At 61.8% G+C, this 48,786-nt stretch carries 47 protein-coding genes; 31 read left to right on the plus strand and 16 right to left on the minus strand.

Going from position 1 to position 48,786, the window contains the following annotated elements; genetic code table 11:
* Positions 1-120 precede the first annotated feature (120 nt).
* The 13 genes from RCI20_RS14470 to RCI20_RS14530 all read left to right on the plus strand — a co-directional run bounded on the left by RCI20_RS14470 (position 121) and on the right by RCI20_RS14530 (position 11,359).
* On the plus strand, positions 121-2,247 hold the full coding sequence (locus RCI20_RS14470; RefSeq protein WP_306606664.1) for a TonB-dependent siderophore receptor: 2,127 nt from the start codon (positions 121-123) through the stop codon (positions 2,245-2,247).
* Positions 2,248-2,278: 31 nt separating this feature from the next.
* On the plus strand, positions 2,279-2,761 hold the full coding sequence (locus tag RCI20_RS14475; protein ID WP_306606665.1) for a MotA/TolQ/ExbB proton channel family protein: 483 nt from the start codon (positions 2,279-2,281) through the stop codon (positions 2,759-2,761).
* On the plus strand, positions 2,758-3,081 hold the full coding sequence (locus tag RCI20_RS14480; RefSeq protein WP_306606667.1) for a DUF2149 domain-containing protein: 324 nt from the start codon (positions 2,758-2,760) through the stop codon (positions 3,079-3,081). Before RCI20_RS14475 ends, RCI20_RS14480 begins: the two co-directional genes overlap by 4 nt.
* 124 nt (positions 3,082-3,205) lie before the next feature.
* Positions 3,206-3,472, plus strand: a complete 267-nt coding sequence (locus RCI20_RS14485) for a hypothetical protein (RefSeq protein ID WP_306606669.1) — start codon at positions 3,206-3,208, stop codon at positions 3,470-3,472.
* A gap of 22 nt (positions 3,473-3,494) precedes the next feature.
* On the plus strand, positions 3,495-4,112 hold the full coding sequence (gene rpsD / locus RCI20_RS14490; protein WP_306606671.1) for a 30S ribosomal protein S4: 618 nt from the start codon (positions 3,495-3,497) through the stop codon (positions 4,110-4,112).
* A 19-nt stretch (positions 4,113-4,131) separates the two neighbouring features.
* The gene (locus tag RCI20_RS14495; protein WP_306606672.1) at positions 4,132-4,371 is read left to right on the plus strand and encodes a hemin uptake protein HemP; all 240 of its coding nucleotides are present in this window, start codon (positions 4,132-4,134) and stop codon (positions 4,369-4,371) included.
* A 271-nt stretch (positions 4,372-4,642) separates the two neighbouring features.
* Positions 4,643-4,846 carry a hypothetical protein gene (locus tag RCI20_RS14500; protein WP_306606674.1) on the plus strand — a complete coding sequence of 68 codons (204 nt, stop codon included), beginning with the start codon at positions 4,643-4,645 and terminating at the stop codon, positions 4,844-4,846.
* A complete protein-coding gene (locus tag RCI20_RS14505; protein ID WP_306606676.1) occupies positions 4,830-5,273 on the plus strand; it encodes a hypothetical protein in 444 nt (147 codons plus the stop codon). Before RCI20_RS14500 ends, RCI20_RS14505 begins: the two co-directional genes overlap by 17 nt.
* Positions 5,274-5,546: 273 nt before the next feature.
* Positions 5,547-7,604 carry a TonB-dependent receptor gene (locus RCI20_RS14510; protein WP_306606679.1) on the plus strand — a complete coding sequence of 686 codons (2,058 nt, stop codon included), beginning with the start codon at positions 5,547-5,549 and terminating at the stop codon, positions 7,602-7,604.
* The gene (locus tag RCI20_RS14515; RefSeq protein WP_373691529.1) at positions 7,601-8,587 is read left to right on the plus strand and encodes an ABC transporter substrate-binding protein; all 987 of its coding nucleotides are present in this window, start codon (positions 7,601-7,603) and stop codon (positions 8,585-8,587) included. Before RCI20_RS14510 ends, RCI20_RS14515 begins: the two co-directional genes overlap by 4 nt.
* On the plus strand, positions 8,584-9,387 hold the full coding sequence (locus RCI20_RS14520; RefSeq protein ID WP_306606683.1) for an ABC transporter permease: 804 nt from the start codon (positions 8,584-8,586) through the stop codon (positions 9,385-9,387). The genes RCI20_RS14515 and RCI20_RS14520 overlap by 4 nt, the downstream gene beginning before the upstream one ends.
* A 38-nt stretch (positions 9,388-9,425) precedes the next feature.
* On the plus strand, positions 9,426-10,121 hold the full coding sequence (locus tag RCI20_RS14525) for an ABC transporter ATP-binding protein (RefSeq protein WP_306606685.1): 696 nt from the start codon (positions 9,426-9,428) through the stop codon (positions 10,119-10,121).
* On the plus strand, positions 10,118-11,359 hold the full coding sequence (locus RCI20_RS14530) for an NnrS family protein (RefSeq protein ID WP_306606687.1): 1,242 nt from the start codon (positions 10,118-10,120) through the stop codon (positions 11,357-11,359). Before RCI20_RS14525 ends, RCI20_RS14530 begins: the two co-directional genes overlap by 4 nt.
* Here RCI20_RS14530 and RCI20_RS14535 read toward each other — a convergent pair.
* Genes RCI20_RS14535 through RCI20_RS14555 form a run of 5 tightly spaced genes read right to left on the minus strand, consistent with a single transcriptional unit; the run spans position 11,293 to position 16,600 of the window.
* Complete coding sequence (locus RCI20_RS14535; protein WP_306606689.1) at positions 11,293-12,894, minus strand: PepSY domain-containing protein; 1,602 nt, start codon at positions 12,892-12,894, stop codon at positions 11,293-11,295. The genes RCI20_RS14530 and RCI20_RS14535 overlap by 67 nt on opposite strands.
* Positions 12,895-12,929: 35 nt before the next feature.
* Positions 12,930-13,214: a hypothetical protein gene (locus RCI20_RS14540; protein WP_306606691.1), complete on the minus strand. Its 285-nt coding sequence runs from the start codon at positions 13,212-13,214 to the stop codon at positions 12,930-12,932.
* Entirely contained in the window at positions 13,211-13,492 is a 282-nt protein-coding gene (locus tag RCI20_RS14545; protein ID WP_306606693.1) for a hypothetical protein, read from the minus strand. Before RCI20_RS14545 ends, RCI20_RS14540 begins: the two co-directional genes overlap by 4 nt.
* A gap of 4 nt (positions 13,493-13,496) precedes the next feature.
* Entirely contained in the window at positions 13,497-14,366 is an 870-nt protein-coding gene (locus RCI20_RS14550) for an alpha/beta hydrolase (protein WP_306606695.1), read from the minus strand.
* Positions 14,366-16,600, minus strand: coding sequence for a TonB-dependent siderophore receptor (locus RCI20_RS14555; RefSeq protein WP_306606697.1), 2,235 nt, complete (start codon positions 16,598-16,600; stop codon positions 14,366-14,368). Before RCI20_RS14555 ends, RCI20_RS14550 begins: the two co-directional genes overlap by 1 nt.
* Before the next feature lie 123 nt (positions 16,601-16,723).
* Between RCI20_RS14555 and RCI20_RS14560 the strand changes: the two genes are divergently transcribed.
* The 17 genes from RCI20_RS14560 to RCI20_RS14640 all read left to right on the plus strand — a co-directional run bounded on the left by RCI20_RS14560 (position 16,724) and on the right by RCI20_RS14640 (position 32,915).
* Positions 16,724-17,725 (plus strand): AraC family transcriptional regulator, encoded by a 1,002-nt coding sequence (locus RCI20_RS14560; RefSeq protein ID WP_306606699.1) that lies wholly within the window; start codon positions 16,724-16,726, stop codon positions 17,723-17,725.
* Between the two features lie 111 nt (positions 17,726-17,836).
* The gene (locus RCI20_RS14565; protein ID WP_306606701.1) at positions 17,837-18,334 is read left to right on the plus strand and encodes a sigma-70 family RNA polymerase sigma factor; all 498 of its coding nucleotides are present in this window, start codon (positions 17,837-17,839) and stop codon (positions 18,332-18,334) included.
* Positions 18,335-19,384, plus strand: coding sequence for a FecR domain-containing protein (locus RCI20_RS14570; RefSeq protein ID WP_306606703.1), 1,050 nt, complete (start codon positions 18,335-18,337; stop codon positions 19,382-19,384).
* 90 nt (positions 19,385-19,474) lie between these two features.
* On the plus strand, positions 19,475-21,733 hold the full coding sequence (locus RCI20_RS14575; RefSeq protein WP_306606705.1) for a TonB-dependent receptor: 2,259 nt from the start codon (positions 19,475-19,477) through the stop codon (positions 21,731-21,733).
* Between the two features lie 8 nt (positions 21,734-21,741).
* A complete protein-coding gene (locus RCI20_RS14580) occupies positions 21,742-22,965 on the plus strand; it encodes a PepSY domain-containing protein (RefSeq protein ID WP_306606707.1) in 1,224 nt (407 codons plus the stop codon).
* 76 nt (positions 22,966-23,041) lie between these two features.
* Positions 23,042-24,331, plus strand: coding sequence for a DUF2325 domain-containing protein (locus RCI20_RS14585; RefSeq protein WP_306606709.1), 1,290 nt, complete (start codon positions 23,042-23,044; stop codon positions 24,329-24,331).
* A gap of 74 nt (positions 24,332-24,405) precedes the next feature.
* Complete coding sequence (hemP, locus tag RCI20_RS14590) at positions 24,406-24,582, plus strand: hemin uptake protein HemP (RefSeq protein WP_306606711.1); 177 nt, start codon at positions 24,406-24,408, stop codon at positions 24,580-24,582.
* Positions 24,583-24,680: 98 nt separating this feature from the next.
* Positions 24,681-25,322: an energy transducer TonB gene (locus RCI20_RS14595; protein WP_306606713.1), complete on the plus strand. Its 642-nt coding sequence runs from the start codon at positions 24,681-24,683 to the stop codon at positions 25,320-25,322.
* A 1-nt stretch (position 25,323) separates the two neighbouring features.
* On the plus strand, positions 25,324-26,070 hold the full coding sequence (locus RCI20_RS14600; protein ID WP_306606715.1) for a MotA/TolQ/ExbB proton channel family protein: 747 nt from the start codon (positions 25,324-25,326) through the stop codon (positions 26,068-26,070).
* A gap of 1 nt (position 26,071) precedes the next feature.
* On the plus strand, positions 26,072-26,491 hold the full coding sequence (locus RCI20_RS14605) for a biopolymer transporter ExbD (protein ID WP_306606717.1): 420 nt from the start codon (positions 26,072-26,074) through the stop codon (positions 26,489-26,491).
* Positions 26,492-26,517: 26 nt separating this feature from the next.
* Positions 26,518-28,653, plus strand: coding sequence for a TonB-dependent siderophore receptor (locus tag RCI20_RS14610; RefSeq protein ID WP_306606719.1), 2,136 nt, complete (start codon positions 26,518-26,520; stop codon positions 28,651-28,653).
* The gene (locus RCI20_RS14615; RefSeq protein ID WP_306606721.1) at positions 28,650-29,156 is read left to right on the plus strand and encodes a TlpA disulfide reductase family protein; all 507 of its coding nucleotides are present in this window, start codon (positions 28,650-28,652) and stop codon (positions 29,154-29,156) included. The genes RCI20_RS14610 and RCI20_RS14615 overlap by 4 nt, the downstream gene beginning before the upstream one ends.
* Positions 29,157-29,170: 14 nt before the next feature.
* Positions 29,171-31,117 carry a ferrous iron transport protein B gene (gene feoB / locus RCI20_RS14620; RefSeq protein ID WP_306606723.1) on the plus strand — a complete coding sequence of 649 codons (1,947 nt, stop codon included), beginning with the start codon at positions 29,171-29,173 and terminating at the stop codon, positions 31,115-31,117.
* 7 nt (positions 31,118-31,124) lie between these two features.
* Entirely contained in the window at positions 31,125-31,388 is a 264-nt protein-coding gene (locus RCI20_RS14625) for a FeoA family protein (RefSeq protein WP_306606725.1), read from the plus strand.
* Between the two features lie 134 nt (positions 31,389-31,522).
* The gene (gene bfr / locus RCI20_RS14630; RefSeq protein ID WP_306606727.1) at positions 31,523-32,008 is read left to right on the plus strand and encodes a bacterioferritin; all 486 of its coding nucleotides are present in this window, start codon (positions 31,523-31,525) and stop codon (positions 32,006-32,008) included.
* Positions 32,009-32,018: 10 nt separating this feature from the next.
* Positions 32,019-32,501 (plus strand): bacterioferritin, encoded by a 483-nt coding sequence (gene bfr / locus RCI20_RS14635; RefSeq protein ID WP_306606729.1) that lies wholly within the window; start codon positions 32,019-32,021, stop codon positions 32,499-32,501.
* Between the two features lie 210 nt (positions 32,502-32,711).
* Positions 32,712-32,915, plus strand: a complete 204-nt coding sequence (locus RCI20_RS14640) for a (2Fe-2S)-binding protein (protein ID WP_306606731.1) — start codon at positions 32,712-32,714, stop codon at positions 32,913-32,915.
* A gap of 43 nt (positions 32,916-32,958) precedes the next feature.
* Here RCI20_RS14640 and RCI20_RS14645 read toward each other — a convergent pair whose 3' ends face one another.
* From RCI20_RS14645 to hemN, 8 genes are all read right to left on the minus strand, one after another.
* Positions 32,959-33,993 carry an extracellular solute-binding protein gene (locus tag RCI20_RS14645; RefSeq protein ID WP_373691530.1) on the minus strand — a complete coding sequence of 345 codons (1,035 nt, stop codon included), beginning with the start codon at positions 33,991-33,993 and terminating at the stop codon, positions 32,959-32,961.
* A 13-nt stretch (positions 33,994-34,006) separates the two neighbouring features.
* Positions 34,007-34,690 (minus strand): Fe2+-dependent dioxygenase, encoded by a 684-nt coding sequence (locus RCI20_RS14650; protein WP_306606735.1) that lies wholly within the window; start codon positions 34,688-34,690, stop codon positions 34,007-34,009.
* Positions 34,684-35,820 (minus strand): alpha-hydroxy acid oxidase, encoded by a 1,137-nt coding sequence (locus RCI20_RS14655; RefSeq protein ID WP_306606737.1) that lies wholly within the window; start codon positions 35,818-35,820, stop codon positions 34,684-34,686. Before RCI20_RS14655 ends, RCI20_RS14650 begins: the two co-directional genes overlap by 7 nt.
* A gap of 54 nt (positions 35,821-35,874) precedes the next feature.
* Entirely contained in the window at positions 35,875-38,277 is a 2,403-nt protein-coding gene (locus RCI20_RS14660) for a TonB-dependent siderophore receptor (RefSeq protein ID WP_306606739.1), read from the minus strand.
* A 133-nt stretch (positions 38,278-38,410) separates the two neighbouring features.
* Complete coding sequence (locus tag RCI20_RS14665; RefSeq protein ID WP_306606741.1) at positions 38,411-38,617, minus strand: heavy-metal-associated domain-containing protein; 207 nt, start codon at positions 38,615-38,617, stop codon at positions 38,411-38,413.
* Positions 38,618-38,666: 49 nt separating this feature from the next.
* Positions 38,667-40,952 (minus strand): cation-translocating P-type ATPase, encoded by a 2,286-nt coding sequence (locus tag RCI20_RS14670; protein ID WP_306606743.1) that lies wholly within the window; start codon positions 40,950-40,952, stop codon positions 38,667-38,669.
* Positions 40,953-40,962: 10 nt separating this feature from the next.
* Complete coding sequence (locus RCI20_RS14675; protein ID WP_306606745.1) at positions 40,963-41,625, minus strand: sulfite exporter TauE/SafE family protein; 663 nt, start codon at positions 41,623-41,625, stop codon at positions 40,963-40,965.
* 134 nt (positions 41,626-41,759) lie between these two features.
* Positions 41,760-43,163, minus strand: a complete 1,404-nt coding sequence (hemN, locus tag RCI20_RS14680; RefSeq protein ID WP_306606747.1) for an oxygen-independent coproporphyrinogen III oxidase — start codon at positions 43,161-43,163, stop codon at positions 41,760-41,762.
* A gap of 85 nt (positions 43,164-43,248) precedes the next feature.
* Here hemN and fnr point away from each other — a divergent pair, with 85 nt between their 5' ends.
* Positions 43,249-43,992, plus strand: coding sequence for a fumarate/nitrate reduction transcriptional regulator Fnr (gene fnr / locus RCI20_RS14685; protein WP_306606749.1), 744 nt, complete (start codon positions 43,249-43,251; stop codon positions 43,990-43,992).
* A gap of 9 nt (positions 43,993-44,001) precedes the next feature.
* On the opposite strand, the gene RCI20_RS14690 is transcribed toward fnr, so the two are convergent.
* The 3 genes from RCI20_RS14690 to RCI20_RS14700 form a co-directional block, all read right to left on the minus strand.
* Entirely contained in the window at positions 44,002-44,460 is a 459-nt protein-coding gene (locus RCI20_RS14690) for a hypothetical protein (RefSeq protein ID WP_306606751.1), read from the minus strand.
* 211 nt (positions 44,461-44,671) lie between these two features.
* Positions 44,672-45,796, minus strand: coding sequence for a porin (locus tag RCI20_RS14695; RefSeq protein ID WP_306606753.1), 1,125 nt, complete (start codon positions 45,794-45,796; stop codon positions 44,672-44,674).
* A 337-nt stretch (positions 45,797-46,133) separates the two neighbouring features.
* Positions 46,134-48,254 carry a TonB-dependent receptor gene (locus RCI20_RS14700; RefSeq protein WP_306606756.1) on the minus strand — a complete coding sequence of 707 codons (2,121 nt, stop codon included), beginning with the start codon at positions 48,252-48,254 and terminating at the stop codon, positions 46,134-46,136.
* Between the last annotated feature and the right edge of the window lie 532 nt (positions 48,255-48,786).

Consider the following 48,786-nt stretch of genomic DNA (forward strand, 5'->3'; position numbering starts at 1 on the left):
AATGAAACTGGAAAAAATCGATGCGCCAGCGCCACCGCCTCCACCACTCGCCCTGTTTGGCATCTCGCTGCTACTCCTGGCCGGCGTCGGCGGTGGTCTATCCGCCGTCAGGAGAAATGCATGAACGCCACCCGGCTCAGCCTGTTCGCCCTCCTCATCGCCCAATTACCGGCCCTGGCTGACGAAACAAAGACCTTGCAGGAAATCACCGTCACCGCCAGCAGCGATGCGCTTGAAGAACGCCAGGCTTCCGTAACCCAGAAGACCATTGTCGACCGGGCAGAAATCGAGGCTTTGGGCGGGTTGACCGTAACCGAGGTGATCCGCAAGCTGCCCGGCATCGACGCCGGCGCTCACAGCGGCGACGGCGGCCCGGCCGCCAACGCCCGCGGCATGGGCCGCGACGCGGTGCAGTTCCTGGTCGACGGCGAGCGCCCGAGCGCCAACGCCCGCTACGCGCTGACCGCGGTCGGCCGGCTGCCGTCCGGCGAACTCGAGCGCATCGAGATCCTGCGCGGCGCCTCGGCCGAACACGGCGGCGCCGCTGCGATCACCGTGAACCTGATCATGAAGAAGGCGCGTCCGAGCACTGCCTCGACCTCGCTGCGCGTTGCCGCCGGTACGCGCGGCGACGAAGCCAACGGCCAGTTCAGCGCCAGCCTCGGCGGCGGCGACAAGGCCTTTTCGTGGACGCTGCCGCTGTCGATCAACCACCATGGCATGCCGAGCGACAAAAAGACCATCCGCCAGGCGTCGACCGCAGGAACGCGCACAGCCTGGGAAAGCGAGCTCGAGCGCGGCGCCTACACGCTGAACGAATTCATCCTCTCGCCGCGCCTGACCTGGCGCGACGACGCCGGCACGCTGACGCTGTGGCCCAGCCTGTATCACAACCGCGGCGAACGCAGCAGCCGCGTCGATCGCCTGGCCTACGCCGATCCTGTCGCCGGTAGCGGCCTCACCGACGACGGCGGCCGCCGCGACCGCGAGGACAGCGCCATGACGCTGCTCCGCCTGCGCCTCGAAGGTGAGCGCAAGCTCGCCTTCGGCAAGCTTTCCGGCCGCGTCGCGCTGCTCGACGGCCAGCGCCGCACCGACACCGACCGGCTTTGGCGCGACGCGCTCGGTACGACAACGCGGGCCGACGAGTCCATCCGCCGTGACGAAAACGAATTTTCCTCTGCCGTACGTGTCGACCGCAGTATCGGCGACGGCCTCTTCTCGGCCGGTCTCGAACAGAGCTGGCATCGGCGCGAGGAAAGGCAGCGCATCACTGGCGCCGGCGCACTGCGCAGCGAGCATGAGGCAAGCTCAAAACAATGGACTACGTGGCTACAGCATGAGGCGCCGCTCGGCGACCGCCTGACGCTGACCGGCGGCCTGCGCGGCGAACACATCACGCTGGAAGCCGACGGCCGCGCGCAATCAGCCGGTCAGATCGCACCATCGCTCGCTGCACGCGTTGCCATCGCGCCTGATCTGGTCTTCCGGTCGTCGCTCGGCGCTGGCATCAAGGCACCGAAAATCGACGAAATTTCCGGGTTGACCGTACGCGCCACCGGCGCAAACAGTCCGCTCGAACCCGACCGCGCCGGCAACGGCAGCCTGAAAGCCGAACGCAACATCAACTGGGAAGCCGCGCTGGAAAAGCGCCTGCCCGGCGACCTCGGCATCGTCGGCGCCAACCTTTACCTGCGCCGTACCGAGGACTTCATCGAACGCCGTACGCAACTGGAAGGTGCGCGCTGGGTCGAGCGCCCATACAACGAAGGCACGGCCCGCCACTGGGGATTGGAACTCGACGCCAAGCTGAAGACCGACGCCATCGGCTGGAAAGGCGCTGCCCTGCGCAGCCACCTGACGCTGCCAAAAGCCCGCGTGCACGACGAACGCCTCGGCCAGACCCGCAACGCGCGCGAACTGCCGCGCTACCAGTTCACGCTCGGCGTCGATCAAGCATTGCCCGCCTGGCAGATGAGCGCCGGCTTCCACCTGACACGGCACAGCCGCACGCACACCGACATTCCTGGCGAAACAAGCACGCAACAGCGGCCGAAAACCTTGCTCGATCTCTATCTCACCCGTCGCCTGAGCCAGCAACTGAATCTGCGCCTCGACACGCAGAACCTGCTGCGCGCCGACACCCGGCGCTTTTCGCACTTTGCCGCTGCCGGCGAAGACTGGCGCCTGGGTGGCTTCGAGCGCGGCCAACGCACTTTGCTGCTGTCGCTCGAAGGCAAGTGGTAAGCCCCATCAACCCAAACCAACCGGAGAAATCATGTCCAATCTTGTCGAACTCAGCATGTACCAAATCTCGCAGCTTTTCCTGCTGCCCACGCTGGCCTTGATCGCCGCGCTCTTCCTCTACGCCTTCTGGGTACTTGGAGAATTCATCGTCCTCGCCCAGCGGCGCAGAAGCGGCAAGGGACGCTTGCTGCTCAACCACTTCCGCCAGCAACCCGGCTTGTCGGATGACCAACTCGATGTTTTCGCCCACACACTGCTGGAAAACCCGCGCATCGCCAGTCGGGTGACGCCGATGCTTGGCCTCGTTGCCACCATGATTCCCATGGGGCCGGCACTTAAATCGCTATCCGACGGTAATCTCGCCGACGTTTCGCACAACCTGACCATCGCCTTCTCAGCCGTCATCCTGGCCCTGATCGCCGCCTCAATTACCTACTGGGTGGTCAATGTTCGCCGCCGCTGGCTGGCTGAAGAAATCCTCGAAGTCCACGCGCTGCGCGGGGTATCGGCATGAGCATCAAACTGCTGCACGAACCGGAAACCGAGGATCCGATCCTGTCGGTGGTCAACCTGATCGATATTTTCCTCGTCATCATCGCTGCCTTGCTCATTACAGTCGCCAAAAACCCGCTGATCAATCCGTTCAACAAACAGGACGTCACGGTGATCACCGATGCCGGCAAACCGACCATGGAAGTCCTGATCAAGAAAGGCGAGAAGGTCGAAAAATACAAGGCGAGCGGTGAAATTGGCGGCGGCGACGGCGAGAAAGCCGGCGTCGCCTACAAGATGAAGGATGGTTCGATGGTCTATGTACCGGAAGGAGATCGCTGATACGCCCGGCGCTCATGAAGTCTGTTGACGCAGCCAATTTAATTAGCAATAATTCTCATTCACCAGCCAGCTAGCCGATTTTCCAGCAAGCCAGCCAGTTTCCCCGAAACGACTGGAGTGCCCCATGGAAAACGCCGACATGCCGCTCGAACTTCGACTGGCAGCCGTCATTCACCTGCTTTCTTCATCCGCCCTGCGCGGCGCCACCTTCAACAAAACCGAAGCGTTGCGGGCGCACCTGCGGGGCATGAAGGATATCGATGGCATCAACCCCTTTCTCAAAAGCACCTTGCAGGAAGTCCTCGGCGGCTGGGAGGCCGTGCAGTGCCATCCGGCGTCGATTCCCGTCGATTTCTATCCGTTGACCGCACCCGGTTGCCATACCCACTGAAAATACACAAAGAGAGAGTCTCATGTCCCGTTACACCGGCCCCCGCCTCAAAGTCCTGCGCGCCCTCGGCATTGACCTGCCCGGCCTGTCGCGCAAATCCATGCAGGAACGCAATCAGCCCCCCGGCCAGCATGGTGCCCGCAAAGTAGGGGGACGCAAGTCGGAATTCGGCCTGCAACTGATGGAAAAACAGAAACTGCGCTACAACTACGGCCTGACTGAACGTCAATTGCGCCGCGCCGTTGCCGATGCCAAGAAGGATCGTGGTGCCACCGGCAACAAGCTGGTCGAGTTGCTCGAACGTCGCCTCGACAACATGGTGTTCCGCGCCGGTTTCGCGCCAACCATCCCGGCCGCCCGCCAACTGGTCAGCCACGGTCACTTCCTGCTCAACGGCAAGCGCGTCACCATTCCGTCAATCCGCCTGCGCATCGGCGATGCCTTCGGCCCGAGCGCAGCCGGACGAAAAATCGACCTGCTCCGTGCCACGCTGGAAGAGCCTGCGCTTGAGCGCCCGCAATGGATCAGTCTCGACCCCGACACCCAGACCGCCCGACTGACTCACTTGCCGGATGGCGACGCCGCCCCTTTCCCGCTCGACCTGCAACGCGTGGTCGAGTATTACGCCACTCGCATGTAAGCCATTTCAGGAGTACACCATGGACAACGCCGCCAGAAACCTGCGCATCCCTTTCCTGCATGCCAACGGCCCGCGCAGCACACCGCGCATGATGCGTGAAAATGCCGATATCCTGCCCGTGATGACTGAAGCACGAGTAAGCAACTGCATTCCCAGCCTCAGCTTGTTTGGCAACAGCAACGAAATTTCAATTCAACACTGCGGGAATGACTACCGCCTGCGCATCACCCGCCAAGACAAATTGATCCTGACGAAGTAGGGATCGAAGTATCACCGCCACCAAGCAAACGGCACAGGTCGCTGAGCCGGCCAATACATGGAGGGTGCCAAATTCATCGGCCCCTCCCGCCTTAACGACAACCGGGTAAATAACATCAATTCTTGTTTGACTTTATCTCAAGGTGATGTACATTGAGAACAATTCTCAATTAAACGAGGTATGCCATGACTAGTCTGATGACCAATATCGCCATCGCGGGATTACTGCTGTGGCTGATGATCGCCGGCACGACGATCTGAAGGAGCCAGCCATGCCACCGAGCGACCTTTGGGCAGCGACCTTGAGCCTGCTGCTGATCCACGAAGAAACCGGCTGCCGCCATTCGGCACTGAACGCGGCACGATTGCTCGATCATCTCTGCGACATGGAGATTGATGACGACACTCGCCGACTCTGCGAACGCGCCAGTCTGCGCCTGGGCAATACGGAGAACCAACATGCTTGCGCCGCTTGAAAATCGCGCTCTGCTTGAGCGAGAACCCGAAGAAAATTCCCCGCAGGAACGCATCAGTGAACTGGAAGGCGAAAATATTGCCCTCCGGCAAGCACTGCGCCAGGCACGGGCCAGCCAGAAACGCATGGCAACGCTCAACAGCAATCGCAGCATCGAGCAAACCAACCGCATCAGCACACTGGAAACATGCTGCGAAAATTATCGTGCCCGAATTGCCGAACTGGAATCCGGCCAGCCCATTATTGAACTGGGCCGTCAATTGATGGAAGCAAGAGATGCCAATGAACGGCTGATCGCTGCTGCCCAGCGCGTCTGGCATCTGGACAAAACCATCTGTGCTGCACATCGGGAATGCGAACGCCTCGCCCGCGAACGCGACAATCTCGCGCTACGTCTATGCCATCAAGCCAGCGATCTGGCTAACTGAGTTTTATCACCCGCCCTTCAGGCAAGCCAGCCAAACGCCAGCCAGCTTTTTTTTGCGCGAAAAACTGCTGCACCCTCTCTCCCCAAATCATTTCTGACACGCCACCGAACCGGACGGCGTGTTTTCGCGTGTAATTCATTAATCGCCAATATTCAAATACACAAATTTAAGACAGATCAAGTTACGAACGATTATCAATCGTTACAATTTGCCTCTGCTCATTATCCGGCAAGCCAGCATGACGCCAGCCAGCCTCACCCCCTGGAGTCATTCATGGACCTGCCTCGCCTCACCCCGCTTGCCCTGGCGTTGATGTTTGCCTTTTCTGCGGTCAACGCCGAAGAAACGACACTTTCCGCCGTCAACGTCACCGCCAAGGGCTATGCCTCGGCCGATCTCGAAACGCCAATTTCCACCGCCACCCTTGATGCCGACGAAATCGCCCGGCGCGGCGCCGCCAACGTCGGCGATGCGCTGCGCGGCGAACCGGGCATCGCCATCTCGAACGACAGCGCGCAGGGCCAGAACCCGGTGATCCGCGGTCTCGGCAAGGAAAGCACGGTGCTGCTGGTCGATGGCATGCGCTTCAATTCGGCGCAGCCGGCCGGCGCCGTCGCATCGTTCATGACGCTCGGCCTGGCCGAGCGCGTCGAAGTGGTCAAGGGCGGCGCCTCGGTGCTCTACGGCACCGGCGCACTCGGCGGCGCGATCAACGTGCTCATGCCGCAGGCAAAATTCACCCCGGGCATCGGTCTCCAGGCCGGCGCCAGCTACGACAGCGCCAGCGAAGGCTGGCGCGGTACAGCGGTGGTGAACGCCAGCCAGGGCGACCATGCGCTGATGCTCGGCGCCTCGCTGGCCCGGATCGACGATTACGACTCACCGAAAGGCAAGGTCGACCGTACCGGCTACGATTCCGACGCCTTCATCGGCCAGTACCGCTTCCGTATCGACAGCCAGCAGCAAGTTCGCGTCTCGGCGCAGCATCATCAGGACGAGGACGTCTGGTATCCGGGGTCGACGCGCGCCCACGCCAGCCCGCTGGTCGGCAGCACCACCGTGCATTCGCCGAAGCAGGAACGCCGCCTTTACGAACTCGGCTACAACCGCAAGGGCGATGGCGCCGCACCAGTGAACTTTGACCTGCGCGTCTACCGCCAGGAAATGGAACGCTACATCTACAGCCATGCCAACAACCTCCGCCGCGACATCGTCACCAACCAGGTCACTTTCCGCACCGACGGTATCGACGCCAAGGCCGACTGGCTGGCGCATCCACAGCACCTGCTGTCGTTCGGCATCAATGCCTGGAAGATGACCGGCAACCCGGACCGCTACATGGCCAGCGGCGCACCGTTCACCACGCTGAGCGCGAACAACCCGTTCCAGGATGCCGAAATCCGCGCGCTCGGCACCTACCTGCAGGACGACATGCGCTTCGGCAAGCTCAACCTGCTCGCCGGCCTGCGCTACGACAGCGTCGACGGCGACGCCGCCAGCATGAACAACGGCGTCCGCACCACCGGCCTCGACAACAAGGAGAGCGCTTTCTCCGGCAGCCTCGGTGCGGTTTATGAAGTGGCGCCGCTGCTCCGTCCCTACGCCAGCGTCGCCCGCGCCTTCCGCGCCCCCGGCATGCGCGAGCGCTACGAGTCGGGCCTGCGCGGCGACGGCTATTTCTACGCCGGCAGCCCGGAAGTCGAATCCGAAAAGGCCGACCAGTTCGAAATCGGCCTCAAGGGGGCAAATGCTGCGGTCAACTACCAGGTTTCGGCGTTTTACAACCGCATCGACAACTACATCACCGGCCAGATTCTCACCGGTGCCACCGCCACCGCTGCCTGCGGCACCGCCAACGCGGGCAATTGCAAGAAGACGGTCAACCTCGGCAGCGCGACGATCAAGGGCTTCGAAGCCAAAGTCGCCTGGCAGGTCGCTGGCGGCCACTGGCTGAACGCCGGCTACTCGCGCATCCGCGGCGACAACGACGATCTGAACGAGCCGCTGTTCCAGATGCCGGCCGATGAAATCTCGCTCGGCTGGCTGGGCAGCGTGCTGCCTGGCGTCAAGGCCGACTTCACGCTGCGCCTGGTGGACGAGCAGGACCGCGTCGCCACGCAATTCACCCGCGGCACGGAAAACCGCACGGCCGGCTTCGTCACCGCCGACCTTGGCGCGACCTGGCAGTTCGCCAAGAACCAGAGCCTGCGTTTTACCGTCAAGAACCTGGCCGACAAGACCTACCATGAGCACCTGACCGAAGGCATTTCCGGCAACGAGATCAAGGCCCCGGGCCGCAGCGTCCAGCTTGCCTGGCGCGGGAGCTTCTGATGCGCCGCCGGTTCGCCGCCCTGTTGACTGTTTTTGCGCTGGCCACGCCGGCGTTGGCGGCGGGCCGGCTGCCTTCACTGGTGCTGGCCGGTCCGCCGGCCTCGGTGTCGACGCCGCTGATCCACATGATCGAAAGCGGCGCGCTCAAGGATATCGCCGACAAGGTCGAGTTCCGCGTCTGGAAGGACCCCGACCAGCTGCGCGTGCTCGCCCTCGGCGGCCAGGCCGATTTCGTCGCGATGCCGAGCAACGTCGCTGCCAACCTCTACAACCGCGGCGTCAAGCTGCGCCTGCTCAACATCTCGACCTGGGGCGTGCTGTGGATGGTGTCGCGCGACGGCCAGGCAAAGACGCTGGCCGATTTCCGCGGCAAGGAAATCGCCATGCCTTTCCGCGCCGACATGCCCGATATCGTCTTTGCACTGCTCGCCGAAAAGCAGGGGCTGAATGCGAAGAAGGATTTCAAGCTGCGCTACGTCGCCTCACCGCTCGACGCGATGCAGTTGCTGGTGACCCGTCGCGTCGACCACGCGCTGCTCGCCGAGCCGGCGGTCTCGATGGCGCTGCGCAAGACGAAATCCTTCCCGGTCAGCCTGATCGCCCCGGATCTGTACCGCAGCGTCGACCTGCAAAAGGAATGGGGCCGGCTGTACCAGCGCGAGGCGCGCATCCCGCAGGCCGGCATCGCCGCCATCGGGCGTACTGCGGTCGACCGCGAATTACAGGCAAAAATCATGGCCGCCTACGAACGTTCGCTGAACTGGTGCCAGAAGAACGCGCTGGCCTGCGGCGAAATGGTCGCCAAACGGATCGACCTGCTCAGCCCGGAAGCCGTCGCCGATTCGCTGGCAGTCAGCCAGATGCGTCACGTGCCGATCGCCGCCGCGCGCCCCGAGCTGCAGTTCTTCCTCGAACGCCTGCACGGCGAGAACCCGGCGCTGGTTGGCGGCAAATTGCCCGACGACGCCTTCTACGGACCATGAAACGAGCGGCCGGCGACTGGCTGACGGCGAGCGGCCACTACCTGTGGAGCGGCTGGGGCTCGCTGGCCAGCCTGGGCATTTTTCTCGCGATCTGGGAGTTGACCGCGCAACAGCTCGGGCCGCTGATCCTGCCGACGCCGATCGAAGCCCTCGGCACGCTGCACGGCCTCTTCGCCAGCGGCGCCGCCGGGCCGGAAATCGCCGTCACGGCGCGCCGGGCGCTGGCCGGCTTCGGCCTCTCGGTCGGCGTCGGCAGCCTGCTCGGACTGGCCGCCGGCGTCTCGATGACCGCCTCGATGATGGCCCGGCCGATCATCACCGTGCTCGTCGGCATGCCGCCGATCGCCTGGCTGATCCTGGCCCTGCTGTGGTTCGGCGCCGGCGACGGGACGCCGATCTTCACCGTCTTCATCGCCTGTTTCCCGATCATCTTCGTCGGCGCCATGCAAGGCACGCGCACGCTCGACGGACAGTTGAAGGAAGTCGCCCGGATGTTCGGGCTGTCGACGTGGATGAAGCTGACCGACGTCTATCTCCCGCACGTCGTTTCCTATCTCTTCCCGGCGTGGATCTCGGCGCTCGGCATGTCGTGGAAGATCGTCGTCATGGCCGAGCTGCTGTCCACCGAGGACGGCATCGGCGCCGCGCTGGCGGTCTCGCGCAGCCACCTCGACACGGCCGCCTCAATGGCCTGGATCGTCGCGCTGGTCGGCACGCTGCTGGCGATCGAGTATCTGCTGCTCGAACCGCTCAAGCGCCGCGTCGAATCCTGGCGGGAGTTCGCATCATCAAGCAACTGACCATTTCCGCGCTGAACCACCGTTTCGGCTACCAGCGCGTGCTCGAAGACATCGCGCTGAATGTCGGCGAAGGCGAGGCGGTAGCGCTGGTCGGCCCTTCCGGCTGCGGCAAGACGACCCTGCTCAACCTCGCCGCCGGCCTGCTGACGCCGTGGGAAGGCAGCATCGCCAGCAGCTTCGCGCGGCCGGCGATGATGTTCCAGCAACCGCGGCTGCTGCCGTGGAAGCGCACGCTGGCCAACATCGGCCTCGGCCTCAAAGCGTGCGGCGTCGCCCGTGCCGAGCGCGACCGCCAGGCGGCCGGGCTGGCGGCGCGCATGGGCCTGACTGCCGACGACCTGGCGAAGTACCCGGGCGCCCTCTCCGGCGGCATGCAGAGCCGCGCCGCGCTGGCCCGCGCCTTCGCCGTCTCGCCCGACCTGCTGCTGCTCGACGAGGCCTTTTCGGCGCTCGACATCGGCCTCAAGAGCGAGCTCTACGCGCTGCTCGCCGGCGAGCGCACGGCGCACGGCAGCGCCGTGCTGATGATCACCCACGATTTGATGGAAGCCGTCCGCCTGGCCGACCGCATCCTGGTGATGAGCGGCAGCCCCGGCCGGATCGTCGCCGAGCACCGGGTCGATACCCCGGTCGCCGCCCGCGACGAAGCCTGGGTCTTCGCCCGCACCGCCGAGTTCATCCGCTGGCCGGATATCCGCGCCGCCTTCGCGCTGCCGCCGCTGGAGGGCGCATGAAAATCGCCCGTTTCTGGCCGTCGCCCCTGGGGCCAGCCTTTGATTCCATGGTCGCAAACTTGTGGCTGTGCGCCTTCCGCCCCTTCTTTCTGCTCACCGCCGGCCACGCCGTCGTTGCCATGGCCTGGTGGCTGGGCGCGCTGGCCGGCCTGCTGCCGCTGCCCGAACTGCCCGGCGGCGCCGTCGTCTGGCACGCCCACGAGATGATCTTCGGCTTTGCCGGCGCCTCGATCGCCGGCTTCCTGCTGACCGCGATCATCGAATTTACCGGTTCGCCGGCGGTCGACCGCAAAACTGTGCAAATTTTGCTCGGCCTGTGGGTCGGCGGCCGTCTCTTCTACCTGCTCGCCGGCTGGCTCGGCGTGCTGCCGGCGGCTGTCTGCGACCTCGCCTTCCTGGCCCTGCTGACCGCCCGCATCGCCGGCCCGCTGTGGCGCCAGCCGAGCCGCCGCCACCTAGCGTTTTTTCATGCGCTGGCGGCGTTGACCGTGATCCATGCCGGTTTCTACCTGGCGCTGTGGCGCGGCGGCGACGCAATGGCCTGGCTGCTGCTCGGCGTCGGCCTGATGATGATGCTCATCGTCATCGCCCTGTCGCGCATCTCGATGCGCCTGGTCAACGACGTGCTCGAACGCCAGGGCGGCATCGCCGCGCCCTACCTCGCCCGGCCGCCGCGGCGCAAGCTGGCGATCTTCGCCATCGGCCTGTTCTCGGCCGCCGAGTTCTTCCTGCCCGGCAACGCCGTCGCCGGCTGGCTGGCGCTCGCCGCCGCCGCCGCCCTCCTCAACCTGCTCAACGACTGGCACGTCGGCCGGGCGCTGTGGCAGCGCTGGGTGCTCATTCCCTACCTGGTGTACTGGGCGATGGCGCTCGGCTACGCGCTGATCGGCATCGGCCTGCTCGCCGGCGGCAACTGGAACAGCGCCGGCCACCACCTGCTGCTGGCCGGGGCGATGGCGCTATCGATCCTGATCGTCATGAGCGTCGCCGGCCGCCTGCACAGCGGCCACGGCCTCGACCACCGCCGCTGGCTACCCGGCGCCGCCGCGCTGCTGCTCGGCGCCGCCCTGCTGCGCGCCGCCGCCAGCCTGCCCGCCTTCGCTGGCGCCTACCTGCCGCTGCTGCACAGCGCGGCGACGCTGTGGCTGGTCGGCTGGAGCCTCTACCTGCTTTACTCCTGGCAGGCGCTCGCCGGCCCGCGACCGGACGGCGGCAAGGGCTGCGACGAAGCCGGCTGAGCCCAGACGCTGTCGGCATCGCCGCCCCGCGCCCGGCGGCCGGCCGCGACCGCCGCCCAGGCCAGCATCAGCGCCCCGGCAGCGGCCACCAGATCGACCCCGAAGGCCGGCGCATGCCACCACAGGCCGCTGTCGGGCAGCAGCCAGGCAAGCAGCGATGTTGCCGGCAAGGCCGCCGTCGCCAGCGCTGTCAGCCAGCCGAGCTGGACCGCGGCGCGCGGCGCGCCGGCAATGAACGCCCAGGCGACGCAGAACAGGAACACCAGGTAATAGACGGTTTCCGGGGCAACGCCCGGCCACCACTTGCCGACGACCAGCATCGCCGAGACACCGGCGATGCAACCGAGGCAGGTGCCGACGGTGCCCGCCGCAAGCCAGCGCGAAGCCCTCGCCTGGGCCGGCAGTTCGCCGGCTTTCGCCTTGCGCCGGCGTGTTTCCAGCCAGAGCAGGTTGCCCGAATAGAAGACGAAGGCGCCGCCGAGACCGAGCAGGAAATAAACCCAACGCATCGTCTCGCCGCCGTAGGTGCCGAAATGCACTGCGAAGAAGGCGGCGACGACGGCGCTCCAGCTGCCCTGGTGGCCGGGCAGGTAATCGGTATTGAGAATCCTGCCGTCGACCGCGCCGAGCACGACAAAACCAACGTTGCGCACCAAGTAGCGCGGATCGTCGCCGATCACCCGGGCGACGGCACCGCCGGTGCCGGCATTGCGGTATTCGATGGCGCTTGGCTGGAAGCCAGGCTCGAGTTCAGCGACCTGGTCGAGCAATGCCTGTACCGGCAGCATCGGCGCCGCCGCCGGGTCCTTCGGCGCCTGCGCCAGAACGCCGCTGGACGCGGTGACCTGGCGGAACTTGCCGTCGTAGATCAGCGGGTCCTGGAGCGCGTAGATCGGATCATGCAGGCAGAAGATCACCGAGGTTAGCGCGATCAGCAGGTGAAAGGGAAAACTGGTGATGCCGAGCAGGTTGTGCGCGTCCAGCCACATCCGCTTGAGGTTGCGACCGACGCGCAGGGCGAAAAAATCCTTGATCAGCGACGGCAGCAACACGATCAGCCCGGAGACCAGCGCAACGACATAGACGACGCTGACGATGCCCATCGCCGTCTCGCCGATCTCGTGATCGCCGGGAATACCAGCAGTGCGGTGCAGGGTGTCGACGAACTGGGCGACCCCGCCGGGCGCCAGGCGGACCAGCTGCAGTTCGCCGGCGGCGTCGAGTTCGGCCGACCAGGGCTGCGCATCGTCGCGGCCCTTCTGCCAGGTCAGGCGGCCAAGCGGCGCCGTCTCGGCTAGATGCAATGTGAACTGTTTGGCGGCTTCCGGCCGCGCCGCCAGCGCCGCCGCGATCAGCGCGTCGGCCTGCACCAGCGGCGTCTGGGCGTGACGCCCGGGCGGCGCCACCCAGCGTTCGAGGCTTTCCTCGAACATCGTCAGGGCACCAGCGTAGAAAGCGATGAACAGGGCCAGGCCGGTCAGGATGCCGGTCCAGGTATGAACGCCCTTGTAGGCGCGGATGATGTTGGAACGCATGGCAGCTCGCGGAATCAGGAATCAGGAATCAGGAATCAGGAATGCAGGAAGCGGATCAGCAGGTAGGCGCCGAACAGCACGAGGTTGGCCAGGCTGAGCACCAGCCAGGCCCGCCGTCCATTACGGAACAGGTAGACCAGCGCCAGCACCAGCGTCCATAACGGCGAAACGACCCACATGACGAACTGGAACTTGTTTGGTGCCGCCGGCCCGCCCGGCGTACCCCAGGCGATCAGCGCGCTGCCGGCAAAAGCGATGCCGAGGCCAAGAATCACCGCGGCCAGCGTCTTGCTCAGGTAATCCTTGCGGTAGTCGCTCATCGCCGGCCTCCCGGCGTCCGCCGCCAGGGCAGCGCCAGCCAGGGCAGCGCCAGCCAGGGCAGCAGCCCGAAAGCGAGCATCGCCAGGCTGAGCGTGACGAAAATGGCGGCGGCCGGATGCAGCAGTTGTGACCACGACCACAGGCCAACCAGCAGCAACAGGCCGCCGGCCCGCCGCAGGACGATCCGGCTGGCAACTGGCGGCAGCGGGCAATGCGGCGCAGCGGCGTAAATCAGCGCCGCGGCGCCCAGGCAGAACAGCAGGGAAAGCAGTGTCATCAATTCACTCCTCGATGCAGCGGGCGAACCAGGCCAGCGTCGGCGCCAGTGAGGCGGCGAAGGCCTCGCCGTGGTTCAGCCCGGGCAGTTCCAGGTATTCGGCCGGCCCCGGATGGGCGGCCGCGAAAGTGGCGGCGGCGTCGGCCGGGACGCTGTTGCGCAGTCGCCAGGCGGCAAGCGCGCGCGGGTCGCCCTGCGGCGCCTGCGCCGGCATCTCGGCGCCGCCGCGGGTGACCAGCAAGCTCGCCGTCTGGCGCGCCGCTGGCGGGGTCGACTGCGCCAACCGCGGCAGATAGCCGTCGCGCCACCACAGCGACGGGCTGGCGGCGGCGTAGCAGCGGAAATCGGCCGGCCGGGTCAGCAGCGTGTGGAGCACGAACAGGCCACCGTAGGAATGTCCCCACAGCCCCTGCCGGCTGGCGTCGACGGGGTAGACAGCGGCCACCGCCGGCTTGACCCGGCGCTCGATGAAAGCGGCGAAAGCCTGGGCGCCGCCGGCCCGACGCGCCGGTACCAGGGGATCGAACTCGTCCCCACCGGTCAACGCCGGCGTAAAATCGAAAACCCGGCCGGCAACATCGAAACGGCTGCTGCCATGATGGCCGATGGCGACGATCAGCACGCGCCCGGTGACATCTTCCGGCAGGCTTGTCAGCGCTGCATTGCCATCGAGCAGGTAGAGCACCGGATAGCCAGCGGACGGCGGTAGCACGGGCGGCCGCCGGACCTCGACCCGATAGCTGCGGCCTCCGTCAGCGGCCAGATCAAGAACGGCTAACGGCTGGGCTGCTTCTGCCGCCGGCAACGCCAGCAGGAAGAAGCGAAAAAAACACCCGGCGAAATACCGGGTGGCGACGGATCCGCTTCCGTGCATCAGAACGACGAAGTCATCGACAGGTAGTAGGTCCGCCCCGGTTCATTATAGGTATGGGCGCCCGCACCGCCGCTGGTGCCGTAGCCCGCCGTCGAGCTGACGCTGACCGAGTTGCCGGCACGATACTGGCGCTTGTCGAACAGGTTGCTGATACCGGCGGTGAACTTCAGGTTCTTGTTCATCGTGTAGCTCGTGCTCAGCCCGGCGATCGCATACGGAGACACCGTGTCGGCCGAGGTCCCGCTAACCGGCGCGCCCTTGTAGTCAAGCTTCATCGGCTTCTGTTCGCCGTACCAGGTGACTGTGAACAAGCTGCTCCAAGCATCACTGATGCGCCAGTCGAGCGAGCTATTGACGGTGTATTCCGGAATCACCGACAGGTAGTCACCGGTCGTCTTGTTCTTCGACTCAAGCATGTAGGTGACATTGGTATTCCAGTCCAGCGACTTGCCCAGCGGCAGGCGCAGGTTGCCTTCGATGCCCGAGACCACTGCCTTGGGAATATTCGCCCACTGATAGATGCTGCGGTTATTGGTCGTGCTGATGGCGACCGGTCCTGTTCCTGCCTGGATCTTGTTGCGATAATCGTTGCGGAACCAGGTCATGCTGGCCGCCAGCGCGGCGCTCTTGAACTCGATGCCAAGCTCCTTGTTGACGCTGGTTTCCGGTTCGAGATTGTCATTGCCGATCAGGTAGCAGCCGGTGGTGCCGTTGCCAACCGTCATGCAGCCGTTGCCGGAGCTGTACATAAGATAGTTCGGGTTGTTCTGATAGAGATTCGGTGCCTTGTAGGCGCGGGCGACGCCAGCCTTGAAAGTGACCGTGTCGCTGAACATGTGCGAGAGATTCAGCGCCGGGCTCCAGTTGCCTCCCGACTGATCGTGGTGGTCGTAGCGCAAGCCGGGGGTCAGGATGGTCGAAGCCGACAGTTCGATATTGTCCTCGACGAAGACCGAGGCAATCCGCGACTCGCTCTTGCCGCTGCGGCCGGTGCTGCTGACCCCGGGGATCGAACCGTAGCTGGTGGCAACGGTGTTCGACGAAGCGTCCTCGAACTTCGCCTCGGTCCACTCGACGCCGACCGTCAGCATCTGATTCAGTGCGCCACGCAGCGGAATGTTGAATTCACTGTGCGCGGTCCATTCAGTCAGGTCGTTGGTCAGGAGTGGCGGTGTGCCAGTCAGGAAAATCCCCTCCGTTCCGCCGACCAGACCTTCCTGAATCCGACGGTTCTCGGTTTCGGCATATTGGATGAACGAAGTGGAAGTCCCAAAATCGTAGCGCCCCTTGTGCGTCAGACTGTATGTCTTGCGCTCCATGCGGTTGGTTTCCTTGCCGATCAACGCGTCGACCGTGGCATTGCTGCCAACATTCTGCGTATCGCCGACATAGATATTGCCTTGACGACCATGGGCGGCATCGAACTCCAGCACTTGCCCCGGCAGGAAGGTCCAGCTCAGGCGGGCGCCAAGGTCGCGGTTGCGCACCCCCTCGCGCCCCGCTGGCAAGGAAGTGGCGAACCCCGGCGCTTGATGACCATCGTTGATGTCGCGATCATCCGAATCAGTCTTGTTGAGGTTGCCGTAAACCCGGTACGAAAGCTGCTCCGAGATCGGGCCACTGAGTGCGAAATTGAGCCGGCGCGTCGCGCCTTCATCGGAATGTTCCGGGGCGTTGGCGTAGACCGTCACCTGCCCGTGGTGCTCGGTGGCCACCGATTTGGTGACGATATTGACGACGCCACCAGCGGCGCCGTTGCCATAGCGGGCGGCGGCCGGACCGCGAATGACTTCGATTTTCTCGACCATCTCGGCCGGCACCCAGTTACTGTCGCCGCGGCTGTCGCGTTCACCACGCCAGCCGTAGCGGACCGCATTGCGACTGCTGACCGGCTTGCCGTCGACCAGGATCAGGGTATTTTCCGGCCCCATGCCACGCAGGTCGATCTGGCGGTTGTTGCCGCGCTGACCGCTGGTCGAGTTACCGGTCAGGTTGACGCCGGGCATCGTCCGGATGATTTCCGACAGGTCGTTGGCCGGCGGCTTGCGCTCGATGTCGTCGGCGGTGATCACCGACACGCCGAGCGACTGCTTCAACGTCTCCTCGGCCGTACCAAGCACGACGGTATCGGCAAGAACGGTTTCCTGCTGGGCAACGGCCGAAGTACCGGCAAAGGCCAGCGCAAGAGCGACAGCAAGGGGCCTGACGGCCAGGGTGTTGGGTCTGGTAAGCATGCGAATTCCCCTGATTGCAGACTCGATCATCTGCTAGAAAGTATTGCGAATTGTTTTCATTTATAAAATCCGGGCGTAGTATCGCAAAAACCCTTTTGCTTTTTGTTTGCTGGAGCAACAAAGATGTTTGCGCGACCAACAGCCACTTCCATCCCGCCTGCGATGCCCCGGGACAGCTTGGGCGTTGCTGATTTCGCCGCACTCTTCCGCAGGATCGATAACGGCGTCGAACTGCTTGCCCCGCACGCGCAAACACAGTCGCCACTGCTTGCCGGTCATTTCTCTTTCAACCGCCTGCGCGACGGCCTCCATCTCCATTGCACCGACATCGTTCACCTGCACGACATGCACACTCGCTCGGTTCTTGAAGGCGAAAGCATCAAGATCATGCTCAAGCTCGAAGGCACCGCCCGTGTCCATTTCGGCAACACACCGCTACCGCTCGACGCCGGCCAGGGTGCAACAGCCAGACCCTGCGGTGTCGTCGCGACGCTGAATGAAACCGAATTATTCGAACGCATCGGCCAAGCCGGCGTACACGAGCGCATGGTCGTACTGACCCTGGCCCGGACGTGGTTCGACACTGCCGGCCTGGCCCGCGACAATTTCGGCGAGCATCTGGAAATCCGCCAATGGCAACCATCGCCGCGCGCCGTCGCGATCACTGAACAACTGATCCGGCCAGCCAGCTTCGACGGGCCAATGCATCAGCTTTACCAGGAAAGCCGCGCACTTGAACTGATCGCAGAAGCCTTCGCCCTAACTGGCTGCGTCGACCAGAAACCGGCTCCCGGCCTGCCCCCGGCCGCCTACCGGCGCATCTGTCAATTGCAACGCCTGCTCGACAGCGGCGAGGCCGACACACTCGACATGAGCGCCATCGCCCAGCACCTCGGCTGCAACGCCAACACGCTGCAACAGCAATTCCGTCAGGTTTTCGCCTGCAGCATCTTCGATTACCTGCGCCGCAGCCGCCTCGAACGCGCCGCCATCGCGCTGCAGCGCGATGGCGTCAGTGTCGCCCGTGCCGCCGAAATTGCCGGCTACAGCAGTCAGGCCAACTTCTCGACAGCTTTCCGCCGCCACTTCGGTCAGCCACCGAAGCATTTCCGGACACGGCTGTAGCCCAGACACGTTATTGACGGCGCGCTGCCTCGCCACCATAATAAGAACCATTCCCAATAGCCAGCCACCCAATGGGCAGCCAGCCAGCGTTTTTCCAAACCGGAGCGCTCTGTGTCCACTGCCCATTCCATTGCCGAACTGTACGTCGACCATCATCGATGGCTGCACGCCTGGCTGCGCAAGAAGCTCGGCTGTACGCACCGGGCGGCGGATTTGTTGCACGACACTTACCTGCGCTTGCTCAACCGCGCGGAAGTGCCGCAACTGGAAGAGCCGCGCGCCTTCCTGGTCACCGTGGCCCAGCGGGTGCTATCCAATCACTGGCGACACGAACGGATCGAACGCGCCTTCATGGAAACGCTGGCGCAATGGCCGGCTGCCGTTGCGCCATCGGCTGAGGAAAAAGCCTGCCTGCTGGAAACCCTGATCGAGATCGACCGCCTGCTCGATGGCCTGCCGACCGTCGTCAAGCGTGCCTTCCTGCATGCCCAGCTCGACGGCATGAGTCACGGTGAAATCGCCGCCGCGCTGAACATCTCGCTCAGTTCGGTCAAGCGCTACCTGATCAAGGCCGGCGCCCAATGCTATTTCGCGCTGGAACTGGACTGAATGCGTAGCGCCTCGCCCTCGCCTGCCGGCGCCCCCGGTTTTTTGCCCGCAGCCGCGGTCGACCGCAATATTGCCGGCATTCCGCCCGAGGTCGCCCGACAGGCGGTGACCTGGCTGGTCGAGTTACAAACGGCCGGCCCGACATCGGACACCGATCAAGCCATCCAGCGCTGGCGGGCACAGGACCCGGCCCACGAGCGCGCCTGGCAGCGCATCGAATCGGTCAACGCCCGACTGGGCGGCCTCGCCTCACCGCTCGGCTCGACCCTGGCCCAGGCGGCGCTGACCCAGCCTGCCACGCACAGCCGGCGCCAGGCCATCAAGCTGCTGGCACTTGCCCTCTTTGCAGGTGGCAGCGTATTGACGGTGCGCGACAACGCGCCCTGGCAAGCCTGGCTGGCCGACGAGCAGAGCGCCACCGGCGAGCGGCGCACGCTGCGACTGGCGGACGGCAGCAAACTGCAGTTGAACAGCGATAGTGCGGTCAACATCGTTTTTTCGGAAAAAATGCGCCAATTGAAACTGGTGCGTGGCGAGATTCTGATCGATACCGGGCGCGACGACGCTTTTCCGCAGCCGCGCCCGTTCCGGGTTGAAACACGGGATGGCGCGCTGGTGCCGATCGGCACCCGTTTTTCGGTCCGCCTCCACGAGGACCGGACACGCCTCGATGTTTTCGCGGGTGCCGTCGAAATCCTGCCGAGCGGTGCCGTTGACCGCAAGATGACGATCGCCGCCGGCAACAGCGTGGAATTCGCCGACGACACCATCTCGGCCACGGAATCGGCCGACGAGAACCGCATTGCCTGGCAGGATCACATGATCGTCGCCAGCCAGATGCGCCTGGCCGATTTCGTTGCCGAGGTCGACCGCCACCGCCCCGGGCGCCTGCACTGCGACCCGGCGGTGGCCGAGCTGCGCCTGTCGGGTTCGTACCCACTCGGCGAACCGGAAAAGATTCTCGATGCCCTGCGCAGCACCTTGCCCGTGGAAATCCACTACATCACCCGCTACTGGGCGACGGTCAAGGCGAGCAGCCGGAATCGGTAAAAATTTTTTACGCTGGCTGAGCTGTTTTCGAATCTTGCGAGACATGGAGGGTAAGCCACTTCGCTTGCCAACTTATCGAAGGATTTGAACATGCCCCCAAGAGATAACACGCCCCCCGTCTTCCAGCGCACGCTGCTCGGCCTGGCCGTCGCGCTGGCCGTCACGGCGATACTGCCACCTGCCGCCCACGCCGAGCCAAGCGCCAGCAGCGCCGCCTCGGCTCGCAAGAAATACGATATCGGCCCCGGTACGCTGGAAAATGCGCTCAACCGCTTCGGCCGCGAAGCCGGCATCCTGCTCGCCTTTCCCAGCGAACTGGTCGCCGGTCTGAACAGCGCCGGCCTGCGTGGCACCTACACGCCGCAGGAAGGCCTTGACCGGCTGCTCGACGGCAGCGACCTCGAAGGTTTCCGCGACGCCAGCGGCAAATACGGGCTGCGCCGCATCGTCCGGGCACCAGCGACGGGCGGCGAAGCGACGCTGCCGACGGTGCGCGTCACCGCCGGCCTCGCCGGCAGCGCCGCCAGCCCTGGCCGGGTCAACGCGAAGACGCTGCAGCGCTACGCCGCCAACGATCTGGAAGATGTGTTCGCCGGCCAGCCCGAAGTCTCGGTCGGCGGCGGCCACGGCATCGCCCAGAAAATCTTTGTCCGCGGCGTCGAGGACACATTGGTCAATGTTTCCATTGACGGCACCGTCCAGGGCAATCGTGCCTTTCACCACGCCGGCCGGCTGCAGCTAGAACCCGAGTTGATCAGCCGCGTCGAGATCATGCCCGGCGTCGTCGATGCCACCGCCGGTCCGGGCGCACTCGGTGGCGCCATCCGTTTCATCACCAAGGACCCGGAAGAAATGCTGCGTCAGGGCGAACAGGCCGGCGCCCTGGTCAAGGGCGAATACACCAGCAACGCCGAAGGCTACAAAGCGCACACCACGGTCTTCGGTCGCCTCGGCGAGAACTGGTCGGCGATGGCCTCGCTGACCCGCCTGGACCAGAACGACTACGAAGACGGCAGCGGCAATCAGGTTTTCAGCACCGGCTCGGTGCAGGAATCGAGCTTCTTCAAGGTAGTCGGCAAGCTGACGCGCGAACAGACGCTACGCCTGACCTACGACCAGCACGACAGCGACGGCATGCGCAACCAACGCCCGCAATGGGTCCGCAGTTCGTGGAACCCGGCCTACCCGATGCGCAGCGAGCGCAAGACCTGGAACGCCGGCTATACGTGGAAATCGGACAACCCACTGCTTGATCTGGCGGGCAACGTCTACGACACCCGGACCGAATTCGAACAGAACGTCATTGGCAGATGGGGCGTGTATATCGCCGAAATGCAATCGACCGGTTTTGATCTGCGCAACACCAGCATCATCGCCAATCACCGCCTGACCTATGGTTTCGATTACCGGAAGGACGACGTCAATGCTGGTTCGCTCACCAACCGGCATGAGGAAACAGGCAAGGGCAAGGTTCGCGGAGTCTTCGTGCAGGATCGCATCCAGTTGGCCGACCCGCTGCACATGGACATTGGCGTCCGTCACGACCGCTACGAAGTTACCGACGACAGCGGCACCAAGCTGACAGCCAGCGGCTACAGCCCGAACATTGGCTTCAGTTACGCGCTGAACCCTGAACTGGTGCTGCTCGCCGCTCATTCCCGCTCGCTGCGCGGACCAGGCAATATCGATGCATTCAAGATGTCGGTAGCAAGCAACGCCCCCGGCCTGAAGGCTGAGAAAGCCCGCTCATCCGAGGTGGGCTTTGAATTTGAACGAAGCCGCCTGCGTTTCGGCGGCAAGATTTACGACACCCGGATCGATGACGCCATCGCTGACCCACTTGGCAATCCCAACCGTTACGAGAATGTCGGCGAACTACGATCACGCGGTTTCGTACTGCATACCGGCTATCGCTGGAATCGTCTGAACATGGCGGTGAATTTCCACCGCAACTTGCTGACGCTCGACGACGACGTTCCCAACGGCTACGCCCACAACGGTCTCGGCATCAGCCAGGGGAACACGGTGACCGCCAGCCTCGATTACGCCATGAACGACCGTATCGACACGGGCTGGCAAGGGCGCTTCGTACGCGGCATCGATGGCCAGCCGACCAGCGTCGGCAAGATCGACAAGCCGGGCTACGGCGTGCATGACGTGTATGCCCGCTGGCGCCCGGCTGGTGGCGATGACTACGCGATCACGCTCAGCATCAGGAACCTGTTCGACAAGGACTACCTTGATCACGCCACCACCGAGGACTTCCAGCACATTCCCGGTTACCAGGGCGTCGTCGGCTCGCGCGAACCCGGACGTGAGTTCCGCATCGCTCTGAGCGCCCGCTTCTGAGCCCGGCGATGCTGCGCCGGCTGATCGTTCTGGTGCACCGTTACGTCGGACTGACGATGGCCATCTTCCTGGTCATTGCCGGCCTGACCGGCAGTCTGCTGGTCTGGTTCGGGGAGATTGATGCAGCGATCAATCCCGGCTGGCTCAAGGTCGAAGCACCCACAACAGAGAGCCGGCAAATCGATCCGCTGACCTTGCGCCAGATCGTGCTCGAACGCTACCCGGGCACCAGCATCCATTACCTTTCCCTGAACGCCCCGGCAGACCGGGCTGCCGTCTTCTGGCTGCAACCCGGCGAGGGACCGCCCCCCGCCGACGACACCGTATTCGTCAATCCCTACAGCGGCGAAATACTCGGCAGCCGCCACTACGGTGACATCAGCCAGGGCCTGCACAACCTCGCGCCCTTCATTTATGAACTGCATCGCTCGCTGGCGCTGGGCAAGCTTGGCACGCTGCTGCTCGGCATTGTCGCCCTGCTATGGACGGCCGACTGCTTTGCCGGTGCCTGGCTGACCTTGCCGGCTGCGGCAAGACGTCCGGAAACACGCGGCTGGCGAGCCTGGCTGCAGCGCTGGTGGCCGGCCTGGAAACTGCGCTGGTCCGCCGGCAACTACAAACGCAATTACGACCTGCACCGCGCCGGCGGGCTCTGGCCCTGGATGCTGCTGTTCGTCTTTGCCTGGAGCAGCGTCGCCTTCAACCTGCCCGAAGTCTACGTGCCGGTCATGGATGCGCTGTTCGAACGCCAGCCGGAACCGCGAAAGCTGGCCCCCCGCTTGCCGCAAGCACAAAAGCAACCAGGCATGGCCTGGCCGGAAGCCCTGGCGCGTGCCCGGCAACTGGTGGCAGAAGAAAGCCGGCAGCACGGCTTCTCGATCCACGAAGAAAGCAGCCTGCGCTACGACCCGCGCAGCGCCGTATTTCACTACCGCGTGCGCAGCGATCTCGATGTCAACGAAAAGCGCGGCAACACCACCATCGTCTTCGCCGCCAATGATGGCCGATTGCTCGGCAACTACCTGCCGACCGGGCAGGCCAGCGGCGACACGGTCACGACCTGGCTGCTGACGCTGCACCTCGCCCACCTCTGGGGGCTGCCGTATCGAATCATCGTCACGCTGATCGGCTTGCTCACCGCGCTGCTGGCAATCACCGGCGTCTATATCTGGTGGAAAAAACGCTGCGCCAGGATGCGCAAGCAAAGCTGCTTGACAACCCATAACGCCTAAACAATAATAATTCTCGTTTAAGCAAGCCAGCCAGAAACCCGGCAAGCCAGCTCAGCCTTCTTCAAGGAGTCCCAGCATGCCCGGTTTCCCTTTTCATGTCGCTGGCGGCAGCTTCAACCCGACCCGCCAGCCGCTGCAGTTGTTTGAATCCATGCTGAACAACGCCCCGCGGGCGCTTGCACCAACGCCACAACCTTCCCGACGACGCAAGCTCTGGGAGGTTTCGCACAAGTTCCACTGCCCGATCATCGGCACCTGTTTCGACGTTGCCGAGCTGCGGGCGCTGATGAAGAAAGTCATGCACTTTCCCCATGACACCACCGATTTCGTACTGCACACCACCGCAGTAGGCGCCTGCGAATCTCGCGGTCAACTGTCTGAATTACTGCAAAAGCAACTGGAAAAACGCTTCCAGCAAACCGTTCGCCGCTTCGCCTGTGCCAAGGACACAGCCGCCCTGCAAACCTTGTGGCGGGAAGCTACCAGCAGCGGCAGAGAAATTCCTGCCGCGCTCTGGGCCACCTGGACTCACCCAGCCTGCGACAACACGCTCGAACACAACGTCTACGGTGATATCCACATGATTCAGCACCAGATCGGCACGGGTACCCGGACTGATCTGAAGACGCTCAAAACACTGAAGGATGAAACGCGCGAACTGCGTCAACAACTGGACAAGGCGCGTCAGGAAAACGAATCGCTGCGGGCCGAAAAATCCACCGAAACCCAGGCCCTGGGCCAGCGCGTGATCGACCTGCGAGCAGAAATGGCCGGCCGCGATGCCTGTATTGCGACACTGACCGGCCAACTCGACCAACTACGCGCCAGCCTGCCCGACCTGAAAGACCGGCAAAGCCTGTTACGCCGCACCAGCGATGCCGAAGCACGCAGCACCGCACTGAATGCCCAGGCCGCCCGTCATGAGTCTGAACTTTTGCAGCTACGCCAACGCCTGCGCCATGCCGAGGAGACGATCAACCAACTGGTCGCCCAGGACAACCCGCCGGATAGCGCCAGTAACGCGAAACCCGGCATGGCGGAGCAGCTATCCGGCAAATGCATCCTGTGCGTCGGCGGACGCTCCGGTGCTGTCGATGCCTATCGCCAGCTGGTTGAGCAATCCGGGGGACGCTTCCTGCACCACGATGGTGGCCTGGAGGAAAGCCTGCACCGCATTGATGGCGTCCTGGCGACTGCCGACCTGGTCATTTGCCAAGCCGGTTGCATCAGTCACAACGCCTACTGGCGCGTCAAGGAACAGTGCAAACGCACCGGTAAGCGCTGCCTGTTTGTACGCAATGCCGGCGTATCGAGTTTTGGACGCGCAGTCAGCGAAGCTTGCAGCACGGAAGATGCGAATAGCTAATGCGAATGTTGTTGACAATGGTTCTCGTTTAGATAAAATCCATTCCGTCTTAGTCAGCAATCATGAAACAAACCATGAACAGCCAGCCCAAACCAGTCGTACCCGCCAATCCCGCCCCTGTGGCCGGCAATCTGCTCCGGCTGGATAGCGACCAGATCCTGCGTGGCGCCAACACGGTCGAGATCGAACACGCGGGCCAGCGCTATCTGTTGCGCGTCACCCGTGAAAACAAACTGATCCTGACCAAATAGCTTTCTCTCCGTTGTAAAACTTTTCCCGTAGCCAGCGCGCCAGACGCCAGCAAGCCAAGGGGTTTTTCGGCGAGCACGGGATTCACCTGAAAATCGCCATGAGCTACACACTTTCCCGCCCGTCAAACAGTCAGCGCAGCAGTCTGCTTGGTCTCGTGGTCGGTCTGCATGTCGGTATTTTTTTGCTGATCATGGCAGCCAAGACCATCGCGCCGCAAATCATGGAAATGCCGCTGATCGTCGATCTGCTGCCGCCACCGGAAATCCGGGATGAGCCGGCGGCCAAGCCCTTGCCCGTTGCCAGGCCGGAACCCGTAAAACAGAAGCCGCAGCCCGTCCCGAAGACGCCGGCCCCGGTCCTCGAAACCACCAGCAATGCAGCGCCTTCGGAAAGCGCCCCGGTCGCGCCGCCGCAAGTTGCCGAACCCGCGCCCCCTGCTCCTGCAGCACCTGCCGTCAGCCAGGCCCGGTTCGATGCCGATTACCTGCGCAACCCGGCCCCGCCCTATCCGCCGCTATCCCGCCGCATGGGCGAAGAAGGCAAGGTCATCCTGCGCGTTTCGGTCACGCCGAACGGCACAGCAGATGCCGTCGAAATCCGCACCTCATCCGGCAGTAATCGCCTCGACGAATCCGCGATGAAAACCGTGCGCACCTGGAAATTCATCCCGGCCAAACGCGGTGACAACGCCGTTCAGAGCTGGGTTCTGGTTCCCATCATTTTCAAATTGGAGCAATAGCATGCAGGAAACCACGCAAGAAAACGCCTTCGGGTTTGCCCATCTCTGGGCACAAGGTGATGCCGTATCACATACCGTCGCCATCCTGATCGTCATCATGTCGATTGCCAGCTGGTACCTGATCCTGGCCAAGGCCTGGGACTGGTGGCGTCTGCGCAAGGCGGCAAAGGCCGTTGGCGCTTTCTGGGCCGCCGGCAGTGTGGCAGAAGGCATCGACAAATTGCGCGATGCCGGTGAGGACAGCCCCTACGCCCAACTCGCGACCCAAGCCAACTGCTGCAACCACGACTGTGAAACGGTGACCGGTCGCCTGGCTTCCCATTTCGATCCATCAGAACAAATGGAACGGGCGCTGCGTCAGCAACTGTCGACGACTCAAGCCGGCATGGAAGACGGTCTGACCTTCCTCGCCACGACCGGCGCCACGGCGCCCTTCGTCGGCCTGTTCGGCACCGTCTGGGGCATTTATCACGCGCTGGTCGCCATCGGCATGACCGGCCAGGCGGCGCTGGAAAAGATCGCCGGCCCGGTCGGCGAAGCCCTGATCATGACTGCCGCCGGCCTCGCCGTCGCGTTGCCCGCAGTATTCGCCTACAACACCTTCACCCGCGTCAATCGCGTCATCCTGGCCGACCTCGACGCCTTTGCCCACGACCTGCACGCCTTCTTCACGGTTGGCAAGCCGATGGTTGCCAACAGCGCCCAGATTCACCCGATGCGCGCCCGCGCCGCGACGGAGGCTGCATAACATGGCGATGGGCAGCTTCAACGGCACCGGCAGCCAGATGCCGACAGCCGAGATCAACATGACGCCGCTGGTCGACGTCATGCTGGTCCTGCTGATCATCTTCATGATCACCGCACCGCTGATGACGCACTCGGTCAAGGTCGACCTGCCGCGCGCCGCCAGCACGCCGACGCCGGAAAAGCCGATGACGCTGCAGGTTTCGATCACCGCCGACAACAGGATTTTCCTCGGCAGCGACCCGATTGACAGCGGCACCCTGGAAACCCGCTTGCGCGAGGCAGCGAACCAGGATGCCAACGTTGAGTTGCACCTGAAGGCTGACCGCGACAGCCGTTACGAGAGCGTCGCCGAAACCATGAGCGCAGCCCGCCGGGCGGGCATCGGCAAGATCGGCTTCGTCACACAACCGGGCGAAAAATAGCAAAAAACCAAAACAGGGAGTTCACCATGCACCGCATCCAACCGAAGCCGCTGGCACTGGCCATCCTTCTGGCCTTTGCCGGGCCGGCACTGGCCGATAAACAATTGGGGGAAATCACCGTCAATTCCGGTAAATCCATCGGTGCCAAACCGGTGTTGCGCGACGAGATCATCGCCACCGAATCGCTTGGCGCGCGCGAGCTGGAAAAGACCGGCGCAACGATGTTGACCGAAGCACTCGACAAGCGCCCCGGCATCTCGGTGCAGACCGAGTGCTCGATCTGCAACGTGCGCAATGTCGTGCTGAACAACCTGCCTGGCCGCTATACAACCTTACTGATCGACGGCATTCCGATCTTCTCGTCGGTGTCCACCGCTTACGGCCTCGACAGCGTCAGCCTCGGCGGCGTCGAGCGCATCGACATCTCGCGCGGTGCCGGCACCAGCCTGATTGCCCCGGAAGCGCTGGCAGGTTCGGTCAACATCGTGACCCGCCGGCCGCTCAAGGACGAATTGCTGATCAACCAGCAGTTCGGCTCGTTCGGCCACATCAATACGGACCTGTTCGGCGCCAAAACCTTTGCCGGCGGCGCGTTGACCGCAAACTTCAACCACAATGTCCATGATTCGGTCGATGCGGATGGCAACAAGGTTTCCGAATACACCGGTTTCAAACGCAATCTGGGCGGTGTCGGTTTCTTCGTTGACGATGTCGGCGGTTTCACCATCAAGGGCCGCCTGGATATCGTCGATGAAAAGCGCATGGGCGGCGCGATGGGCGACAACTACTCGAAGGTCAAGGGCGACGAAACCGGCAATCCCTTCAACTGGAGCAAGGGTAAAAACGGCTCGCCGAATGCCGGCGGCTGGGTCGCGCTGGATGGCCCGGACGGTATAGCCGGAAATGCCGACGACGGACAAATCCGCCCCTACAACGACGGATTGGGCGGCATGTCGGAAATCATTTTCACCGACCGCCAGCAATTCGTTTCCAGCGCAACGCACAAACTCGGCGAAGGGACGATGCGCTTTGCCCTTGGCCTGGCCAAACACAAGCAGGACTCTTACTACGAACACGCCATCTACAAGGCCGAACAACTGCAATACTACGTCGAAGCCAGTACCCAGCAGCCGCTCGGCGCCACGCTGCTGACGACCGGCCTGACCTATCGCTACGAAGACCTGGACAGCCGGGGTGCAATGGCCGACGGCACCCCCAATAACGGCATCGACAACTACAAGTACCGCACCCCGGGCGTCTTCCTGCAGGCCTATCACGCTTTTCTGGATGGCCTTGTTGAAGTCAACGGCTCGGTCCGCCACGATGATCACAACGTCTTCGGCAGCATCACCAGCCCGCGCCTGAACGTACTGTGGAACCACAGCCACGAACTGAACAGCCGCTTCGCCGTCGGTCGCGGCTTCCGTGCGCCGACCTCGTTCTTCGAGCAGGACCACGGCATCCTCGACACCTCGCGCATCGTCCGCGAGATCAAGGAAGCCGAGATTTCCGACAACGCCTCTTACGCGCTGTCCTATGCCGGCGACCGGCTGGCCTGGGTCGGCTCGCTGAACTACAACCGCATCAGGAACATGGCGCTGCTCGATTCCGGCGCCACCGACCCGATCACCGGCGCGGCGATCACGCGCTTCACCTCGGCCAGAAAGCCGGTCACCGTCATCGGCGCCGACATCACGCTGACCTACAAACTGACGCCGCAACTGGAAACCACGGTGGCGGCCGAACACTACAAGTATCGCTTCTCCGAACCCGGCACCCTGGCCTTCGCCCGGCCGGAAACCCGCGCCTATCTGCGCCTCGATTACGAAAGCGGCCCATGGACCGGCATGGCGCGCGGCACCTGGACCGGCCCGATGGATCTGAAGAAGTTCTACGACTATGCCAACACGCCGCGCTACAACTTCAACGGCACCCCGAAACTGGACAAGAGTCCGTCCTACTGGACGGCCGACCTGCGCGGCGAATACCGCGTCAACAAACAGTGGGGCTTCTACCTCGGCGTCGACAACCTGTTCGACTTCAAGCAGTCGGACAAGGAAAGCATGCTCTGGGTCGATAGCGCTGGCAATTACGACGTCACGCAAATCTGGGGGCCGAACCGTGGTCGCTTCATTTACGGCGGCGTGAAATTCGCCCTGTGACGGGAAAAACGGCATTTTGCACAATCCTGGCCCTGAGCCTGAGTGCCGGGCCGGTTTTTGCGGTCGACCGGGCGTCGACCGCAAAAATACCGCTTGATTTCGAACTTTCCGACGGCCATCGCTTCATCACGCTATCAAGCCTGCCGGCCATGCCGACCGTCGTCAACTTCTGGCGCGCCGACTGCCCGCCCTGCCTCCGGGAAATGCCGGAACTTGCCGCGCTGGCCCGCAGCGGACAAGCCCGTGTCATTACCGTCGCCTTGCAGCGCCCGACGGAAACGGCCGCCGCCCCCGCAGAAATCCAGGCGGTGTTGCGAGCGCCATTGCTCGTTCTGCATGGCCCCAGCGAACCACGCGGTTTGCTTGCCCGCTTCGGTAACCGCATCGGCGCCTTGCCACATACTGTTATTCTCGACACTGGACGTCGCGCCTGTGCGCAGCGTACCGGTGAAATCAACCGTCAATGGCTGGCTGCATCGCTGACTGCCTGCGACAAATCCTGAAGCCAGGAATATCCATGAATGCCAACATCACCGCCGCCAACGCCGTCTTGCTGATCGGCCACCCCAATGTCGGCAAGTCCGTGTTGTTCCACCGGCTGACCGGCGCCTACGTCAACGTCTCCAACTACCCCGGCACCACCGTCGAAGTCACCCGGGCCAGCGCCCGCTTCGACGCCACGGCGCTGCTGCTCGATACGCCGGGCGTGCTTGCCCTGCCCTCGCGCAGCGACGACGAGCGGGCGACCATGCGCGCCCTGCTCAATGAATCCAGCCGCTGCCTGGTACAGGTCGGCGATGCGAAGAATTTGCGCCGTACCCTGACCTTGACCGCACTGCTCGCCGAACTTGGCGTACCGATGGTGCTGGCGCTGAACATGCACGATGAAGCGACGGCACGCGGCGTCACGGTGGACATTCCCGGCCTCGCCGAAGAATTGGGGATTCCCGTACTGGCCACCGTCGCCACCGGCGGCGAAGGCATGGGTGAATTGACCGGCAGCCTGGGGAAGGCCAGCGTCGCTGACCGACTTTTGCGCTACGACCCGGCTATTGAGCGCGACATTGATGCCGTCGCCACCGCCATCAGCGAAAACGCGCCGCACCCTGGACTCGCCGCACGCGGTCTGGCCATTCTGTTTCTCGGCGCCGACAGCGAAGTTGAAACCTGGCTGCGCGAGCATGCCGGCGCGACTTACGGTCAACTGGAAAATCTGCGTAAAAATGCCGTCGACCGCGCTGAAGGCGACTTGCCTGGCCTGCTCGCCCGCGAACGCACCGAAGCCGCCGACGCGCTGGCGACCAGCGTCACCCGCCGCGCCGTCAAGAGCAGTCCGCTACTGTCGCAACGCGTCGGCCAAGCCGTCGTCCATCCGCTGTGGGGCATTCCCATCCTGCTTGCCGTGCTCTACGCGGTGTACCAGTTCGTCGGTGTTTTCGGCGCGACGACGCTGGTCGGCCTGCTTGAAGAGGACTTGTTCGAAGGCATCCTGAATCCGGGCTTCACCGCGCTGGTCGAAGGCTGGTTCGGCGCTTCCTGGATCAGCGAAATGCTGGTCGGCGACTACGGCCTGTGGACGATGGGCATGACCTATGCCCTGGCGCTGATCCTGCCCATCGTCACCACTTTCTTCATCGCCTTCGGCATTCTCGAGGACTCCGGCTACCTGCCGCGCCTGTCGGTGATCGCCAACCGCCTGTTCGCTGCCATCGGCCTCAACGGCCGCGCCGTACTGCCGATGGTGCTCGGGCTGGGCTGTGTGACGATGGCGACGCTGACCACACGCATCCTGCACTCGCCGCGCGAACGCATCATCACCATCTTCCTGCTCGCCCTCGCCATTCCCTGCTCGGCCCAGCTCGGCGTCGTCCTCGGCATGCTCGGCGGCGTTTCCTTCACCGCCGTGCTGATCTGGGCCCTGGCCATGGTCGGCGTCCTGCTGCTGGCCGGTTTCCTCGCCGCCAAGCTGATTCCTGGCCGGCGCATCCCGCTGGTCACCGAGCTGCCGCCGATGCGCCTGCCGATCATCGGCAACGTCATCAAGAAAACGACCGGCCGCCTGAAGTGGTATTTGATCGAAGTCATTCCGCTGTTCCTGCTCGGCACTTTCATCATGTTCGCACTGGACAAGCTTGGCGCCCTGCCGGCCATTATCGAAGCCGGCGAACCCTTGGTCAGCGGCTGGCTCGGCCTGCCCAAGGAAGCCTCCGCGGCCTTCGTCATGGGCTTTTTGCGCCGCGACTTCGGTGCGACCGGCCTGTTCGCCATGGCCGATGTACTCGACCCGATTCAGGCCGTGGTCGGCATGATCACCATTACCCTGTTCATTCCCTGCTTCGCCAGCCTGATGATGCTGATCAAGGAGCAAGGCGCGAAGATCGCCATGACCATGGTGGCCGTCATCGTTCCCTTCGCCTTCTTCATCGGCGGCCTGTTCAACTTCGCCCTGCGCGCCCTTTGGTAACCGACTCATGAGCCCCAATCACGACGCCCGCCTTCCCCTCGCCTTCATCGCCCCCGGCACGGAAGTCCGACTGGCCGGCCTGGGCGAGGAAATCGACGCCCTCCAGCGCGAACAACTGACTGCCTACGGCCTCGCCGAATCGCGCCCGATCCGCGTGCTGCAGCAAAAGCCGATGACCGTGATTTTGGCCGAAGAGGTCGAATTGGCACTGGAACATTCGGTTGCCCGGCATATCTGGGTGTACCAGAAGACGAATGAGAACAGTTGCTAATTGACTGTTATGAAAGAACTTTTCCCGAAAATTCCCTTCTAAGCTTGCAGCTTGCGCCGTAGAATGCCGTCCAGGGCAAGCCAGCCGCGACCGCCAGCCAGTCCGCTGTCCAAAGAACTCTCAGGAGAAATGCCATGAAGGGCGACAAAAAAATCATCGATATCCTCAACGAACTGCTTGCCGGCGAACTGACTGCCGTCGATCAGTACCTGATCCATGGCGAGATGTATGCCGACATGGGTCTCAACGAACTGGCCCAGAAGTCGATCCACGAATCCGACCACGAGCGCCAGCATGCCCGTGCCCTGATCCAGCGCATCCTGTTTCTCGAAGGCAAGCCTGATCTGTCCAAGCGCGACGGCCTGAAAATCGGCAAGACGGTGCCGGACATGCTCAAATCCGATCTCGCCGTCGAATACAAGGTCGATGGCGATCTGAAAAAAGCCATCGCCGCCTGTGAAAAAGCCCAGGACTACGTGACCCGCGACATGCTCGTCGTCCAGCTCGACGATACAGAAATGGACCACGCCTACTTCCTGGAAAAACAGCTTCGCCTGATCGATCTGGTCGGCCTGCAAAACTACCTGCAGAGCCAGATGGGCTCGAGCAACCCGGCCTGAGGAATAAATCATGAAAGGCGACAAGAAAGTCATTGAAGCACTGAATAAAGTGCTGAAAAACGAGTTGACCGCAATCAACCAGTATTTCCTGCATGCCCGGATGTTCCGCAACTGGGGCCTGGAAAAACTCAACGACTACCAGTACAAGCAGTCGATCCGCGTCATGAAGGAAGCCGATGAAGTCATCGAGCGCATCCTCTTTCTCGAAGGCCTGCCCAACCTGCAGAACCTAGGCAAGCTCTTGATCGGTGAGAACGTCGTCGAATGCCTGCAGGGCGACCTCAAGGTGGAGCGTGAAGTACAGCGCCCGCAACTGGTTGAAGCCATTGCGCTGTGCGAGGAACTCCAGGATTACGTCAGCCGCGATCTGCTGGAGGACTTGCTGGAGCATTGCGAACAGGCAATCGACTGGCTGGAAACCCAGCAAAGCCTGATCGAAAACGTCACGCTGCCGAATTATCTGCAAGCCCACATGGAGCCCGGCGAAGGCTGAGCTTTCGCCAGACCAGAAATACCGAAGCCGCGGCCTGTCCGCGGCTTTTTCGTGGACCACGACGAACTGGCATCCTGCTTGCTGTGAAGATACGAATCGCCGCTAGATGCCATCTATTGTCGACTAACAGACAAGCGGTATTGACATTCATTCTCAATTATATAAAATACAAATCGTTCGCATTAACATCTCAACCCACGGAGACGTTCCATGTACGTTTGCGTTTGCCATGCAGTGACTGATCGCCAGATTCGTGAAGCCGCACAAGGTGGGGCGCGCACGTTGAAGGACTTGCGCCGGGATCTTGGTGTCACAAGAGAATGCGGACGCTGCGCCAGTTGCGCGCATGAATGCCTGCAGGAAGCCCATGGCTGCGCCAAGCAGCAAGGGCACAAGAAAGCCCTCGCCGCCTGAGGCATTGTCAGCCCACTGCCCGGCACAGCCGGGATGCATGAAATTATCGGTAACCGGCCCGATCCAGCAGTTTCTGCGCCGCCGATAGCTGTTGGGCAAGCTTGCCAATCGGCAAGTTATCCGCCTTGAACTTACCCATTTCTGCCAGTTCTTCGTTGTTGACCGCAACATTTGGCACAGCAGGCCATTCGTTATTGCCATTGGCCAAATAACGCTGCGCTTCATCGCTGGCCAGATATTCGAGGAAGCGAACGGCGGCATCCCGGTTCTTGCTGCTCTTGACCATGCCGCCACCGGAAACGTTGATGTGCGTCCCGTAGCTCTCCTGGTTCGGCCAGACAATGCCCAGACGCTTGACCAGATTGCGCTCCTCGACCCGCTCGGAACCCATCAGGCGCGCCAGGTAATAGCTGTTCGAGACAGCCACCGCACATTCGCCGCTGGCCACCGACTTGATTTGATCGGTATCGCCGCCTTTCGGCGCCCGTGCCAGATTGGCCACCAGCCCGCGCGCCCAGGCTTCGGTTTCGGCTTCGCCGCGATGCGCGATTTGTGCTGCCACCCAGGTCAGGTTGTAGATGTGTCCGCCGGGAATGCTGCAGTACAAGCCCTTGAGTTTCGGGTCGGCCAGCGCCTCGTAAGTCGGCACATCCTCGGCCTTCAGTTTGCGCTTGTTGTAGATGATCATCCGCGCCCGGGTGGAAAAGGCGAACCATTGTTCCGAGCGCAAGTGGGCTGGAATACGCGTTTCCAGCACCGTCGACCGGACCGGGGCAAAAATACCCCGGGCGGCAGCCACGGCAAGACTGGCGGCATCTGCCGTGATGAACACATCGGCCGGGCTGTTGGCCCCTTCGTTGCTGATCCGCTCGATCAATTCCTGCGCCTTGCCTTCGATGCGATTGACCTTGATCCCGGTCTGCTTGGTGAAGTTGGCGTACAAGGCTTCGTCGGACTGATAGTGGCGGGCTGAATAGAGATTGAGCACCGCCCCGTCGGCCAGGACGTTCCCTGCGCCGGTCGAAAGCACCAGGGCAAACAAGGCCAGGAATTTACGTTTTACTGTCGGTTGGTTCATCTGCATGCGCCGCTCAAGGTTGCGCCCAGAGGCGCAAGAGGTTGTGATAAACGCCGGTCAGTTTCAGCAAGCGCGGGTCATCCGGCTCGACCAGCGGGGTCAGGCTCTGGATGGACTGGTCCAGATCGAACAGCAAGGTCCGCGAACTGTCGTTCTGGACCATGCTCTGAATCCAGAAGAACGAAGCGATGCGCGCGCCCTCGGTGACCGGCGTGACGCGATGCAGGCTGCTCGAGGGATAAAGCACCATGTCACCCGCCGCCAGTTTGGCCGACTGAATGCCGAATGGCCCTTCGATTTCCAGCTCGCCGCCGATGTATTCATCAGGCTCGGCCAGAAACAGCGTGGCCGACAGATCGCTACGTACCGAAATTGCCGTACCCGGCACCTGCATCACCGCACTATCGACATGCGCGCCGTAATTGCCGCCGCCGGCATAGCGATTGAACTTTGGCGGATAAATGCGGCTGGGCAAGGCGGCCGAAATGAACAAGGGCGTGTTGCCCAGCTTGCGCAAGATGCGCTTGCCAAGCTCCTGCGCCAAGGGCGAACCATCATCAAGTTGCTGATTGCGCTTGACCGAACGGGCCAGCGTGCCGGCTGTCTTCAGTCCATCCTGCCAGTCGGCCTGATCGAGCAAGGCACGAAATTCCTGTACTTCCGCCTTGCTCAACACCCCTTGAATTGGAATCAACATGTTCCTGCCTCGCTATTTTCTGAAAAAAGCATTCCCGGTCCGATCTCGGACAAAGTCGCACAACCGGCCTGCGCCATGCAGACCTCGAATTCTTCGCGTAACAGTTTGAGCATGTGCGCCACGCCAAGCGCGCCGGCCACCGCCAGGGCATAAACCTGCAAGCGACCGATCATCACGGCGTCCGCACCTGACGCCAGGGCCTTGAAAATATCGCTGCCGGAACGAATGCCGCTGTCGAACAGCAAGGGGTAATCCGGCCCGACTGCGGCGCGGATACGCGGCAAGACGCTCAGGCTGGCCGGTGCGCCGTCGAGCGAACGACCGCCATGATTCGACACCACTTGGGCAGCCACACCCATGGCCTGAAACCGTTGCGCGTCGGCTGGATGCATGACGCCTTTGACGATCACCGGCAAATTGGTTTGTTTCAGCAGCCAGGCCAGATCGTCCCAGCTTGGCGCTTCACGCATCATGCCCTGGAAAATCCGGCTTTCGCCGCGCTCGAGGATTTTTGCGCCAGGCACCGGGTAAGCCGACAAATTCACCGCCGTAACATCCGGCGGCATGGTGAAACCTGCCTGGAGGGCGCCCAAACTGGGGGCCTTGATTGCCGTATCCAGCGTCACCATGATGGCCCGGTAGCCCGCACTTTTTGCCCGTTGCAGCAAGTCGACCGTCGCATTTCGGGTCGGCTGGAAATACAACTGGAACCAGCGATCCACGCCGGCATGCTGGGCCACTTCTTCCAGCGTCCGGCTGGACAGGGTACTCAAGACCATGCAGGTATCGGTTGCTGCTGCCGCACGCGCCGTTTCGATTTCGGCCAGCGGATGTACCAGTTGCTGATAAGCCACCGGAGCCAGCATGATGGGATGCGGCAAACGATGGCCAAGCAAGTCGAGCCGGGTATGCCCGGCCGACAGATCGCGCAGCAGACGCGGCAATATTTCCCGATACTGAAAAACCTGACGGTTCGCCGCCAGCGTGCCATCTCGACCGCAGCCACCGGCAATATAGGCATGGCTCGGTGGCGCAATGAAGCGCCGGGCCATGATTTCATAATCCGCCGCACAGAAGACATTCGGTGGAATGCGCCCGAGCGGCGGCAAAGCATTGGAGGATTCAGTCATGATCAGTGCGGGGTGAGTCATCCGGAGAAGCCTGCTCACCCCGCCAAGGCCGGGTTAGAAGTCGTAATTCAGGGTCAGGCGCGCATTGCGTGCATCACCCTTGTAGAGGAATGAACCCGAACGATAACCAGCCAGGTAATACGTTTTGTCGAATACGTTGCCGACATTCATGCGCAGCTTGGCATTCTTGGTCAGGCGGTAATCGGCAAACATGTCCCACACCGTGTAGGCCGGTACAGGCTGTGAATAACGGCCCGCTGCATCAAACCCGGCAGCGGTATCCGGCTGGCCTGCGTACTTCTTGCTCTCGTACTTGACCGCCGTACCGAAAGCAAATTTCGGCGTCGCCTGATAGCGCAACTGGGCGGACGCCGTGGTGTCGGCAAAGTTGCTCAGGGTCTTGCCTTCATTGGCCGGGGTAAAAGAGTCGCGCACTTTCGCATCCATGAACGCCACACCAGCTTGCGCACTCAGCTTGTCCGTGATGTTGCCGGCCAGACCGAACTCGATCCCCTGCACCTGATTCTTGCCGGTATTGAAGGTGCCGGCACTGGCGTAGTCGGCACCTTCCATCACGTCGGACTTGACGATGTGGAAGATGGCGGCGGTGGCCAGCAGCTTGCCGCCCATCAGGTTCCACTTGGTGCCGATTTCGTAGTTCTGCGTCCGCTCCGGCTTGGCGCCGCCAGCATCGCCGTTGAACGTGACCAGGCCGCCGTAACCGCCGCTGGTACCGACGTCGGACTCGCCGCCGTTGATATCGGCAGCGGTCGAATAGGTGAAGTAAACATTGGCATCTGGACGGAACTTGTACGTCAGCCCCAGGTGACCATTCACCATGCTGTCGGTGTAGGCGTAGCCCGTCTTGACGAGGGTAGCACTTTGCAGATCGAGCGAGATTTTCGTCCGGTCATAGCGCATACCGCCAAATGCCGTCCATTTTTCCGTCAGATCGACCGTATCCATGGCCGACAGCGAGATGGTTTCAGCCCGCCAATCCTGGTCCCAGCGTCCCTTGCTGATCTGGCGATTCATCAGCTTGTCGAGACCGGCGACCACGGCACCATTGGGACCGGTTGCACACCAGGCGTTGTTGGCCGCGCTTGCCGCCACCGTGCCGGTCTTGCAGTTGGCACCGGAATTGGCGATGTCGTAAATGCCGTTGCGCACCTTGTGATCGGTGTATTCGACGCCGAAAATGAATTCGTGCTTCATCCCGCCCAGCGTCTTGTCGACAAACAAGTTGGTCTGGTTGGCGAAATATTCGACTTCCTGCCAGCCGTTGTGGGTGCTGAGGGTAATTGCATCGTATACCCCACCGACGTTATTCACCCCCGTTGCCCCGGAGCGGGCACCGGTCACGACGTAGCCGTTATCCGACTGACCGAGACGCGTCAGGTTGGTGATGCGGACATCGGGATTGATCTTGAACTTGACGCGGGCAGTCAGCGTATCGACATCGGAGGTCAAAAAGTCCTGTTTCTGGGCGTAGACCGGAACATTCTTCGCCGGCTTGCGATTCGGCACCGCACCGACGAGGAAGCCGCCCATGTCGGGATTGTCTTCGGCGCGCAGGCCGTAGTAATCGACCACGACATCCAGACGATCGGAAATCTTGAACAGGCCGGACAAGGCCAGACCCTTGCGCTCGCGGTCGGCCGGATCGCGGTCCGGCACTTGTTCGTAGCCGTACAGCACGTTGGCCCGCAACGCGACGTTGTCATTGAGCACGTGGTTGGCATCGAGCGTCAGACGGGTATGGCGATCCGTACCTGCGGCGGCAGAGACCTTGGTGAAATCGTATTCGGTCGTTGCCTGCTTGGTCACAGAGTTGATCGCACCGCCGGCCGTACCGCGACCGGCAAAGCTGGAGTTCGGCCCCTTGGAAATTTCGATCTGCTCAACAGCAAAGCTTTCTCGGATGCTCATGCCGGGATCGCGCAGACCATCGACGAAAACGTCACTACGCGCTTCCTGGCCACGAATGATGTAGCGATCACCGAAGGCATTGCCGTTTTCGCCGGTGCCCAGCGTAATCCCCGGCTGGGCATCGAGAATTTCCCGCAGATCGGTATAACCGGAGTCTTCGATCTGCGTCTTGGTCAATACCGAGATATTGGCCGGCGTTTCGGCCAGTGTGCGCTTGTGCCGCTCATCGCCGGAAACCCGGGCTTTGTAAGGCGCATCCGGTTCGGCATAGGGATTGTGATCAATCACCCGCTCGACCACCGTCATCGCCTTCATTTCGAACTCTTCGCCCGTCGCAGCAGTTTGCGCCAAGGCAGCAGCCGGCATCAGCATGGCGGTCGAAACCCCCAAGGCCAGCGTGCTTTTTTTCATGCCGGGGACGGAAAAGCAGGTGTTGCGAAACTCGCTGCGAAAGCTTGCTGGAAATTTGGCTTTATTACGGTCGACGCGGCTATCACCGCAAAAACCGGGAGTAGGGTTTTTTTTCATCACGCACAGTCCTCAAGTCAAGGGAAATGGCTGGCTGGCGTGTGGCTGGCTTGCCGAATTGGTTAATGCGAATTTATATCATTCGCAAAACAATGGCAAGAAATTGTGCAATTGCAGCAAAACCCGACAGGCTTCAAACCGCGTCGAATCCGGCATCCTCAATCGCTGACAGCAGCGCATCGCGCGCGATCAATGCAGGATCGAAGGCAATCTTTGCTTCGCCAGGTTCAAGCAAAACCTCAACAGCACTGACGCCCGGCATGGCCTGCAGAACCTCGGTAATATTTTTTACACAGCCTTGGCAACTCATGCCGCCCACTTTGATCACGGTATTGTTCATCAGTACGCTCCTTTGAAAATCCATCGACAAATCATTGACCGGCCCGATATCAGCGAACGGGTTTCCAGCGCTTCAGCAACAGCGAATTGGAAACGACCGACACCGAGCTCATCGCCATCGCCGCACCGGCGACCACAGGATTGAGCATCCCCAGCGCCGCCAGCGGAATGCCGAGAATGTTGTAAATAAAGGCAAAAAACAGGTTTTGCCGGATCTTGCCCAAGGTTACCCCGGACAAGGAGATGGCATCCACTACGCCGAGCAGATCACTGCGGATCAGCGTCAGATCGGCCGCCTCGATCGCCGCATCCGAACCGGCGCCGATGGCAAAACTGACATCGGCCGCGGCCAGTGCCGGCGCGTCGTTAATCCCGTCACCGACCATCGCGACCAGCGTTTTATCTGATTTCAGCGCGTTGACCGCAGCCGCCTTGTCGCCCGGCAGAATGCCGGCGCGAAACTCTTCTATCCCGGCCTGTGCAGCAATCGCCGCCGCCGTTGCGGCATTGTCGCCAGTCAGCATGACCACGCGGATACCGCGTGCGCGCAGGCGGGCAACGGCTTCCCGCGAAGTCGGCCGCAAGGCGTCGGCAATGGCGATCAGCGCCAGCACCTTGGGTGCTTCGTTCAAAGCATCCATTTCAACCAGCACCACCACCGTCTTGCCCTCGCTCTGCAAGGCCAGAATTTCGCCGTCGCTTTCCAAACCGAACCAGGCCGGCGCGCCCAAGCGGAATTGCCGGGATTCCTGCGCGAATTCGATTTCGCCCTCAACCCCATGGCCGGGCAGTGCCCGGAAATTGCTCACTTTCGGCAGGTCGACCGCAACATTCGCCGCAAGGTTTTCCCCAAGGCTTGTTCCAGCGTTTTTTCCAGCGCTTTTCCCGACACTCGACGCAAGATGCGCCGCAATGACCGCCCGCGCCAGCGGATGTTCGGAATTCTGCTCCAGCGCCGCCGCCAGACGCAGCGCCTCGTCACGGTCAACGCCACGGGCCAGCAGATCGGTGACCTGTGGCTGGCCGCAAGTCAGCGTGCCGGTCTTGTCGAGCGCCAGAATGCCGATTTTCTCCGCCCGTTCCAGCGCTTCCGCATTGCGCACCAGTATCCCGGCGCGGGCGCCCTGCCCGGTGCCGACCATGATCGCCGTCGGCGTCGCCAGACCCAGCGCACACGGGCAAGCAATGACCAGCACCGCCACAGCGTTAACCAGGGCGGTCGCAAAATCGCCGCCCAGCCACCACCAGGCCAGGAAAGTCGCCAACGCAATCGTGCACACGACTGGCACAAAGATGCCGGAAATCCGGTCGGCCAGTCGCTGCACCGGCGCTTTCGAACCCTGCGCCTCGCCGACCAGACGAATGATGCCGGCCAGCAAGGTTTGTTCGCCGACGCCGGTCGCCCGACAACGAAGCGCGCCCTGACCGTTAGCCGTCGCGGCAAAAACCCGGTCACCCGTCCGCTTGGCCACCGGCATGCTTTCACCGGTCAGCATCGCCTCGTCTAGGCTGGATTCGCCATCGATCACCTCGCCATCGACCGGCACACTTTCGCCCGGACGAACCAGGAAAACATCACCCGGCATCAGGGCATCGACCGGCAATTCGACCCATTGCCCGTCGCGCTCGACGCGTGCCGTCTTCGGGCGCAGGCGAATCAGCGACTCAATCGCATCCGAAGTGCGCGCCTTGGCCCGCGCCTCCAGCAACTTACCGAGCAGGACCAGCGTGATCACCGCGGCGCCGGCTTCGAAATAAACGTGTTGGTCCAGCCCCAGCACCGTCACCACCGCCGAAAATCCCCAGGCCATCGTGGTGCCCAGCGCGACCAGCACATCCATATTGGCCCCGCCGCCACGCAGGGTTTTCCAGGCGCCATCGTAGAAGCGCCAGCCGATCCAGAACTGCACCGGCGTCGCCAGCAACATCTGCAGCCAGCGCGGCAATTCACGCATCGGTTCATTTTCATGGCCGTGCCCGCCGAACATGAAAGCCATCTGCGCCACCAAGGGCAGCGTCAAGGCTACGGAAATCCAGAAACGACGGATTTCCTTGCGGTACACCAGCAATTTTTCGGCTTTTTCCTTGTCCCGCGTTTGTCCATCGACGACAGCCGCCGAAAACCCGGCCTTGGCTACCGCAGCAATCACCGCTTCCGGCGCCACGCCATTCAGGCGCACGCGTGCCCGCTCGGCCGCCAGATTGACATTGGCCTGCATGCCCGGCTGGCGATTGAGCACCTTTTCCAGGCGGGTAGAACAGGCGGCGCAAGTCATGCCACCGATGGCAAACTCAACCACACTCGGCGAATCCAGGGTTTTTTCCGCGTCGCTCATGTCATTTTTCCTACAGCAGGTGTCGCAATCCAATCAGCCCATAAATCCCAAAGCCCAGGATCAGTAGGCCGGACAATGAGCGGACAACGGGATGTCGGACAAATTCATTAATCCGCGCAAGAACAATGCCCGCCAACAGCAAATTCGGCAGCGTCCCCAGGCCGAACGCCAGCATCAAGGCTGCACCACGTTCGGCCGAACCGGCCGACAGTGAAGAAGCCAGCGCACTGTACACCAGCCCGCAAGGCAGCCAGCCCCACAACATGCCAAGCGGAAATGCCTGCCCTATCGTCCTGGCCGGCAGGAAACGCCGGGTCAGCGGTTGCACCCGACGCCACAAGCTTTGCCCGGCCCGTTCCGTGAACGCCAGCGCCTTGGTCACGCCAAGCAAGTAGAACCCGAGGGCGATCAGCATCAGATTGGCCAGCAGGTAAAGCATCAATCGAATCGGCACCTGGCCTTCAAGTCCCAAGCTGGCGGCACCCAAGGCGCCGGCAATGGCGCCGGCCACAGCGTAGGAAAGAATGCGCCCGCCGTTGTAGGCCAGATGCATCGACCAGCGCGGCGCACCGCCCATGGCCAGCGCACCGACGATGCCGCCACACATGCCGACACAGTGGGTGCCACCGAGCAGGCCGACAAGAAATAGTGCAAAAAATCCGGAATCGGGCATATTTCATTCCACGCCCTTGACCGGGCGAAACAGCTTGGCAGGGCTTCAAAACAAACGGGCGAGCAGTTTAACCTGCTCGCCCGTGCGCTGATAGCTGAGTCGGTTGTTGAACCGGCATTTGAAATGCCGCCGGCTCAGATGACCTTCGAATAGCGTGTGCGCTGGCGGTCAGCCCGCAAATAGCGGTCGAAAGCCATGGAAATCACGCGCACCAGGACGCGCCCCGGCGGCAAGACGGTGATCCAGTCGCGCTCGATCTTGAGCAGGCCACCACGCTCCATCTCCCGCAAGTCTTCGATTTCCGCAGAAAAATACTGATGAAAATCAATCAAATGGGCGCTTTCAATACTCTCGATGGAGAGTTCGAAATGACACATCAGCGCCTGGATGATCGAACGCCGCAGGATATCGTCGGCGTTCAGTTCAATGCCACGGACAATCGGCAGCATCGGCGCATCAAGCCGGTCGTAATACTCGTCCAGCGTCTTGACGTTCTGGTAATAGGTCGGCCCAACCTTGCTGATCGACGAAATACCGAAGGACAGCATGTCGCAGTCGGCATAGGTTGAATAGCCCTGGAAATTCCGGTGCAGACGCCCCTGGCGCTGGGCGACTGCCAACTCGTCATCCGGCTTGGCAAAATGGTCCATGCCGATGAACACGTAGCCCGCCTCGGTCAGCTTTTTGATAGCCAGCGCAACAATCTGCAGCTTGGTATCGGCCGACGGCATATCGGCCTCGGCAATCCGCCGTTGCGGCTTGAACAGTCCCGGCAGGTGCGCGTAATTGTAGATCGACAGACGCTCCGGATTCATCGCCAGCACGCGTTCCAGCGTCCGGTTGAAACCCATCACGCTCTGGTGCGGCAGACCATAGATCAGGTCGATGGAGACCGACTTGAAACCATTGGCCCGCGCCGCGTTGATCACGTTGGCGGTTTCTTCTTCGGTCTGAATGCGGTTGACCGCAACCTGCACCTTCTCGTCGAAATCCTGAACGCCGACACTCATCCGGTTGAAACCCAGTTCGCCCAGCAAGGCGACGGTTGCGGCATCCACCTTGCGCGGATCGACTTCGATCGAATACTCGCCACCGTCCAGCAACTTGAAATGCTTGCGGGTTTCTGCCATCAACTGGCGCATCTCGTCGTGCGACAGGAAAGTCGGCGTACCGCCACCCCAATGCAGCTGGATGACCTCGTGTTCGCCATCCTTGCCTTCCAGGGCTGCACTCTGCAAAGCCAGTTCCTTACCCAGATATTTCAGGTACTTGGCGCTGCGCCCATGATCCTTGGTAATGATCTTGTTACAGGCACAGTAATAACAGATGGTGTTGCAGAAGGGGATGTGGAAGTATAATGACAGCGGCCGGCTAATACCGCCGATGTTGCGCTTGCTAAGCCAGAGCGCAGCGGCCTCCGAATCGAACGCTTCAACAAAGCGGTCCGCTGTCGGATAGGACGTGTAACGGGGACCGTTAACGTCAAACCGGCGAATGATCTGTGGATCGAAAACGAGGTTATCAGTTGCGAAATTCATTTAACATGCCGTCAAGTTTAGGATGGATTATGTGGGGATGGGTCGCTTTTCCGGTTGACATGGATCAATCCGACGCAGGTTGCCAATGCCCAATACTATCCCGTTGAACCAGGAAATTTCTCTGACCGTCATCAAGACGGCGTGTTCCAACTGCAACCTGCGCGAGCTATGTCTGCCGTTCGGCCTCAGCCTGGAAGAACTGGAACGTCTGGACGACCTGATTTCGACCCGGCGCCGCATCAAGCGGGGCGATCATCTCTATCGAGCCGGCGATGCTTTCGATTCGATTTACGCCATCCGTAGCGGTTTTTTCAAAACCGACGTGCTGCTTGAAGATGGACGCGACCAGGTGACCGGCTTCCAGATGGCCGGCGAACTGCTCGGTCTCGATGGCATCAGCACGGAACACCATACCTGCAACGCCATCGCGCTCGAAGATAGCGAAATCTGCGCCATTCCCTTCTCGCGACTGGAAAGCCTGTCGCGCGAGATTCACAACCTGCAACGCCATTTCCACAAGGTCATGAGCCGGGAAATCGTGCGCGACCATGGGGTCATGATGCTGCTGGGCACCATGCGGGCCGAAGAGCGGCTGGCCGCCTTCCTGCTCAACCTGTCGCAGCGCTTCACGGCACGCGGTTTCTCGCATGCCGAGTTCTACCTGCGCATGACGCGCGAAGAAATCGGCAGCTATCTCGGGTTAAAACTGGAAACCGTTTCCCGCGCCTTCTCGAAATTTCAGGAAGAAGGCTACATCGCCGTGCAGCAAAAACATATCCGCATATTGAACGTCAAGAGCCTGAAGGCGTTGATGAGCCATCGCAGCTGATCAGGCCACTCAACGCAGGCGAGCCAGCTCACTGCTGCGGTCAACCAGCCGGCGGAGCAGTTTTTCCGCCTGACGTCTTCCGGGTGTCGCATCGCCGGGCGAGCGATAGGCCAGCACCACGATTTCCGGCTCGCTGCGCCGGACAAAAACCGTCACTGACAACGGGCACAAGACAATGTGTTCCGGGGCTTCGGCTAACAGTTGCCAAGCCAGTACGCTGCTGCAGAACTGGACAATCTCGGCTTGAATGAAGGGCGATGGCGCACCGTCGCTCAGCGTGCTGGCGGTACGTTCGAGCATTTTGTTGAACGGAATCTGCGCACTGACCACCATGCCTGCCGATTCAATGGTTTCGATCAGGGCTTCGCGGGTGGCCGCAAAATCGCTGCCGGATATCCGCTGGCTGACTATTTCGTCGCTCGCCAAGGTGCCGGAAACACACAGGCACAACCCGGAAAGCAGCAACATTCGACGAAAAAACGGCGCCCCGGGGAGCGCCAAAAACAACAGCAAGGGAAGTAGCTGTCGCACTAGGGAGATGGCAAAACAACCGATCGGGCGAAAAATGGCCCGCGCGGGAAAAAATTTGCCGGCATGCCAGGCAGCCAGCACAGGAACAGCCGTCCGGACGTGGCTGGAAACAGCCCCTATTGGGGCCGTTTCAGCACTTGGCCGATGCTTAGAAGGAATGCTTGATACCGAAGTCAATACCGCTCACCCCGACACTCGTTCCGGCGTTGTTACCCATCGGATTGATCCGGTAGGCAGCGTTCTTTTCGTTGCTGATGCGTGCGTAGTCAGCATACAAGGTGGTGCGCTTGGAGAGCGGATAGCGCGCACCGATAGCCCACTTGCTGGCATCTGCGTTATTCAAGGTCTTGTCGCTGACCTTGCCATAGCTGGCCAGCAGGGACGTCTTGCCCATCGGCACCGTGACGCCAAGCGCCCAGTTGCGACGGTCGTATTCGTTACCAGCACCGACACCGCCCAGATCAAGCGTTGTCGAACCGCCGATGAAGGAATTCGGATCGCCCTTGATGACATCGTACAGACCCGACACCTTGACGACGCCGAAGTCATACGAAACACCACCGGTTGCCACATACAGACGGCTGTTGTTCACGCCGACGGCCTTGGTCGTCTCGTAATCCAGATCGACGCTCAGCGGGCCGTTTGCATAGATTGCGTTAATGGAGAACAGGCGGTCGTCGCCGTCATTACCCTTGGCAGCCAGACCTGGGTGGATACCGTTCAGCTTGCCTTCCGCGCCCTGGGTGTTGGTGGCGTGAGCCAGAATCACCGTAAAGCCGCCGAAGGAAGGCGAAACATAAGCCACGGCATTCGCGGCACGATCATACTGGGTGGTCATCGATGCGAAGTTACCGACCGAGTAGTTGCCAAACGGGCTGTACTTGCCATAAATGCCATAACGCAGGCCGTCCAGATAGCCGGCCAGCACGGTACCGAAACCGCCCGTCAAACCGACATACTGATGCCCGGCTGCGCCAGCACCGCTGCTGGAATTACCGACACCCGAATTGGCATCCGGCGTCAGACGGTACTGCAGATCGAAAATCGCTTTCAGGCCATTGCCGAGGTCTTCGACCCCTTTGAAACCGATATTGCTTTCGGCGGAATTGCTCTGGATATCCTTCTGGGCCTTCGTACCGGAAACTGCGCCGCTATTACCGCTACGGTGCAGGAAGCCCATGTCGACCGTACCGTAGATGGTGACGTTGGACTGGGCAAAAGCTGCGCCGGAAGTAACGGCAGCGATGGCCAATGCAATCAGTTTTTTCTGCATCAATTTTCTCCTCAAACCTCTTTGATGAACAAATCGTGACGACCGGACAGCGCCCGGACGAACTCCCCCTCCGTCATCACACACGATGACATCGAGACCGATAGATTGCGAAGTGCGTGCCAGGCTGGCACAAGGCGCGGAAAATCTGCTGCAAAGCCCGTGGCGACAAGGATTTAGCAAGATTCGTCCGATTTTTTGCCCGCCGCCGGCAGGCCGACGAATCGCTCATTTTCTGGACACTTGCTGTCCCTCTGAGCCAAAACGGAACACCTCCGGGCAAACCCGGAAAACAAAAAAGCCCGGCGAACCGGGCTTGATGTAGCAAATCTCCGAATACTCAGAAGGCGTAGCGGGCAGTCACCCCGGCCAGCCAGTTGCGACCCGGCGCAGATTCGTAATACCGCCCATTGCCATCGCCGACGATCACCGAGCCAACGTACTGGCGGTCGAAGATATTGTTCAGACGGAAGAAGCTGCCCAGTTTGAACTGACCAACATCGCGCTCAACGCCGAAGCGCAGATTGGCAATCGCGTAGCCCGGGGCTGCCGTTTCGCTATTCATATCCTCGACATAGACCTTGCTGCGGGCAATCCCCTCGACCGCGGCATGGAAACCGCTGGCCGGGTGTTTCCAGGCCAGTTCGCCATACAAGGTATGGGCAGCAATGCCGGGCAAACGATTACCTGCCTTGACCGTCTTGGTCACAACAGGTGGCGCCGTCGCGAAACTGAAACTTTCATCGTATTTCGCATCCAGCAGGGTATACGCCAGTCGGCTGGTGAAATTATTCACCCAGCGGCTATCCAGCGCGATTTCCACACCCCGGCGTGTCGTCGGCCCGGCATTTTGATAAGCAGTGCGGCCGCCCAGGCTGGACAACACGACCATCTCGTTATCGGTCTTGATCTGGAAAACTGCCACATCCAGCCGGTTATGCTCGCCCAGCATGGCCTTCAAACCCGTTTCGTAATGCGTGCTGTTGGATGGCTTGAGAGAGAAATTGAATGAACCGCCACCGCTGGAATAGAACATTTCATTGAAGGTCGGCGCCTCGAAACCGCGCGCTGCACTGGCGTAGAGATTGACGCTGTCGGTCAGGCGATACAAGGCCCCCACCGTCGGCGTCGTCTTGTTGTAGCTCACCTTGCCGCTATCGTTGCCGTTGCTCAGGTATTGATCCTGCACCTTGAAGCTGAGCTGGCTGTGGCGCAGACCGCCGCTGAACGTCCAGCGCTCACCTTGCCACTCGGCCTGTGCATACTGGTCAAAACTGACCACCCTGTCCTTCTCCTCACGACGCAGACGACCCTTGACGCCCAGCGTGCTGCCGATGAAATTCTCATAACCGCGCCGATCATCCACCGACTTCTCGTAATCCACCCCGAGCGTGGTCGTCAGCCGTCCGCCAGCCAGTTGATAACGCCCGGTCCAGCGTCCGGACATGCCGGAAAAATCGCGATCAAAATCGATCACGCCCCCCGAATGCCGAGGATTCCCTTGCGGCCCCACCGGAATCGACTGGTACTGGATGGTCGAACGCTGCCCGGCATAGGCCGAAAACTGCACCGTCTGATCACCAAAGCGGTGTTCGTAATTCAACCCACCCTGCGTATGTTCGATGGTCTTGCGCGTATTGAATGCCAGTGCGGGCGACGTAGCACTCGCCCCATCCCTGGCCACCGCTTCCGGATCGGCCTTGAACTCGTTCCAGGTCAGCCCCTGCGGATCATCGGCCTGCTGCTTGAAACTGTTGGCCAGCAAGGTCAGCTTGCCGTCCTGGCTCGGACGAAAAGTCAGTTTGGCCATGCTTTGATCACGCTTGGCTTCGCTGTGATCACGATAACCATCGGTGACAAAGCGCGACGTATCGATCAGGTAGCCGACACCGCCGGCTTCGCCCTGGGCGCTGACATCGGCTTTCCAGCTACCATAACTGCCGGCGGAAAAACTGCCCTCGACACTGGGCCGCCCTTTGCCATCCGGCGTAAACATCTGGATCACGCCCCCGGCATGGTTGCCATAAATCGACGACAAAGGACCGCGCATGACCTCGATCCGTTCGGCACGATCCAGATTGAAAGTCGCTGCCTGCCCCTGACCATCCGGCATCGAAGCCGGAATCCCGTCGGCCACCAGGCGAATCCCGCGCACGCCAAAGGCCGAACGGGCGCCGAAACCGCGCGAGGAAATCTGCAGATCCTGCGCGTAATTCTGGCGGTTCTGCACGTTGATCCCAGGCACCCCGGCCAGCGCCTCGGAAACGTTAACCCTGGCCTGGCCAGCGGCGATTTTTGCTGCATCAACCACGTCGACCGCAGCAGGCAGATCGAAACTGCTGTGTTCGGTGCGACTTCCGGTCACCACAATGGAATCAAGCGTCACCGCGGCATCGGCGACAGCTAAACAAGGAAACGCTGCAGCAAGGAGAACAACAAGGCGTTTGGGTGTGGGTTTCATGATATTCCAGAGGTTGAATGCAGGATCAGGCCGGAAAAGCCAAGCTCAAGATCGGTGACGAGACTTTACTGGCCTCAATTATTGACAAACCACCCCATCCGCACGCCCCGTCTTTTGCCAAATAGGCCTCATGAAAATCATGAGGCCACGATGCCCCATTTCCCTTGGCTGGCGTTTGTCATGAAAAAATAACGAGGTTCCGTATCCATTACGGATATTGCATTCCGATTCGAATGCTGTAATGCTCCACGCGATGTTGATCTCGGGGCTGATCAGGCAGTTTTTGCGGCAGTGGTGCAAAGCTCGGATCGCCAGTCGTTTTGAATCAGAACAAAACCTTAAAAATCATGATATTGAATGCACACTCCCTGTTGTATACACCGCACCAGCAGGAAGTAGACACCTGCACGGGTGTCTACTAATGAAATGGACTCCCCCTCCCATCTAGCGGGACACTGAGGGTATTGCAGCCAAGGGGCTGTGAGCCAGCCAAGGAGGTGTGCCATGAAAGTTGTCCGTATCGGTCTTGATA

This window comes from Azonexus sp. (genome assembly GCF_030824335.1).
In the GTDB taxonomy this organism is placed as follows: domain Bacteria; phylum Pseudomonadota; class Gammaproteobacteria; order Burkholderiales; family Rhodocyclaceae; genus Azonexus.

What these genes read in the sequence shown, in the direction of transcription:
- RCI20_RS14540 (WP_306606691.1), bottom strand. Translation starts at nt 13,214, where the DNA reads ATGAGCGACTACCGCAAGGATTACCTGAGCAAGACGCTGGCCGCGGTG.
- RCI20_RS14595 (WP_306606713.1), top strand. Translation starts at nt 24,681, where the DNA reads ATGAGCTACACACTTTCCCGCCCGTCAAACAGTCAGCGCAGCAGTCTG.
- RCI20_RS14580 (WP_306606707.1), top strand. Translation starts at nt 21,742, where the DNA reads ATGCTGCGCCGGCTGATCGTTCTGGTGCACCGTTACGTCGGACTGACG.
- bfr (WP_306606729.1), top strand. Translation starts at nt 32,019, where the DNA reads ATGAAAGGCGACAAGAAAGTCATTGAAGCACTGAATAAAGTGCTGAAA.
- RCI20_RS14500 (WP_306606674.1), top strand. Translation starts at nt 4,643, where the DNA reads ATGCCACCGAGCGACCTTTGGGCAGCGACCTTGAGCCTGCTGCTGATC.
- RCI20_RS14645 (WP_373691530.1), bottom strand. Translation starts at nt 33,993, where the DNA reads ATGAACCAACCGACAGTAAAACGTAAATTCCTGGCCTTGTTTGCCCTG.
- RCI20_RS14695 (WP_306606753.1), bottom strand. Translation starts at nt 45,796, where the DNA reads ATGCAGAAAAAACTGATTGCATTGGCCATCGCTGCCGTTACTTCCGGC.
- RCI20_RS14530 (WP_306606687.1), top strand. Translation starts at nt 10,118, where the DNA reads ATGAAAATCGCCCGTTTCTGGCCGTCGCCCCTGGGGCCAGCCTTTGAT.
- RCI20_RS14570 (WP_306606703.1), top strand. Translation starts at nt 18,335, where the DNA reads ATGCGTAGCGCCTCGCCCTCGCCTGCCGGCGCCCCCGGTTTTTTGCCC.
- RCI20_RS14610 (WP_306606719.1), top strand. Translation starts at nt 26,518, where the DNA reads ATGCACCGCATCCAACCGAAGCCGCTGGCACTGGCCATCCTTCTGGCC.
- RCI20_RS14535 (WP_306606689.1), bottom strand. Translation starts at nt 12,894, where the DNA reads ATGCGTTCCAACATCATCCGCGCCTACAAGGGCGTTCATACCTGGACC.
- RCI20_RS14520 (WP_306606683.1), top strand. Translation starts at nt 8,584, where the DNA reads ATGAAACGAGCGGCCGGCGACTGGCTGACGGCGAGCGGCCACTACCTG.
- RCI20_RS14690 (WP_306606751.1), bottom strand. Translation starts at nt 44,460, where the DNA reads ATGTTGCTGCTTTCCGGGTTGTGCCTGTGTGTTTCCGGCACCTTGGCG.
- RCI20_RS14470 (WP_306606664.1), top strand. Translation starts at nt 121, where the DNA reads ATGAACGCCACCCGGCTCAGCCTGTTCGCCCTCCTCATCGCCCAATTA.
- RCI20_RS14605 (WP_306606717.1), top strand. Translation starts at nt 26,072, where the DNA reads ATGGCGATGGGCAGCTTCAACGGCACCGGCAGCCAGATGCCGACAGCC.
- hemN (WP_306606747.1), bottom strand. Translation starts at nt 43,163, where the DNA reads ATGAATTTCGCAACTGATAACCTCGTTTTCGATCCACAGATCATTCGC.
- RCI20_RS14670 (WP_306606743.1), bottom strand. Translation starts at nt 40,952, where the DNA reads ATGAGCGACGCGGAAAAAACCCTGGATTCGCCGAGTGTGGTTGAGTTT.
- RCI20_RS14550 (WP_306606695.1), bottom strand. Translation starts at nt 14,366, where the DNA reads ATGCACGGAAGCGGATCCGTCGCCACCCGGTATTTCGCCGGGTGTTTT.
- RCI20_RS14510 (WP_306606679.1), top strand. Translation starts at nt 5,547, where the DNA reads ATGGACCTGCCTCGCCTCACCCCGCTTGCCCTGGCGTTGATGTTTGCC.
- RCI20_RS14545 (WP_306606693.1), bottom strand. Translation starts at nt 13,492, where the DNA reads ATGACACTGCTTTCCCTGCTGTTCTGCCTGGGCGCCGCGGCGCTGATT.
- RCI20_RS14600 (WP_306606715.1), top strand. Translation starts at nt 25,324, where the DNA reads ATGCAGGAAACCACGCAAGAAAACGCCTTCGGGTTTGCCCATCTCTGG.
- feoB (WP_306606723.1), top strand. Translation starts at nt 29,171, where the DNA reads ATGAATGCCAACATCACCGCCGCCAACGCCGTCTTGCTGATCGGCCAC.
- RCI20_RS14475 (WP_306606665.1), top strand. Translation starts at nt 2,279, where the DNA reads ATGTCCAATCTTGTCGAACTCAGCATGTACCAAATCTCGCAGCTTTTC.
- RCI20_RS14560 (WP_306606699.1), top strand. Translation starts at nt 16,724, where the DNA reads ATGTTTGCGCGACCAACAGCCACTTCCATCCCGCCTGCGATGCCCCGG.
- RCI20_RS14480 (WP_306606667.1), top strand. Translation starts at nt 2,758, where the DNA reads ATGAGCATCAAACTGCTGCACGAACCGGAAACCGAGGATCCGATCCTG.
- RCI20_RS14575 (WP_306606705.1), top strand. Translation starts at nt 19,475, where the DNA reads ATGCCCCCAAGAGATAACACGCCCCCCGTCTTCCAGCGCACGCTGCTC.
- RCI20_RS14660 (WP_306606739.1), bottom strand. Translation starts at nt 38,277, where the DNA reads ATGAAAAAAAACCCTACTCCCGGTTTTTGCGGTGATAGCCGCGTCGAC.
- RCI20_RS14505 (WP_306606676.1), top strand. Translation starts at nt 4,830, where the DNA reads ATGCTTGCGCCGCTTGAAAATCGCGCTCTGCTTGAGCGAGAACCCGAA.
- RCI20_RS14485 (WP_306606669.1), top strand. Translation starts at nt 3,206, where the DNA reads ATGGAAAACGCCGACATGCCGCTCGAACTTCGACTGGCAGCCGTCATT.
- RCI20_RS14555 (WP_306606697.1), bottom strand. Translation starts at nt 16,600, where the DNA reads ATGCTTACCAGACCCAACACCCTGGCCGTCAGGCCCCTTGCTGTCGCT.
- fnr (WP_306606749.1), top strand. Translation starts at nt 43,249, where the DNA reads ATGCCCAATACTATCCCGTTGAACCAGGAAATTTCTCTGACCGTCATC.
- bfr (WP_306606727.1), top strand. Translation starts at nt 31,523, where the DNA reads ATGAAGGGCGACAAAAAAATCATCGATATCCTCAACGAACTGCTTGCC.
- RCI20_RS14640 (WP_306606731.1), top strand. Translation starts at nt 32,712, where the DNA reads ATGTACGTTTGCGTTTGCCATGCAGTGACTGATCGCCAGATTCGTGAA.
- RCI20_RS14495 (WP_306606672.1), top strand. Translation starts at nt 4,132, where the DNA reads ATGGACAACGCCGCCAGAAACCTGCGCATCCCTTTCCTGCATGCCAAC.
- RCI20_RS14700 (WP_306606756.1), bottom strand. Translation starts at nt 48,254, where the DNA reads ATGAAACCCACACCCAAACGCCTTGTTGTTCTCCTTGCTGCAGCGTTT.
- RCI20_RS14650 (WP_306606735.1), bottom strand. Translation starts at nt 34,690, where the DNA reads ATGTTGATTCCAATTCAAGGGGTGTTGAGCAAGGCGGAAGTACAGGAA.
- RCI20_RS14675 (WP_306606745.1), bottom strand. Translation starts at nt 41,625, where the DNA reads ATGCCCGATTCCGGATTTTTTGCACTATTTCTTGTCGGCCTGCTCGGT.
- hemP (WP_306606711.1), top strand. Translation starts at nt 24,406, where the DNA reads ATGAACAGCCAGCCCAAACCAGTCGTACCCGCCAATCCCGCCCCTGTG.
- RCI20_RS14655 (WP_306606737.1), bottom strand. Translation starts at nt 35,820, where the DNA reads ATGACTGAATCCTCCAATGCTTTGCCGCCGCTCGGGCGCATTCCACCG.
- RCI20_RS14585 (WP_306606709.1), top strand. Translation starts at nt 23,042, where the DNA reads ATGCCCGGTTTCCCTTTTCATGTCGCTGGCGGCAGCTTCAACCCGACC.
- RCI20_RS14625 (WP_306606725.1), top strand. Translation starts at nt 31,125, where the DNA reads ATGAGCCCCAATCACGACGCCCGCCTTCCCCTCGCCTTCATCGCCCCC.
- rpsD (WP_306606671.1), top strand. Translation starts at nt 3,495, where the DNA reads ATGTCCCGTTACACCGGCCCCCGCCTCAAAGTCCTGCGCGCCCTCGGC.
- RCI20_RS14665 (WP_306606741.1), bottom strand. Translation starts at nt 38,617, where the DNA reads ATGAACAATACCGTGATCAAAGTGGGCGGCATGAGTTGCCAAGGCTGT.